49 protein-coding genes (2 of these 49 running past the window's edge) are annotated in these 57,671 nt (G+C 59.1%); 25 read left to right on the top strand and 24 right to left on the bottom strand.

Annotated elements, in window-relative coordinates; genetic code table 11:
* Both AC5JQH_RS09255 and AC5JQH_RS09250 read right to left on the bottom strand, forming a co-directional pair.
* Nucleotides 1–233 carry the start of a peroxiredoxin gene (locus AC5JQH_RS09255; protein WP_008172631.1) on the bottom strand. Its footprint begins 244 nt before the window's first position, so the window shows 233 of its 477 coding nt (coding positions 1–233); the start codon lies at nucleotides 231–233; its stop codon lies off the left edge, out of view.
* Nucleotides 214–969, bottom strand: coding sequence for a DUF3581 domain-containing protein (locus AC5JQH_RS09250; RefSeq protein WP_008172632.1), 756 nt, complete (start codon nucleotides 967–969; stop codon nucleotides 214–216). The genes AC5JQH_RS09255 and AC5JQH_RS09250 overlap by 20 nt, the downstream gene beginning before the upstream one ends.
* A gap of 259 nt (nucleotides 970–1,228) precedes the next feature.
* On the opposite strand from AC5JQH_RS09250, the gene ahpF reads away from it, so the two are divergent.
* Together ahpF and AC5JQH_RS09240 are read left to right on the top strand one after the other, a co-directional pair.
* The gene (gene ahpF, locus AC5JQH_RS09245) at nucleotides 1,229–2,815 is read left to right on the top strand and encodes an alkyl hydroperoxide reductase subunit F (RefSeq protein ID WP_092030701.1); all 1,587 of its coding nucleotides are present in this window, start codon (nucleotides 1,229–1,231) and stop codon (nucleotides 2,813–2,815) included.
* 190 nt (nucleotides 2,816–3,005) lie between these two features.
* A complete protein-coding gene (locus AC5JQH_RS09240; protein WP_092030703.1) occupies nucleotides 3,006–4,160 on the top strand; it encodes an ABC transporter substrate-binding protein in 1,155 nt (384 codons plus the stop codon).
* A 24-nt stretch (nucleotides 4,161–4,184) separates the two neighbouring features.
* On the opposite strand, the gene AC5JQH_RS09235 is transcribed toward AC5JQH_RS09240, so the two are convergent.
* Nucleotides 4,185–4,853, bottom strand: a complete 669-nt coding sequence (locus tag AC5JQH_RS09235; RefSeq protein ID WP_008172637.1) for a transglutaminase-like domain-containing protein — start codon at nucleotides 4,851–4,853, stop codon at nucleotides 4,185–4,187.
* A 116-nt stretch (nucleotides 4,854–4,969) separates the two neighbouring features.
* Entirely contained in the window at nucleotides 4,970–5,698 is a 729-nt protein-coding gene (locus tag AC5JQH_RS09230; protein WP_092030706.1) for a TrmH family RNA methyltransferase, read from the bottom strand.
* Between the two features lie 156 nt (nucleotides 5,699–5,854).
* Between AC5JQH_RS09230 and rlmE the strand changes: the two genes are divergently transcribed.
* On the top strand, nucleotides 5,855–6,475 hold the full coding sequence (rlmE, locus tag AC5JQH_RS09225; protein ID WP_014578767.1) for a 23S rRNA (uridine(2552)-2'-O)-methyltransferase RlmE: 621 nt from the start codon (nucleotides 5,855–5,857) through the stop codon (nucleotides 6,473–6,475).
* A gap of 1 nt (nucleotide 6,476) precedes the next feature.
* Here rlmE and AC5JQH_RS09220 read toward each other — a convergent pair whose 3' ends face one another.
* Complete coding sequence (locus AC5JQH_RS09220; RefSeq protein ID WP_491713912.1) at nucleotides 6,477–7,511, bottom strand: histone deacetylase family protein; 1,035 nt, start codon at nucleotides 7,509–7,511, stop codon at nucleotides 6,477–6,479.
* Between the two features lie 145 nt (nucleotides 7,512–7,656).
* On the opposite strand from AC5JQH_RS09220, the gene AC5JQH_RS09215 reads away from it, so the two are divergent.
* Both AC5JQH_RS09215 and AC5JQH_RS09210 read left to right on the top strand, forming a co-directional pair.
* Nucleotides 7,657–8,205, top strand: a complete 549-nt coding sequence (locus AC5JQH_RS09215) for a YgjV family protein (RefSeq protein WP_288367438.1) — start codon at nucleotides 7,657–7,659, stop codon at nucleotides 8,203–8,205.
* A 156-nt stretch (nucleotides 8,206–8,361) separates the two neighbouring features.
* Nucleotides 8,362–9,888, top strand: a complete 1,527-nt coding sequence (locus AC5JQH_RS09210) for a flavin-containing monooxygenase (RefSeq protein WP_493791768.1) — start codon at nucleotides 8,362–8,364, stop codon at nucleotides 9,886–9,888.
* On the opposite strand, the gene mltF is transcribed toward AC5JQH_RS09210, so the two are convergent.
* The gene (mltF, locus tag AC5JQH_RS09205) at nucleotides 9,889–11,265 is read right to left on the bottom strand and encodes a membrane-bound lytic murein transglycosylase MltF (RefSeq protein ID WP_104270944.1); all 1,377 of its coding nucleotides are present in this window, start codon (nucleotides 11,263–11,265) and stop codon (nucleotides 9,889–9,891) included.
* Between the two features lie 194 nt (nucleotides 11,266–11,459).
* Between mltF and AC5JQH_RS09200 the strand changes: the two genes are divergently transcribed.
* Both AC5JQH_RS09200 and AC5JQH_RS09195 read left to right on the top strand, forming a co-directional pair.
* Nucleotides 11,460–12,380 (top strand): lysophospholipid acyltransferase family protein, encoded by a 921-nt coding sequence (locus AC5JQH_RS09200; protein ID WP_493805508.1) that lies wholly within the window; start codon nucleotides 11,460–11,462, stop codon nucleotides 12,378–12,380.
* A gap of 69 nt (nucleotides 12,381–12,449) precedes the next feature.
* Nucleotides 12,450–12,905, top strand: coding sequence for a DUF302 domain-containing protein (locus AC5JQH_RS09195; protein ID WP_008172654.1), 456 nt, complete (start codon nucleotides 12,450–12,452; stop codon nucleotides 12,903–12,905).
* Between the two features lie 37 nt (nucleotides 12,906–12,942).
* Here the strand turns inward: AC5JQH_RS09195 and AC5JQH_RS09190 are convergent, their stop codons facing one another.
* The gene (locus AC5JQH_RS09190; protein ID WP_008172657.1) at nucleotides 12,943–13,758 is read right to left on the bottom strand and encodes a TlpA disulfide reductase family protein; all 816 of its coding nucleotides are present in this window, start codon (nucleotides 13,756–13,758) and stop codon (nucleotides 12,943–12,945) included.
* Between the two features lie 320 nt (nucleotides 13,759–14,078).
* On the opposite strand from AC5JQH_RS09190, the gene AC5JQH_RS09185 reads away from it, so the two are divergent.
* Complete coding sequence (locus AC5JQH_RS09185; protein ID WP_008172658.1) at nucleotides 14,079–15,401, top strand: DEAD/DEAH box helicase; 1,323 nt, start codon at nucleotides 14,079–14,081, stop codon at nucleotides 15,399–15,401.
* A 149-nt stretch (nucleotides 15,402–15,550) separates the two neighbouring features.
* Here AC5JQH_RS09185 and AC5JQH_RS09180 read toward each other — a convergent pair whose 3' ends face one another.
* Nucleotides 15,551–16,267 carry an OmpW/AlkL family protein gene (locus AC5JQH_RS09180; RefSeq protein ID WP_008172661.1) on the bottom strand — a complete coding sequence of 239 codons (717 nt, stop codon included), beginning with the start codon at nucleotides 16,265–16,267 and terminating at the stop codon, nucleotides 15,551–15,553.
* A gap of 145 nt (nucleotides 16,268–16,412) precedes the next feature.
* Entirely contained in the window at nucleotides 16,413–16,895 is a 483-nt protein-coding gene (locus AC5JQH_RS09175; protein WP_008172663.1) for a winged helix-turn-helix transcriptional regulator, read from the bottom strand.
* Nucleotides 16,896–16,984: 89 nt separating this feature from the next.
* Here AC5JQH_RS09175 and AC5JQH_RS09170 point away from each other — a divergent pair, with 89 nt between their 5' ends.
* Both AC5JQH_RS09170 and bamE read left to right on the top strand, forming a co-directional pair.
* Nucleotides 16,985–18,097 carry an NADH:flavin oxidoreductase gene (locus tag AC5JQH_RS09170; protein WP_008172665.1) on the top strand — a complete coding sequence of 371 codons (1,113 nt, stop codon included), beginning with the start codon at nucleotides 16,985–16,987 and terminating at the stop codon, nucleotides 18,095–18,097.
* 152 nt (nucleotides 18,098–18,249) lie between these two features.
* The gene (bamE, locus tag AC5JQH_RS09165; protein WP_053113314.1) at nucleotides 18,250–18,555 is read left to right on the top strand and encodes an outer membrane protein assembly factor BamE domain-containing protein; all 306 of its coding nucleotides are present in this window, start codon (nucleotides 18,250–18,252) and stop codon (nucleotides 18,553–18,555) included.
* Between the two features lie 30 nt (nucleotides 18,556–18,585).
* On the opposite strand, the gene pntB is transcribed toward bamE, so the two are convergent.
* From pntB to AC5JQH_RS09150, 3 genes are all read right to left on the bottom strand, one after another.
* Nucleotides 18,586–19,977, bottom strand: coding sequence for a Re/Si-specific NAD(P)(+) transhydrogenase subunit beta (gene pntB, locus AC5JQH_RS09160; RefSeq protein ID WP_273043874.1), 1,392 nt, complete (start codon nucleotides 19,975–19,977; stop codon nucleotides 18,586–18,588).
* Nucleotides 19,978–19,989: 12 nt separating this feature from the next.
* The gene (locus tag AC5JQH_RS09155) at nucleotides 19,990–21,567 is read right to left on the bottom strand and encodes a Re/Si-specific NAD(P)(+) transhydrogenase subunit alpha (RefSeq protein WP_008172671.1); all 1,578 of its coding nucleotides are present in this window, start codon (nucleotides 21,565–21,567) and stop codon (nucleotides 19,990–19,992) included.
* Between the two features lie 104 nt (nucleotides 21,568–21,671).
* The gene (locus AC5JQH_RS09150) at nucleotides 21,672–22,304 is read right to left on the bottom strand and encodes a TetR family transcriptional regulator (protein WP_092030832.1); all 633 of its coding nucleotides are present in this window, start codon (nucleotides 22,302–22,304) and stop codon (nucleotides 21,672–21,674) included.
* A gap of 506 nt (nucleotides 22,305–22,810) precedes the next feature.
* Between AC5JQH_RS09150 and AC5JQH_RS09145 the strand changes: the two genes are divergently transcribed.
* The 11 genes from AC5JQH_RS09145 (at nucleotide 22,811) to AC5JQH_RS09095 (ending at nucleotide 38,657) form a co-directional block, all read left to right on the top strand.
* Nucleotides 22,811–24,394, top strand: a complete 1,584-nt coding sequence (locus tag AC5JQH_RS09145) for a flavin-containing monooxygenase (protein WP_493805507.1) — start codon at nucleotides 22,811–22,813, stop codon at nucleotides 24,392–24,394.
* A gap of 115 nt (nucleotides 24,395–24,509) precedes the next feature.
* The gene (locus AC5JQH_RS09140; RefSeq protein WP_493805506.1) at nucleotides 24,510–25,571 is read left to right on the top strand and encodes a zinc-binding metallopeptidase family protein; all 1,062 of its coding nucleotides are present in this window, start codon (nucleotides 24,510–24,512) and stop codon (nucleotides 25,569–25,571) included.
* 14 nt (nucleotides 25,572–25,585) lie between these two features.
* Nucleotides 25,586–27,046, top strand: a complete 1,461-nt coding sequence (locus tag AC5JQH_RS09135) for a circularly permuted type 2 ATP-grasp protein (RefSeq protein WP_053113310.1) — start codon at nucleotides 25,586–25,588, stop codon at nucleotides 27,044–27,046.
* A gap of 1 nt (nucleotide 27,047) precedes the next feature.
* On the top strand, nucleotides 27,048–27,986 hold the full coding sequence (locus AC5JQH_RS09130; protein ID WP_493805505.1) for an alpha-E domain-containing protein: 939 nt from the start codon (nucleotides 27,048–27,050) through the stop codon (nucleotides 27,984–27,986).
* A gap of 35 nt (nucleotides 27,987–28,021) precedes the next feature.
* Nucleotides 28,022–31,324 (top strand): transglutaminase family protein, encoded by a 3,303-nt coding sequence (locus tag AC5JQH_RS09125; RefSeq protein ID WP_493805504.1) that lies wholly within the window; start codon nucleotides 28,022–28,024, stop codon nucleotides 31,322–31,324.
* An 89-nt stretch (nucleotides 31,325–31,413) separates the two neighbouring features.
* Nucleotides 31,414–33,918 carry a circularly permuted type 2 ATP-grasp protein gene (locus AC5JQH_RS09120; protein WP_008172679.1) on the top strand — a complete coding sequence of 835 codons (2,505 nt, stop codon included), beginning with the start codon at nucleotides 31,414–31,416 and terminating at the stop codon, nucleotides 33,916–33,918.
* Between the two features lie 10 nt (nucleotides 33,919–33,928).
* Nucleotides 33,929–34,882 (top strand): transglutaminase family protein, encoded by a 954-nt coding sequence (locus tag AC5JQH_RS09115; protein WP_493791763.1) that lies wholly within the window; start codon nucleotides 33,929–33,931, stop codon nucleotides 34,880–34,882.
* A gap of 115 nt (nucleotides 34,883–34,997) precedes the next feature.
* Nucleotides 34,998–35,621 (top strand): MarC family protein, encoded by a 624-nt coding sequence (locus AC5JQH_RS09110; RefSeq protein ID WP_008172684.1) that lies wholly within the window; start codon nucleotides 34,998–35,000, stop codon nucleotides 35,619–35,621.
* 36 nt (nucleotides 35,622–35,657) lie between these two features.
* Entirely contained in the window at nucleotides 35,658–36,224 is a 567-nt protein-coding gene (locus AC5JQH_RS09105) for a gamma-glutamylcyclotransferase (protein WP_493791762.1), read from the top strand.
* Nucleotides 36,225–36,299: 75 nt separating this feature from the next.
* Nucleotides 36,300–37,988 (top strand): phosphoethanolamine transferase, encoded by a 1,689-nt coding sequence (locus AC5JQH_RS09100; RefSeq protein WP_493805503.1) that lies wholly within the window; start codon nucleotides 36,300–36,302, stop codon nucleotides 37,986–37,988.
* A gap of 207 nt (nucleotides 37,989–38,195) precedes the next feature.
* Entirely contained in the window at nucleotides 38,196–38,657 is a 462-nt protein-coding gene (locus AC5JQH_RS09095) for a hypothetical protein (RefSeq protein WP_053113305.1), read from the top strand.
* Here AC5JQH_RS09095 and AC5JQH_RS09090 read toward each other — a convergent pair.
* Entirely contained in the window at nucleotides 38,614–39,564 is a 951-nt protein-coding gene (locus AC5JQH_RS09090; protein ID WP_008172692.1) for a DMT family transporter, read from the bottom strand. The genes AC5JQH_RS09095 and AC5JQH_RS09090 overlap by 44 nt on opposite strands.
* Before the next feature lie 342 nt (nucleotides 39,565–39,906).
* Entirely contained in the window at nucleotides 39,907–40,920 is a 1,014-nt protein-coding gene (locus AC5JQH_RS09085; protein ID WP_286816921.1) for an IS110 family RNA-guided transposase, read from the bottom strand.
* 241 nt (nucleotides 40,921–41,161) lie between these two features.
* Here AC5JQH_RS09085 and AC5JQH_RS09080 point away from each other — a divergent pair, with 241 nt between their 5' ends.
* The gene (locus AC5JQH_RS09080; RefSeq protein ID WP_288367837.1) at nucleotides 41,162–42,121 is read left to right on the top strand and encodes a LysR substrate-binding domain-containing protein; all 960 of its coding nucleotides are present in this window, start codon (nucleotides 41,162–41,164) and stop codon (nucleotides 42,119–42,121) included.
* Here the strand turns inward: AC5JQH_RS09080 and tsaA are convergent.
* Complete coding sequence (gene tsaA / locus AC5JQH_RS09075; RefSeq protein ID WP_493791759.1) at nucleotides 42,115–42,579, bottom strand: tRNA (N6-threonylcarbamoyladenosine(37)-N6)-methyltransferase TrmO; 465 nt, start codon at nucleotides 42,577–42,579, stop codon at nucleotides 42,115–42,117. The genes AC5JQH_RS09080 and tsaA overlap by 7 nt on opposite strands.
* 43 nt (nucleotides 42,580–42,622) lie before the next feature.
* Nucleotides 42,623–45,130 carry an acyl-CoA dehydrogenase gene (locus AC5JQH_RS09070; protein WP_493791758.1) on the bottom strand — a complete coding sequence of 836 codons (2,508 nt, stop codon included), beginning with the start codon at nucleotides 45,128–45,130 and terminating at the stop codon, nucleotides 42,623–42,625.
* A 222-nt stretch (nucleotides 45,131–45,352) separates the two neighbouring features.
* Here AC5JQH_RS09070 and AC5JQH_RS09065 point away from each other — a divergent pair, with 222 nt between their 5' ends.
* Nucleotides 45,353–46,996: a methyl-accepting chemotaxis protein gene (locus tag AC5JQH_RS09065; RefSeq protein ID WP_493791773.1), complete on the top strand. Its 1,644-nt coding sequence runs from the start codon at nucleotides 45,353–45,355 to the stop codon at nucleotides 46,994–46,996.
* On the opposite strand, the gene AC5JQH_RS09060 is transcribed toward AC5JQH_RS09065, so the two are convergent.
* Both AC5JQH_RS09060 and AC5JQH_RS09055 read right to left on the bottom strand, forming a co-directional pair.
* A complete protein-coding gene (locus tag AC5JQH_RS09060; protein WP_493805502.1) occupies nucleotides 46,986–47,876 on the bottom strand; it encodes a prenyltransferase in 891 nt (296 codons plus the stop codon). The two genes, AC5JQH_RS09065 and AC5JQH_RS09060, sit on opposite strands and share 11 nt — an antisense overlap.
* Nucleotides 47,877–47,919: 43 nt before the next feature.
* A complete protein-coding gene (locus AC5JQH_RS09055; protein WP_008172703.1) occupies nucleotides 47,920–48,807 on the bottom strand; it encodes an AEC family transporter in 888 nt (295 codons plus the stop codon).
* 211 nt (nucleotides 48,808–49,018) lie between these two features.
* On the opposite strand from AC5JQH_RS09055, the gene AC5JQH_RS09050 reads away from it, so the two are divergent.
* On the top strand, nucleotides 49,019–50,203 hold the full coding sequence (locus AC5JQH_RS09050; RefSeq protein ID WP_053113290.1) for a MalY/PatB family protein: 1,185 nt from the start codon (nucleotides 49,019–49,021) through the stop codon (nucleotides 50,201–50,203).
* Between the two features lie 186 nt (nucleotides 50,204–50,389).
* Here the strand turns inward: AC5JQH_RS09050 and AC5JQH_RS09045 are convergent, their stop codons facing one another.
* The 4 genes from AC5JQH_RS09045 to AC5JQH_RS09030 all read right to left on the bottom strand — a co-directional run bounded on the left by AC5JQH_RS09045 (nucleotide 50,390) and on the right by AC5JQH_RS09030 (nucleotide 54,997).
* The gene (locus AC5JQH_RS09045; RefSeq protein ID WP_493791757.1) at nucleotides 50,390–50,764 is read right to left on the bottom strand and encodes a hypothetical protein; all 375 of its coding nucleotides are present in this window, start codon (nucleotides 50,762–50,764) and stop codon (nucleotides 50,390–50,392) included.
* Nucleotides 50,757–51,725 carry a DMT family transporter gene (locus AC5JQH_RS09040; RefSeq protein ID WP_053113289.1) on the bottom strand — a complete coding sequence of 323 codons (969 nt, stop codon included), beginning with the start codon at nucleotides 51,723–51,725 and terminating at the stop codon, nucleotides 50,757–50,759. Before AC5JQH_RS09040 ends, AC5JQH_RS09045 begins: the two co-directional genes overlap by 8 nt.
* A gap of 45 nt (nucleotides 51,726–51,770) precedes the next feature.
* Nucleotides 51,771–53,168, bottom strand: a complete 1,398-nt coding sequence (locus AC5JQH_RS09035) for a succinylglutamate desuccinylase/aspartoacylase family protein (protein ID WP_092030749.1) — start codon at nucleotides 53,166–53,168, stop codon at nucleotides 51,771–51,773.
* Between the two features lie 191 nt (nucleotides 53,169–53,359).
* Nucleotides 53,360–54,997, bottom strand: a complete 1,638-nt coding sequence (locus AC5JQH_RS09030) for an MBL fold metallo-hydrolase (RefSeq protein ID WP_008172715.1) — start codon at nucleotides 54,995–54,997, stop codon at nucleotides 53,360–53,362.
* 292 nt (nucleotides 54,998–55,289) lie between these two features.
* On the opposite strand from AC5JQH_RS09030, the gene AC5JQH_RS09025 reads away from it, so the two are divergent.
* Nucleotides 55,290–55,715, top strand: coding sequence for a thioesterase family protein (locus tag AC5JQH_RS09025; protein ID WP_008172718.1), 426 nt, complete (start codon nucleotides 55,290–55,292; stop codon nucleotides 55,713–55,715).
* Here AC5JQH_RS09025 and AC5JQH_RS09020 read toward each other — a convergent pair.
* Together AC5JQH_RS09020 and tpx are read right to left on the bottom strand one after the other, a co-directional pair.
* Nucleotides 55,701–57,038 (bottom strand): MATE family efflux transporter, encoded by a 1,338-nt coding sequence (locus AC5JQH_RS09020; protein ID WP_491714020.1) that lies wholly within the window; start codon nucleotides 57,036–57,038, stop codon nucleotides 55,701–55,703. The genes AC5JQH_RS09025 and AC5JQH_RS09020 overlap by 15 nt on opposite strands.
* A 228-nt stretch (nucleotides 57,039–57,266) precedes the next feature.
* Nucleotides 57,267–57,671: the 3' portion of a thiol peroxidase gene (gene tpx, locus AC5JQH_RS09015; protein WP_014578719.1), read on the bottom strand. 93 nt of this gene lie beyond the right edge of the window; 405 of the gene's 498 nt are visible here — the last part of the coding sequence; the start codon falls outside the window, past its right edge; the stop codon is at nucleotides 57,267–57,269.

Below are 57,671 nucleotides of genomic sequence, written 5' to 3'. Positions count from 1 at the left end.
TTTACTGACGTGCAAACGATGCTGTCGATGCCCTTGGCCCGCAGTTTGTCGGCATTTACCACAAAACCGGGTAAATGGGCGGCTGAACAGGTGGGGGTAAACGCGCCGGGTACAGCAAACAGAACGGCTTTCTTGCCGGCAAAGAGTTCACTGGTACGGACTTTCTCAGGGCCTTTTTCGCCCATTACCTGAAGTTCGATGTCTGGCAGGGTATCACCCGGCTGAATTGGCATTGCTATGGTCTCCGCTGTTGTCCTTGTTGAAATAGTCGGCACCCCGGGCCTTGAGGCGATAGAACTCTTCAATTACGCCGGCCATCGCCTCGGCACAGTAGGGCCGCAGACCACTTAATACGAGCCGTTTGGTCACTTCGCCCACTGGTTTGTGATCGGCGGTCAGACGGTATTCCAGAAGAACGTTACCCCGTTTACCGGCTGCCTCCAGGGTGGCGTTGTGCAATTCCAGCCCGGGCGAGGGCAGATCCAGATTCTCCAGGGCCAGGCTCATGCTCTCGTACATCACCATGGGGCGATCAGGATTGAACATCACCCCGTTAGACTCCATCAAAGGTTTCAGGGTATGGGGGAAGTTCTTGCCGGAGGCCGCCACATAGGCACGGGTGATGGTCTCGATCAACTCCTCATCCCGGGTTGTCGCGCCGCTGCGGGCCACCTCGATATAGACTTTGCCGGCGTCGTCACAGACGTCAATGGTGTTTTCGGTTTCAACGAACTTGAGCGGCACATTCTCTCCAAGCAGGCTGCGGAACCGGAAGGTCATGTTCTCCGACAGCCCGAACCGGGCGAGCACAATGGCGAAAAGCAGGTCTCCTGGAACGCAGAAACGGCGGGCATCCGGGTCGTGGATGGGATTGAAATCCCCCGCGATTTCCTTGGCGAACTGGCTTGCCTGCAGGGCGGAAATTACGACGTGTCCGTCCTGGACGGAGTGGAAACGGTCTAGAAACATGCGTTGCCTATTCTGGATACCAGAGAATGATGTTGCGACGATATGACAACATCATACTGCGGCAGGCTTTCGGTGGATATGCGCTATTGGTCAAGCCCCGAGCAGCGGTGAATCTGGAGGTATAGCAAAGCCCTATCAAACAGTTTGGGTCAATTAATTTGAGCATTGAGTGGCGGGGCCGTATTGTTGCACCAACTCAACTTAACCACCGTATTTGATTCAAATACTTAGTTCCGAAATTTAAAGGAGAAGTCAGACTATGTTGGATGCCAATATCAAGGAACAGCTCAAGGCCTACATGGACAAGCTGCAGCAGCCGATTGAGCTGGTTGCGGCCTATGACGACAGCAAGAAGTCCCAGGAACTCCGGGAGCTGCTGGAAGAGCTGGAGCCGATGTCTTCCAAGATCAGTCTCCGCACTGAAGAATCCAATGACGTGCGTCGTCCGTCCTTCGCCATCAACCGAGTAGGCACCGATATTGGCGTTCGCTTTGCGGGCATCCCCATGGGCCACGAGTTTACTTCCCTGGTCCTGGCCCTGCTGCAGGTGGGTGGTCATCCCTCCAAGGCGTCCCAGGATGTGATCGAGCAGATCCAGTCTCTGGAAGGCCGGTTCGAGTTTGAAACCTACTTCTCGCTGTCCTGCCAGAACTGCCCGGACGTGGTTCAGGCCCTGAACCTGATGAGCGTGTTGAACCCGAACATCACGAACACCTCTATCGATGGGGCCCTGTTCCAGGATGAAGTGGAGCAGCGCGAAGTCATGGCGGTTCCCAGCGTTTACATGAACGGTGAGCCCTGGGGCCAGGGCCGTATGACCCTGGAAGAAATTGTTGCCAAGCTGGACACCAGCTCCAGCGAGAAAGACGCCGAGAAAATCAATCAGAAAGACGCCTTTGAGGTCCTGATCATTGGTGGCGGCCCGGCTGGCGCTTCTGCTGCTATCTACGCTGCGCGGAAGGGCATTTCCACCGGCATCGCGGCCGAGCGTTTCGGTGGCCAGGTGGCTGACACCATGGGCATTGAGAACCTGATTTCCGTACCCTACACCGAGGGTCCGAAACTGGTGGCGGCCATGGAGCAAAACGTCAAGGAATACGACGTGGATATCATGAACATGCAGCGCGCGGAGAAGCTGATCCCGGCGTCACGCCCGGGCATGCTCCACCAGGTAAGGTTGGAAAACGGTGCCACTCTCAAAGCGCGCAGCCTGGTGCTGTCCACCGGTGCCCGCTGGCGCCAGATGGGCGTTCCGGGAGAGGAAGAGTACCGCAACAAGGGTGTGGCCTACTGCCCGCACTGCGACGGCCCCCTGTTCAAGGGCAAGCGCGTGGCGGTAATCGGTGGAGGTAACTCCGGTGTCGAGGCAGCCATCGATCTGGCCGGTATCGTGGGCCATGTAACCCTGATCGAATTCGGTGCCGAGATGCGTGCTGATGAGGTGTTGCAGAAGAAACTGCGGAGTCTGAAGAACGTGGAGATCATCACGTCAGGACAGACCACCGAGATTACCGGGGAGAATGGCAAGGTCAACGGTCTGAATTACACCGACCGCAACTCCGGTGAGCAGCATCACATCTCCCTGGAAGGTGTGTTTGTACAGATCGGCCTGGTGCCCAACACCGAATGGCTGAAGGGTGACATCGAACTCAGCCAGCACGGCGAGATCATCGTTAACGACCGCAACGAAACCTCCATTCCGGGCGTTTTTGCAGCGGGCGACGCGACGACCGTGCCTTACAAGCAGATCGTGATCTCCATGGGCGAAGGTTCCAAAGCCGCCCTCAGCGCCTTTGACTTCCTGATCCGCAATTCTGTGGACGAGAGCGAAGACGAAGCGGCGTAATCGACTTAACGCCGCCTGATGAGAGAGAAAGGCACCGGAGCAATCCGGTGCTTTTTTCGTTTCCGCTGAACATTCCCTCCCGAACTGAGACATTGGTTACGGATCTAGGCTTGTCTGTTACACGACAGCTCGGTAGCTTAGGCCCCGCGAAAGCGAACGTTGCCAGATCGTCCAGAGGGTTGTTCATTACATGAAGTCCTTTCCAGCCCGCTTCCTCATCGGTTTCCTGCTCCTGTTTACAGTTCCTTTGGCAGACGCCGGCACCCGACCAAGCGTTGTTTTTCTTTCCCCGGACGACTCCCGGTTCTGGCAACTGGTGGCCGGTTTCATGGAGGCAGTAGCGGAGGATCTCGAGGTAGACCTGGAGGTTCAGTACGATCGGGAGAGTCATCGATTCAGCTATCTTCGCATGGCGAAGGACGTATTGGCCCGCGAAGAAAAGCCCGACTATCTGCTTTTCATGTGCAAGGAGCATGTTACCGAATCCATGCTCAGGCTCGCGGATGGGGCCGGTGTAAAGACGTTTACCTTCAATACCGATGTGCCTGACGCCGCTCGAGCCAGCATCGGTATGCCCCGAAGTGTCTTGTCGGGCTGGCTCGGCCATCTTTCGCCGGACAATATTGCCGCCGGCCGTTCTCTGGTAACGCTGCTGGGCAAACAGGCCGAACAATTGGGGCTGGCCTCCGGCCCCAGTATTCCCATGGTCGCCCTCTCGGGAACCCTTGATTCCTCTGCCACCAAGGACAGGAATGGAGGGTTGCTGGCGGCTGCAATCCAGCAGCGCAGCGAGCTTATGCAACTGGTGTATGCCAACTGGAGCGGCACGCTGGCCCGTGAAAAAACGGAGGTCCTGCTGAAGCGCTATCCGAATACTGTCTCAATCTGGAGCGCGAGTGATGGCATGGCACTGGGCGCGATTGAAGCCGCTCGAAATGCCGGCCGGACGCCGGGCAAAGATCTGTTGGTGGGCGGCGTAGACTGGGAACCTGAGGCCCTGGAAAGTATCCGGCAGGGGGAGTTACTGGTCAGTCTGGGCCGACATTTCATGGGCGGTGGACTTGCCTTGCTCCTGCTGCATGATTATCACCATGGCCAGGATTTCGGAGATATGTCACCGGACTATGTTTTCCGCTACAAGCTGGAACCTGCAACCCGTGAAAATGTTGAGCGGGTGCAGCGCATTATGGACTCGAAGAATTGGAGCGCCATTGATTTTAGGCGCTTCAGCCGCATTGGTGAGACTGAGACCGGGAAAACAGTGCCCGATTCTGATGCCGTGCTGGATGCGATCAGTGGGGCGCTGGCAGGGCAGAGAGCAGACACCGTAGCGAGGAGAGAATAAGGTCTTCCTGGATTCGAGCAGGCTCTAGGGGCTCGATATATCCTGCACCAGACTGCCTTTCGGAGCTTCAGGCTCCTCTTCTTCGGCAAAGAGATGACTGTAGGCCGCCCGGACACCAGAGACGATAAACTCATGGGGCACGTCGTCGAACAGGCCGTGGTCGTTCACATATTCCATGTGCGCGTGGCCATCCTCGGTGTACTCCTGGAACATGGAATCGTGCACCCCATCGAATTCCAGCGGCTCCACCTTCATCAGCTCGCACAGTTGCCGATTGAACGCCGGCGTCGCCTTCACCCATTGGCCATTCAGGAACAGCTCGATATACCCGTGCATACGGAAAATGTCCGACCGCAGCCATTCGATCAGTTTCGGGCTTGAGAGATGGTTGCGTACATCGGCCAGGCCGAGGCGGCTGGGAACGCCAATCGAGCGAGCTGCCGCGCCCAGGAGAACCGCCTTTGGGATGCAGTAGGTTTCGCCGCTTTCCAGAGCGTAGCTGGCACTGAACGTGTTGGCATCGGTCCGGAATACGTAGGGGTTGTAGCTGATGCTGTCACGAACAGCGAGATAGAGCGCCTTGATCTGCTCCACCGGCTCATCAGGAACTCCCTCCAGCTCTGACTCGATCCAGGCCTGCAGCCGGGGATGGTCATAGTCAAAAAAAGCGGTGGGCTGGAGATAGCGTTCCATAGTCATCAGTCCGGTCTCGGGATCAGACTCTGATCGTGCTCAATTGGCAATGCACAGGCAATGGCGGTTTCCGCCAGAACGATTGGGGAAAGTGCTCAGAGCATGGGGTTTGCAGTCTAAAGGTCCCGCATTAATTCGTAGGTGCACATATTCACCGCTGAGGCCAGGTTCAGGGACTCGATCTGCCCCTGGCCTTGAATGCTGTACGACACCGCCTTCAATTGATTGAGGGCCTCCCGCGGCACGCCCCGGGCCTCGTTGCCGAACAGATAACAGTCGTGTTCCCTGAAGCCCCGGGATGCCATCGAACCGCCATTGAGGTCGAGGCAGGCCAGGCTCTGGTATCGGTCGGGAAGGCTTGTCAGAGCAACGTCGGTTTCAAGAGGGACGTGAAAGAGCGCCCCCATGCTGGCTCGCACTACCTTCGGGTTGAAGGGGTCGACACTGCCCGGGCTCAGCAGACATCGGAAACCGCCGAACCAGGCGAGGGTGCGCAGTATCGTACCGAGGTTGCCGGGGTCCTGAACCTCATGCAGGTAAATCGTTTTTTCGCCGGGCACCGGTTCCGCCGGGCGCTCCGGCATGGGCACCACCGCCAGAATCCCCTGGGGTGTTCGGGTGTCGGCGAGCTGTGCCATCTGGCGATCGCTGATGACATGGGTTCTGAACGGGCTCTGCCAGTGCTCATAGGCTCCGGTGACGTAAAGTTCCGAGGCCGTCAGAGCGGGTTGGCGGTCGGCGGCTTTCTGCAGCTCGAGAACCAGGTGTTCGCCCTCAACCAGATAGTGGCCAAACGACTGCCGGTACTTTTTCTGGTGCAGCTTTTTGATGTCGGCCAGGTTCACGAGCGCGCTCTCCCGTCAGGTGGGCGTGGTGGGTTCTGAAAAATCACAGAATTCAGGCAGGATTGTACGTGTGGCCGTCCCGGTTGTCAGGATTTTGCCGCCGCCCGGCGCGGCACGTACAATTGAAATTTGGCTTTCCCGTTGTGAAGAGACCCCATGGCCCGATCCAAAAGCAGTAACCGCTGGCTTGAAGAGCACGTCAACGACCCTTTCGTGAAACAGGCGCAGGTGGATGGCTACCGCTCGCGGGCCAGTTACAAGCTTCTTGAAATCAACAAGAAGGACCGGCTGATCCACCCCAATATGGTGGTGGTGGATCTGGGCTCTGCACCTGGCGGCTGGTCTCAGGTGGCGGCCAAACTGGTGGGCCATAAGGGCCGTGTCATTGCCTCAGATATCCTCCCCATGGACGCCATTGCCGGCGTCGATTTCATTCAGGGCGATTTCACTGAGAACGACGTGTTCGAGTCGATCATGGCCACCCTGGGTGATGACCCGGTGGACGTGGTGATTTCCGACATGGCTCCGAACATCAGCGGCGTGACCGTGGCCGACCAGGCCTCGTCCATGTATCTCGTCGAACTGGCCCTGGACATGGCAAGCCAGGTGCTCAAGCCCAAGGGCAGCTTCCTGGCCAAGGTGTTCCAGGGCGAAGGGTACGATGAGTACCTGAAATCGGTCCGCGCTGTCTTCGACAAGGTTGTGGTGCGAAAGCCGGATTCCTCCCGCTCCCGCTCCCGGGAAGTCTACATTCTCGGCAAGGGCTTCAAGGGCTGATTCAGCCTGCAGCCCTGTCGAATCCCTGCATGACGTTCACCGCATTCACGCCGATGGCGTCGACGTCGTAACCGCCTTCCATGGTAAATACCGTTGGTAGTCCAAGCCGGGCGAGACGTTGGCCCAGGGTCAGATAATCGCCGGAGGTCAGCTTGAAGAACGAAATCGGGTCCTCTTCGAAAGTATCGACACCCAGGGCAACGACCAGGGCGTCTGGCTGGAATGATTGGATCCGCTCGCAGGCGGTTTCCAGACCCTGACTCCAGACACTGTAGGGCGTGTTTGGCGGGTAAACCATGTTCAGGTTGTAGCCCTCACCGGCGCCCTCGCCAATCTCGTCTTCAAAGCCCAGAAAATGGGGAAACACCAGATCCGGATCGCCATGCAGGCTGATGGTCAGCACGTCGTTGCGATCATAGAAGATTGCCTGGGTGCCGTTGCCGTGGTGGAAGTCCACATCCAGCACCGCGACCTTGCCATAGCCCTGGTCACGAAAGGCCTGGGCCACGATGGCGGCATTGTTGAAAAAGCAGTAGCCTCCGAACACATCGGCATGGGCGTGATGACCGGGTGGCCGGCACAGGCCGAAGGCGGCGCGCTCGCCTTTGGCCACCAGTTTCTGGGCGGTCAGAGCCACATTGGCGGATGCCCGGGCGGCTTCCCAGGTACCATCGGAAATCGAGGTATCGGCGCCGAGACTGTAATAGCCGAGTCGACCGTCAATGTCCTGCGGTAACCGGGCGCGCATGCCGCGGCCAACCCAAAAGGTGGGGATGGCCTCGCCGGGTTTACCAGCCGCCACCCAGTCCTCCCAGCAGGTTTCCAGGAAAGTCACATACTCGGCCGTGTGCACCCGTTTGACGGGTTCCAGACCAAATTCTTCCGGTTCCAGAATCTCTCCAAGGGCCTGATCCTTCACCCGTGCCAGGATGGTTTCGGCACGGGAAGGCTTCTCGTGGGGCTCGATCAGCAGTCCGCCGTCCAGTTCGGTTTTGACATCTCGGCGGCTGTGCAGGGGAGAGAATACGGTTTTCATGGTCGGGGACAGTCCTGGCTCAAAGGTGCGAATTACTTTGGCACACGGTGCTCCGTGGCTCAGTTCCGGTAATTATGTCAGGCTGAAGCCTTTTCCGGGGAGAAGGCATTTCCGTTATGGCAACAAACAGATACACCGTTGAACAATGACTGAATTTATCGCGAATATGACCCTCGCCGAGGGGCTGGGCCAGGTTTGTGGTCTGATTGCGCTGGGTTTCTGCATTGCCGGCTTCGTCAACAAGAACGACGACCGGCTGATGGTGCTGCTGATTTCCGCCAACGTTGCCTTTGCCCTGATGTTTGCGTTTTTCGAGAGCTGGACGGCATCGGCACTGACGGTACTGGTGATCCTGCGCATTACCCTGGCCCGCAAATACCAGGGCAACTGGCCCATCATGCTGGGCATGCTGGCGGTCAATCTGGTGGTCGCCTGGGCGACCTGGAAATCGATCACCGACGTGTTCCCCCTGGCTGCCGCGGTTTTCGGCACCGTTGGCATGTTCATGCTCCGGGGTATTCCCCTGCGTATCATCCTTGGACTGGCAGCACTGGCCTGGATGCTCAACAACATCGTGATCGGCTCCCTGGGTGGTACCCTGGCCGAGGGCATGGTGCTGGTCACCAACATCATCACCATCATCAGGCTCTATCGGCTGCAGAAGAAATACCCCGATTTCACCCCGGGTAGTTGACCGGGTTTACCGGACCGATGGACTTTTACCTTGTGATTGACTTAAACCGCTGGAGGCCGGCACCACTTTGGCCAATTTCCGGGCTGTCCTGCCTGAGCTATCTTGATTCCAGGCCATTGATTATAAAAAGCGGACTGGAATCCGAGAGGACGGGCAATGAGTAACCAGCATTTCGATGTACTGATCATCGGCGCCGGCGTTTCCGGCATTGGCATGGCGTGTCACCTGAAACATGAATGCCCCGGGAAGTCATTTGCCATCCTTGAGCGCCGTCAGTCCCTGGGTGGCACCTGGGACCTGTTCCGTTACCCGGGTATCCGCTCGGATTCCGACATGTTCACCTTCGGCTACAACTTCCGCCCCTGGACCGGTGGCAAGGTGCTGGCGGATGGTGCGTCGATCAAGAATTATGTGGCGGAGACCGCGAGGGAACACGACGTTGAGCGCCACATTCGCTTTGGCCTGGCCGTCAAAACGGCGGACTGGTCGGGCGTCGACAAATGCTGGAAGCTCACGGCCCTGAACGAAGAAACCGGGGAAACCGAGCACTACACCGCCAACTTCATGGTCGGGTGTACCGGCTACTACAATTATGATCAGGGCTACAAACCGGACTTCCCCGGCGAAAGTGATTTCCGTGGCCAGATTGTGCACCCGCAGCACTGGCCGGAGGATCTCGACTATACGGGCAAGAAGGTGGTGGTCATTGGCAGCGGCGCAACCGCGATCACCCTGGTGCCGACCATGGCGGAGAAGGCCGCGCATGTAACCATGCTCCAACGCTCACCCACCTATCTGATGCCGTTGCCCTCCACCGACAAGCTGACTCTGGCCCTGCAGAAAATATTGCCCGAGAAAACCGCCTACCGGCTGACCCGGGCCCGGAATATTGCCATCTCCCGTTTTCTATACCAGCGTTCCAGAAAGAGCCCGCAGTTCATGCGTCGGCTTTTCCTGAGCATTATCAAGCGCAAGGTTGGCGACACCGCCGACATGCGGCATTTCACCCCCGATTACAATCCCTGGGACCAGCGCCTGTGTGTGGTGAAAGACGGGGATCTTTTCCAGGCCATGAAAGCGGGCAAGGCCGCCATCGCCACGGATCATATTGATCGCTTCACGGAAACCGGCATCCACCTGAAATCCGGCGAGGAACTCGCGGCCGACATCATCATTCCGGCAACCGGCCTGGATATCCAGATGCTGGGAGGTATCCGACCGACGGTGGATGGTGAAGAAGTGGTGATGAAAGACAAAGTCATCTACAAGAACGTGATGGTGGAGGGCGTGCCCAATGCCGGCATGATTTTCGGCTACACCAACATCTCCTGGACCCTGAAGGTGGATATTGCCGCCGAGTATCTGTGCCGGCTGATGAACCTCATGGACAAGCGGGGCTATCGCACCGTGGTGGCACGGGACACCGAAAACAGTCGCGGCGACGACACCGTCCTGGGGTCCCTCAATGCCGGCTACATCAACCGCGCCGCTGATCGTCTCCCCCGCCAGGGTACCCACGGGCCCTGGAAGTCGTCCCAGAATTACCTGGAAGATGTGAAAATCCTGCGCTTTGAGCCAATTGAGGATGGCTACCTGGAATTCGACGGCAAGCGGACCCACGCAAGCCAAAAAGAATCCGGTGGTTTCCTGCGGCCTTTGCGCTCGGCCCTGTTTGGGACCTGATCATTCAAAGGCCGAACGTATGACGTCCCGGTAGTTGCGGATGCGCTGCACGTAGTGCACCGGCTCGTAGCCACGGGCGTACCCGTAACGGGTGCTGGGGTAGTATCGCTTGTCAGCCTTGAGGGGTAAAACCTCGGTCATTTCCTGCCAGGAGTCCGGATTCTTGTTCAGGGTCCGGGCCAGCGCACGGGCATCCAGCAGATGGCCCCGGCCGATGTTGTAGCTGGCCAGCGCCAGGAAGGTGCGGTCTGGCTCCGGAATGGTCTCTGGCAGGCGGCGGTGCCGGTCGGCCAGGTAACGTGCTCCGCCATCAATGGCAGCCTCCGGGTCCAGCCGGTTGGTCACACCCAGTGATTCGGCGGTTCGTCGGGTCAGCATCATGATGCCCCGGACGCCGGTGGGAGATTTTGCTGCCGGGTCCCAATGGGACTCCTGGTAAGACAGGGCGGCCAGAAGGTCTGCGGGCATCCCGGTTTTGGCCTCGGCTTCCCGGAATTCATCAATGAACTCGGGTAGCCGATCCTCAATCCGACGGTTCAGTGCCCGCAGATCGACAAAATCGAAATCACCGATGTAGGAATAGTAGCGGTTTTCCATCAGGCCGATGGCTTCATCGCCATCCACGCTGTTCATCCACTCGTGGGCATCCGAGCCAAGATCTTCCGAGCCCATGGGCAGGTACCAGCCCAGATTCCGGCCTTCTGTGAGCGTCATTGCCACTTCCAGATGCGGGAAGTGCCGGCGCATTACCTGAACAATGTTGGAATCGGCCACGGTGCAGCCGACGTCCTGTTCCGCGACATCCGAGAGAATCACTTCTGTGGTGCGGTCTGCATCTTCCCGAAACCCGATGCCCGGGTGTTGCTCATTGAGCTTGTTCAGGGTTTCGGCATAGCTGGAGCCGGCAGTCACGACAATATCGGTGCCCGGGATGTCTTCGGGCTTCCGGGGCATGGGGCGTGCATCGCGATGGCAGACCAGTTGTTCGGTAATCTCGGTGTGGGCCGGGCCCCGGGCGAAACGCTCATCCCGGGAGGCCAGGTGGGTCAGCCCGGCTGCCGCCAGGTGGGTATTGCCGGATTCCAGCGCAGCCAGAACTTCGCTGGTGGATTCCAGCATGGTCCATTCCACCTCCCAGCCACGCTGTTCGGCGTAGGCGCTGATCAGCGCATGCTCGGGACCGACAGGATTTTCGTGGCGATCCAGGTAATAGGTGGTGGAGCCATTGCGGGTGGCGACCTTGAGAGTCCCGGTTTCCGACGGTGGTTTGAGCTCTGCTGTCGGCTGTGTTGTCGTCTGTTGGCTGTTATTTTCACTGCAGCCGGCGAATACGAGCGGCAGGATCAGAATGCCGGGGGCGAACTTCCATCGGGACATAGCGAGGAATTCCCTGTCTTTTAGGATGATTTCTAAGTATTAACGCGTATCTCCTGTAAACCTTACTCCTGAATTCCGGAATTGGATCCCTTTTTGGGCCAACAGGACCAATGAGGATCTCAAGTATCCTGCCAGTGGAGAATGTGTCAGGCTTACCGACCCTTCTTAATTTACAGATTACAGGCGACCGTTGTATGGCCTCCGGTAGAAAAAGTAGAAAACGCGCTCTCTGGCATCCCGCTTTCTGGGGGGCCTGGGCTCTGGTCTTCCTGCTCTGGCTGTTGTCGTTCCTGCCCATGGGGCTGAAGCAGCGCTTTGGTCGATGGCTGGGCAGGCTGCTTTCCAGAAAAATGCGATCCCGTGCCAGGGTTGCCGACGCCAATCTCGCCGCCTGCATGCCGGATCTGGATGAAGCAACCCGTCGCCAACTGGTTGAGGATGCCTTCGTGGCCTCGGCGCGTGGCGTTCTGGAAAGCGTTCATGCCTGGTGGCGGGATATGACTCCCTATTGCGAAACCGCCTCGGTATATGGCACCGAGCACCTTGAAGAAGCGAAACGACGCGGCAAGGGTGTGCTGCTGATCGGTGGTCACTACAGTATTTTCGATTTTGCACTGCCCTTGATTGCCTGCAAGCTCGATAAGCCGGGTTACATGTATCGCCCCAACAACAACCCGGTGATCGACCGTATGATCGAACGCGGCCGCCGACGCCATTTTGGTATCCGGCCCTTCACCAAGCGTCAGATCAGACCCATGTTGTCGTTTCTTAAGGAAGGGGGGCAGGTCTGGTTCGCCTGTGATCAGGATTTCGGCAACAAGTCGGAGGTGTTTGTGCCCTTTTTCGGGGTCAGTGCCGGCTGTATTACGTCGCCGAGCTACATTGCCCGGGAATCCGGCGCCGCCGTTATCTGTGTGAGTCACCTGCGAATGCCCGATGGCAGTTACCGGGTGGTGTTCTCTCCGATTCAGGAGTCCTTCGGCGAACATCCGGAACAGGACGCCAAAGTCTGGAACCGGTTTATTGAGGCCACCGTTCGTGAGCAGCCCGATCAGTATCTGTGGCTGCACAAGCGCTTCAAGAGCAGGCCAGAAGGTGCGGCAGCGATCTACTGAAGCGTTTGCATGCGTGAGGCCCGCTGCTGTTCTATCCTGAAATCTTCAGCAAAGGCTCAGGAGGATACTATGCGCTGCACTCTCAGACTGGTTCTCGTGGCATCAACCCTGTTGTTCGCCACGCTCACTCATGCCGCAGATGGACTGATCGCGGTGAAAAGCAGTCACGATGTCAAAGCGACGGCGGACAAACTCGAGTCTGTGCTGAAGGAGAAAGGCATGACGGTCATGGCCCGGGTTAATCATCAGCAGGGCGCGGAAAAAGCCGGGCTGGCGTTGCGTCCGACCGAAGTGGTTATTTTCGGCAACCCCAAAGTCGGCACGCCACTGATGCAGTGCGCTCAGAGTGTGGCCATTGACCTGCCCCAGAAAGCCCTGATCTGGGAGGATGCCAACGGTGAGGTATGGCTGGGGTACAACGATCCGCAATACCTGAAGGGCCGCCATGACATCGAAGGATGCGATGAGGTGCTCGATAAAGTGAGTGGCGCATTGGGGAATTTTGCCAAAGCGGCCACTCAATAGATAAAACTCAGGCCACTATCGGGAAATCGAGCCAGGTTCATTCCTCGGGTGTACGGATCTGTTCCAGGCCTCTTGCCAGTGTTGCCCGTGACAGTTCGCCCATGTGGGAATCGATTAATTGGCCCTGGGCATTGTAGAAAAGCGTGGTTGGTAAGCCATTGCTGCCCACCGCCCGGGCCAGCTGAGCCTGATCGTCCCGGTACAGATTGTTCAGGTTCAGACGGTTTTCCTCAAGAAAGGAACGGATGGTTTCCGGCTGTTCCCTCTGGTTGGCAAACACAAAGGCGACATCCTGGTAGATATGCTGGGCCTCCTCCAGCACCGGCATTTCGCGAATACAGGGCGGGCACCAGGTGGCCCAGAGGTTCACGACCAGGGGTTGGCCGGGAGCCAGCCGGGACAGGTTGATCACTTCACCATTGAGCGAGCGCAGGGCCACGTCCGGCATACTGCGGGCCTGCTGTTCGATCAGTGTAATGGTGCCTGCGGTACCGGCCCAGAACAGGGCGCCCGTTAACGCGGCGGTAGCCAGCGGCTTGCGTTGTGCTCTCCTGCGCCACATCAGAAAGCCGGTGAAGATGATGGCGCCTATGACACCCCAGAGCACATCGAAACCGCCGTCACGGATATCAATGATGCCCAGCAGGTCGTTCTGGTAATGCTCGAAATAGCTGATTACGAAACCGATCCGGGCGCTCAGCATCGCGACTACAAAGATATCGGCCACCGATCCGGCTACCGGCACCCGATATTTGCGGCCCAGCACCCCTCCAACCAGCAGAGCCAGGCCGAAGGCGATAACCAGGAGAAGATGGCCGATGGACAGGCTCACTGGGCCGATACTGACGCTCATTCTGACAAATCCCTGTGTGGTTCGGTTTCGTAAAGGCAGTCTGACTCGAAGATGCAATCCAGGTTCCTTCGGATGCTTATTATAATCACCTATGGCTAATTGGCCGGGGCTCTGTTAATGTGCCCGCATCCTGCCTCTAGGGATTCCGCAGTTTAAGGCTTTAAGCCCGTGCGACCTTTCCATACGACCTGTCAGAGGACGTCACCCCGATAACGGCGCGTGACCGTAGTCGTCTTTTATTCCATGAATGTTCATGGCATCTGCCCGCATTCACCGAGAACGGTGGTCGTGGAGGCAGAATAATCAAGAGTTGATCCAATATGAGTTTTTCTTCACTCGGTTTGTCCGAGCAGCTGGTCCGTGCCACGTCTGACCAGGGTTATGAAACCCCGTCTCCCATTCAGGCCCAGGCCATTCCCGCCGTGCTTTCTGGCCGGGACGTTATGGCTGCTGCCCAGACCGGTACCGGCAAAACCGCCGGTTTTACCTTGCCCTTGCTGCAGCGTCTGGGTGAAAACCCGCGCACCGGCAAAGGCCCCCGCGCGCTGATCCTGACGCCCACCCGTGAACTGGCGGCACAGGTTCACGACAGCGTGAATCTTTACAGCAAATACGTTCCTACCAAGGCCGCGGTGGTTTTCGGTGGTGTGAAAATCAATCCGCAGATGATGAAGCTGCGCAAAGGCCTGGACGTGCTGGTGGCAACACCGGGCCGCCTGATGGACCTGTATCAGCAGAACGCTGTGCGCTTCAACGAAGTGGAAATCCTGGTGCTGGACGAAGCCGACCGCATGCTGGATATGGGCTTTATTCGCGACATCCGCAAGATTCTTGCGCTGCTGCCAGCCAAGCGCCAGAACCTGTTGTTCTCCGCCACCTTCTCGAACGAGATCCGGACTCTGGCCGAAGGTCTGCTGGATAACCCGGTTCAGGTTGAAGTGGCGGCTCGAAACACCTCTGCCGAAAACATCAAGCAGTCTGTCTACCCGGTGGATCAGAGCCAGAAAACCGCCCTGCTGAGCAAGCTGGTGCGTGACAACAGCTGGGACCAGGTGCTGGTGTTTACCCGCACCAAGCACGGTGCCAACCGTCTGACCCAGAAACTGGAGAAGGACGGTATTACCGCTGCTGCCATTCACGGCAACAAGTCGCAGGGTGCCCGCACCCGCGCGCTGGCGGACTTCAAGGCTGGCGAAGTGCGTGTGCTGGTGGCAACGGATATCGCTGCTCGTGGTCTGGACATCAAGCAGCTGCCCCAGGTGGTGAACTTCGAACTGCCCAACGTGCCGGAAGACTATGTGCATCGTATTGGTCGCACCGGCCGTGCCGGTGAAAGTGGTCACGCCCTGTCACTGGTCAGTGCCGATGAAGGCAAAATGCTCGCCGGTATCGAAAGACTGATTAAGAAGCAGCTGCCGCGCACGGAAGTGGAAGGCTTTGAGCCTACCAACAACCTGCCGCTGAAACCGAAAGCCAAGGCCGATCCCAGCCGCGCCCGTACCCGCAGTAGTAACGGTGGTGGCAATGGCCGGCCCGGAGGCAAGCCGAAAAGCTTTGGGGACAAGCCAGGTGGCCGCAGTGGTGGCCGGAGCCAGAATGGCGGTGGTCAGCGAAGCCGCTCAGCCCAGCGCCAGAGTGCCTGAGGCAGGTCAGGACAGTTCAGGAAGGCGGGGCAGGTGCTCCGCCTTCCTGTTTCTGGCGGACAAAAAAAAGGCGGGGCCGGAGGGCCCCGCACAGGAGAACGCACCTTCCGCCAGCCAACAGACCGTGGCGACTGACGGAGGCACGGGGATCAAAACTTGTAGGACAGGCCTACCATGTAGACCCAGGGGTCGATATCAACGTCAATGGTGCTGGTGTCTGCTTTAGTGTTGCCAGCGTAGGCGTTGATGGTGGCCTCGGTATCGATGTCTGCGTACCAGATAGCGGCGTTTACACCGATGTTGTCTGTGACCATGTAATCCAGGCCAATCTCAGCTGCCAAGCCAAAGCTGTCATCCAGTTCGATGTCGGTGCGGTCCACGCCTGAGGCGAGTGTTGCATAGGTATCGGTCAGAGTCTGGGTGGTTTTCTCTTCAAAGAAGTTGGTGTAGTTCACGCCAACGCCAACATAAGGCTGGAACTTGCTGCCACTTGGCATCGGGAAGTATTGCAGCGTGATGGTTGGCGGCAGTTGCTTGGTTTCGGCCAGTTTGCCGGCGCCACCCAGAATGGATCCATCACCTTCAATGTTGTGCTTGAACGGCGTCGCGCCCAGAATACCCAGAGCAATCTGATCAGTGAACATATAGCTCACGGTCAGGCCCAACTGAGTGTTGGAATCAACGCTAACCTTGGCGCCGTCAAGCTCACCAAGAGCATTGGAGTTCAAATTGCTGCTGGAGGAATCCGGATCAACAGTCACCACGCCAACGCGGCCAATAAAATCACCAGCTTCGTACGCTTGAACAGCCGGCGCCGCAGCCATAACCGCTGCAGCCAGAACACCAAGTTTAAATGTGCGGGACATATCCATCTCCTTAACCTGAATCGTTGATGGCTTCAGATTAGTGGCAGCGGAGAAAGGAAACTTGATTTAGCGCAAGATTGGCCGGGCAGGGGGGCTGGTTTGATCGCAAGATTGACGTAGCTCAAGAAATCGGGCGGTGCCGCGATTACTGCGGAGAGTCAGGCGGAGGTCTTTTGCCTTCGGGCAGACTCTCGTCCGGTACGAACACATCCCGGATGCTCAGGGGGTTGCCATCGGCATTCTGGACTTCCACCGTGTGAATAGGGCGGCCGGTGGCACGGTCGCGCAGGTCCAGGGGTGTCTGGTCCGGGGCGGGATTCCACTTGTCGCCCCACTGGCGCAGGGCAATCACCACCGGGAACAGATCCCGGCCTTTCTCAGTCAAGCGGTATTCAAAGCGGGAGCCGTGTTCGCCCACATCCACCTTGCGCAACACCTCGTTATCCACCAGCCGGGCCAGACGATCGCAGAGGATATTCTTGGCAATGCCCAGTTCCTGCTGGAAGTCCACGAACCGGCGGGTGCCATACATGGCGTGTAGTACGATCAGCAGGGACCACCAGTCACCCACTTCATTGAGGGCACGGGCGACGGAGCAACTGGAGTCATCAAAACGTTTTCTGGCCATGGTGGGAGTGTACTGAATAGGGTTGCATTTTAAAACCAGATTCAATATGGTTGCTTAACGAAACCAAACTAGTAAGGTTGCACATTACCATGAGCATGAATCTTGGCCCGCTTTTCGAACCGTTTGAACTTCACAACCTCAAGCTGCGTAACCGGGTGGCGATGGCACCGATGACCCGCAACTTCTCGCCTGATGGTGTGCCGGGTGAGGATGTTGTGGCCTATTATCAGCGCCGCGCCGAAGCCGGCGTTGGTCTGATCATTACCGAAGGCACTACAGTAAATCACCCCGCCGCCAGTGGTTATCCCAATGTGCCGGCATTTCATGGTTCCGACGCCCTTCAAGGCTGGAAAAACGTTGTTGATGCCGTGCACGAAGCCGGTGGAGCCATTTTCCCGCAACTCTGGCACGTTGGCGCCGTCCGGAAGGAAGGCACACCTCCGGATCCTTCGGTGCCCGGTTACAGCCCATCCGGTCTGTTTGGCCCTGGCAAGCCCAACGGCAAAGCCATGACCAAAGAGGATATTGAGGACGTGGTCACCGCCTTTGCCGATGCCGCCCAGGATGCCAAAGCCCTCGGTTTTGATGGTGTCGAGATCCACGGTGCCCATGGCTACCTGCTGGACCAGTTCCTGTGGGAAGGCACCAACCAGCGGGACGATGAATACGGCGGCTCTATGGAAAACCGCCTGCGCTTTGTGGTCGAAATCGTTGAGGCGGTGCGCCATCGCGTCGGGCCTGATTTCCCGATCATGCTGCGGTTCTCCCAGTGGAAGCAGCAGGATTACGAAGCCAAACTGGTGAACAGCCCTGAGGAACTCGAACGGTTCCTGAAGCCACTGGTGGAAGCCGGTGTGGACATTTTCCACGCCTCTACCCGCCGGTTCTGGGAGCCGGAGTTTGAAGGCTCGGATCTGAACCTCGCAGGTTGGACCCAGAAGCTTTCCGGCAAGCCGACCATGTCCGTGGGCAGTGTCGGGCTGACCGAAGATTTCATCAGCGGCACCTTTGCCAGCAAGCAGGAAGCGGTTGAGAAAGCCGGGATCGATGAGCTGGTGGAGCGGATGAATAACCACGAGTTCGAGCTGATTGCCGTTGGTCGGGCACTTCTGCAGGATCCCGAATGGCTGATCAAGGTGAAAGAAGGCCGGTTGAACGAAGTCGAATCCTTCGCCAAGAAGTCCCTCGCCAAACTGTATTGATTATCCCCTTCGATCGGACGATCGACCTGCCGCAGCGCCTCCCGGCCTGCGGCTTTTTTGTTTCCGGAAACCTGTCGTCTTCGTAATCGCGTCTGCTCAGAGACACGTTATGATGGGTGAAATTCACCCGAATATGAGGGATACGTATGTCGATGATTGGTTCGGTTAAAACGTTGTGCGTGGCTCTGGTGATGGCGGCCATGGTGGGCTGTGCGACTGTCGGCAAAGACTTCGCCACCCACAATGTGGACCAGATCCAGATTGGTGAAACCACGCGGGCCGATATCCAGGAGATGTTCGGCGAGCCGTGGCGCACCGGGATCGAAGACGGCAAACGCACCTGGACCTATGGCAAGTACAAGTGGTCTGCCTTCGGTGAAGCGGAAACCACCGACCTGGTGGTGCGGTTCAACCAGGACGGCACCGTGTCGTCCTACGTGTACAACACCACCGAATAACTCCCGAAGAAAACAGGCGCGGGGCTGCCTTCAGCCCCGCAAGCCTCCTACCAGCTTATCGATGCTTTCCTTGGCATCGCCGAACAGCATACGGGCGTTGTCCTTGAAGAACAGTGGATTCTCCACCCCGGAATAACCGGTGGCCATGCCCCGCTTGAGGATAACCACCTGGTGGGCCTTCCAGACCTCCAGCACCGGCATGCCGGCAATCGGACTGCCCGGGTCTTCGGCGGCGGCCGGGTTCACGGTGTCGTTGGCGCCGATGACCAGCACCACGTCGGTATCCGGGAAGTCATCGTTGATTTCGTCCATTTCCAGCACGATGTCATAAGGGACGTGGGCTTCCGCCAATAGCACGTTCATATGCCCTGGCAGACGGCCGGCCACCGGATGAATGCCGAAACGCACGTTTACGCCCCGTTCCCGAAGGATCTTGGTCATTTCGCTGACGCCGTTCTGGGCCTGGGCCACCGCCATGCCGTAACCGGGCACAATGATCACCGACTGGGCGTTGCGCAACTCCTCGCAGACATCATCGGCACTGGATTCGTGCACCGTTTGATCGGCATCCGCGGCCGCCGAACTGCTGCTGGTCTGGCCGAAGCCACCGAGGATCACGCTGATGAACGAGCGGTTCATGGCCTTGCACATGATGTAGCTGAGGATGGCACCGCTGCTGCCCACCAGGGCACCAACGACAATCAGCAGATCATTGCCCAACATGAAACCGATGGAAGCGGCGGCCCACCCGGAGTAACTGTTAAGCATCGAAACCACCACCGGCATGTCGGCGCCGCCAATAGCCATGATCAGGTGAATGCCGAGGACCGAGGCAATGGCGGTCATCAGGATCAGGGCAACGATCCCCAGTGCCATGCTCTCGGTGCCCAGGAACCAGGCCCCGAGCAAGACGCAGACAATGATCGCTGTCAGGTTCATCAGGTGCCGTCCGGGCAGGGTCAGCGCCTTGCTGTCGATTCGGCCGTCCAGTTTGCCGCAGGCCACCAGTGAACCGGTGAAGGTAATGGCACCTATAAAAATGCCGACAAACACCTCCACCAGTTTGATGGTGTGCTCGGTACCGGAGGTGGCAATCAACGGCTCGATATAACCGGAAAAACCTACCAATACCGCCGCCAGACCCACGAAACTGTGGAGCAGGGCGACCAGTTGTGGCATCTGGGTCATTTCCACCTTGTTGGCGATGGGAATGCCAATGCCGGCACCGAGCAACACGGCAATGATGATGGCGGTAATGCCTCCGTCTACGCTGGCCAGAGTGGCACCCACCGCGATGATAATGCCGGCGACGCCGTAGAGATTACCGCGCCGAGCCGATTCCTGGTGGCTGAGGCCGCCCAGGCTGAGAATGAAACAGATACTTGCGACCACGTAGGCCACGCTCACCAATCCTGTGCTCATATCGGGCGCCTCCTACTTGCGGAACATTTTGAGCATGCGATGGGTGACCCGGAAGCCACCGCCCACGTTGATGCTGGCAATCAGCACCGCCACAAATGCCATGATGCCAACGGCAATATTCTCCGCCTGGGCCAGATGCAGAATGGCGCCGATAACGATGATGCCGCTGATGGCGTTGGTAACGCTCATCAGGGGGGTATGCAGGGAAGGGGTTACGTTCCAGATCACCTGCCAGCCAATAAAGCAGGCCAGTACGAACACAGTGAAGTGTTGCAGGAAGCTTTCCGGCGCGTGGGCGCCCACTCCGTAGAGCGCCAGGGCCGTCACCACCAGAAGAACGCCTTTGCCGATCAGGCTGCGACGGTCCGCGTCCTTCTTGGCGGCCGCTTTTGCTTCGGCTGAAGGCTCCTCGGTGCCCGGTGCGGGCTTGGGGCTGACCGGCGATTCCGGTTGTGGCGGCGGCCAGGTTATTTCGTCCTCGTGAACCACCGTCAGGCCGCGGATGACTTCGTCTTCCATGTTCACCAGCGGCGTGCCGTCTTTCTCGGGCGTCAGCTCGGTGAGCAGATGCACCAGGTTGGTGGCGTAAAGATCACTGGCCACCTTGGCCATCCGGCTGGGCAGGTCGGTGTAGCCGATCAGGGTAACGCCGTGTTGATGGGCGACTTTGCCCGGTTCGGTCAGTTCGCAGTTACCGCCTCGCTCGGAAGCCAGATCCACGATCACGCTGCCGGGCTTCATGGATTTCACCATGTCCGCGGTAATTAGTTTCGGGGCCGGCTTACCGGGAATCAGGGCGGTGGTGATGATGATATCCACCTCTTCCGCCTGCTCTGCGAACAGCGCCATCTCCGCCTTGATGAACTCGTCACTCATCTGCTTGGCGTAACCACCGCTGCCGCTGCCCTCCTCGTCACCGAAATCCAGTTCCAGGAACTCGGCCCCCATGCTCTCGACCTGTTCCTTCACTTCCAGCCGGGTATCAAAGGCCCGCACGATAGCGCCCATGCTATTGGCCGCGCCAATGGCTGCCAGGCCAGCCACCCCGGCACCGATGACCATGATTTTCGCGGGTGGCACCTTGCCAGCAGCGGTAACCTGCCCGGTAAAGAAACGCCCGAAGTGGTTCGCCGCCTCGATCACCGCCCGATAGCCGGCGATGTTGGCCATGGCGCTGAGGGCGTCCATCTTCTGGGCGCGGCTGATGCGGGGCAGGCTGTCGATTGCAAAAGAGGTAATCTTTCTGGCGGCCAGCTTTTCCAGGAGTTCCGGGTTTTGCGCCGGCCAGATGTAGCTGACCAGAAACGCGCCCTCTTTCATCAGATCCGCTTCGTGTTTACCCAGCGCCGGATTTTCCATGGGCGCGCGGACTTTCAGAATGAAGTCGGCTTCTTTCCAGAGCGAGCTGGTATCGGCTGCGATGGCTGCGCCCACTTTTTCATAGGCGGCATCGGAGTAGTTCGCCGCCTCGCCGGCGCCGCCTTCCACGATGACGTCATAACCAAGTCCGATTAACTTGTGAACAGAAGGTGGCGTGGCGGCCACTCGCCGCTCGTCCTCAAAGATTTCCTTGGGGATACCGATTTTCATTATTGGTTTGCCTCCGGATTTCCCGATCGATCACTTGTTCTGGTTATCTACATACTAGTGCAGGTTGCCAGATCTGCCCGGAAAGGGGAGTTATCGGAGGCTTTTCAGCTGTGTTTCTGGGCGAGACGTTCGACTTCCGTTTGCGACAGGTGATCAAGCATCGCACCCCGGAACTGCCGGTTGATGAAATGTTCGGTTTCGGTCTGGATGGTTTCCCGCTGGGCAGGTTTCTCGATGTAGTCCATGGCGCGGAACAGGATGTAGCGGATGGTCATGCGGGAGATTTCATGAATGGTCTCGGACGGCACGGCGCTCACCAGTTGCCGCTCGATAATGTCTTCGGCCATTTCCCGGGCGCTGGCTTCAAGCTGTGATTCAAGGGCCCGTCGCAGTATCGGGGAGGGGCCGTGGAGTTCCCGCACGGCCACCGTAGTTGCCGCCGGATTGGCCAGGAAGTAGTGGTACACAAACGCCACCGTATCCCGCGACGCCTGTTCGGAAGAATCCGCCATCTGCCGCAGATCCCGGACCCCGGCTTTCATCTCCTCGGCAATGTAACCCAGTACCTGCAGGCCGAATTCATCCAGGCTCTTGAAGTGTCGGTAAAAGGTATTCGGATTCAGCCCCGCCTCCCGGGCAAGCTCCCGCAGTCCCAGCGACGTCAGGCTCCGGGTTTCGGTAATCAGCCGAAGCGCAGCCTGGATGAGTTTCAGCTTTCCGCCGGTTAATCCGTTCATCTTTTCCTCTGCTTTGGAGGTTGGCCGCGTTGGCAGGTATTCCGAAAACCGCTGCAAGTACGTCCATGTACGCTTGCTCTCCGCCATCCCTGGCTCCGAGCATTTTCGGAATACCTGCCAACACGGCCCCCGAACAATGGAAGTGGGCTGCCAGACTTGAGGCGACTGTATGAGGGCGGGCCACTGTGAGTCTGACGGTCGTTTGTGGGAAGGGCTTCCAAAACTGTCTCTCGCCATGGATGGCGAGAGCCAAGCGTCACAGGGATGTGCCGCAAGGAGCGCGTTTTGGAAGCCCTTCCCACAAATGACCAGCCCCCCCCAGCCAGAGCCCGCCGCAGAGGCCAATGATCAGTCACCTGAGGCCAATCACCGAACCAGGAGTATACGGTTGTATACCAAGCTGTGTATACATGTGTCTACCGGCCATGATGACCCGCCGGATAACAACAGACAAGGTCTAGTGTCCCGTTTAGCTGGGGCACTGGGGCCAACGCAGGAGTGCAGCAATGACACAGAACACACAGATCGCCATCATCGGCACCGGATTCTCCGGCCTGGGCATGGCCATCAAACTCAGGGAAGCCGGCTACAACGACTTCGTGATCCTGGAGCAGAGTGACGACATCGGTGGCACCTGGCACCAGAACCACTACCCGGGGTGTGCCTGTGATGTGCAGTCTGCACTCTATTCCTTCTCCTTCGAACAGAACCCGAACTGGAGCCGGATGTATGCCCAACAGCATGAGATCAAGGCCTACCTGAAGCATTGCGCCGAGAAGTACGGGCTGATGAAGCATATCCGGCTGAACACCCATGTGGCCGGGGCGCGATTTGACGAGAACCGCCAGCGGTGGACCCTTGAAACCTGTGACAGCCCGTCACTGTGGGCATACATGCAGGGCAAGGGCGTGAAGCCGGGAGGTCGGTTGGATCGCGCCGATAAGAGCCTGCCGGAATTCACCACGTTGAGGGCGGATATCCTTGTTTCCGGGATGGGGGGACTTAGCACGCCGGCCTACCCGGAGATCAAGGGGATCGAATCCTTCACGGGCAAGCGTTTCCATTCCCAGGACTGGGACCACGACTACGATTTGCGCGGCAAGCGGGTGGCGGTGATCGGCACCGGTGCCTCGGCCATCCAGTTTGTTCCGGAGGTGGCGAAGCAGGCGGCACGGGTGGACCTATACCAGCGCACGCCGCCCTGGATCATGCCCAAGCCGGATCGGGCTATCAGGCCGCTGGAAAAGCGGCTGTTCCGGATGTTCCCGCAAACACTCAATGCCTTCCGTCAGAGTATTTACTGGTCCCTGGAGGCGCGGGTGCTGGGCTTTGTGGGTAACCCCCGTATTCTGAAGCTTGGTGAACTGCAGGCCCGCCGGCATATTCGCAACCAGATTCCGGACAAGGCGCTTCGCAAAAAAGTTACCCCGGATTTCCATTTTGGCTGCAAGCGGGTACTGATCTCCAACAACTACTATCCGGCGCTGGCGCAGGATCATGTGGACGTGGTGACCGAGGGTATCCGTGAGGTGCAGGGCAACACCGTGATCGACGGCCAGGGTAATGAGCGGCAGGTGGATTGCATCATCTACGGCACCGGTTTCCGAGCCCAGGACCCGATTCTCGCGAGCATGATCTTTGGCCGTAATGGTCAGGATCTGCTGGATGCCTGGAAGGATGGCGCCGAAGCATACAAAGGCACCACCATCAGCGGTTTCCCGAATTTCTTCATGCTGATGGGGCCGAATACCGGCCTCGGCCACAGCTCCATGGTGTATATGATCGAAAGTCAGATCCAGTACGTGCTGGATGCCCTCCAAAAGATGCGCCGGCAGCAATGGAGCAGCATGGAAGTGAAGCCGGACGCCCAGAGCCGTTACAACGCTTCCATTCACGCAAAGCTTGGTGATTCAGTCTGGCAGACCGGCTGCAAGAGCTGGTACGTGAACGAAAACGGCAAGAACACCACATTATGGCCAGGCTTCACCTGGCAGTTCCGTCAGCAGACACGACGCTTTGATGCGGCTCAATATCTGGTTCGTGCACCAGAATCCGGGGTTAGCGAGCGCGAATCGGCTCTGGCCGTTTAACGGTTGGCAGCGGGGGACTTTCGGGCAGCTTTCGGGCGTGTCCAGGTTGCGTTTTGGCCCTTTTGGCCAATACTGAAAGGATGGTCTTGCCGCTCTCGGCCAAGGATGTCCCCTGATGAAGCTGTTTCACTGTGGCCGATGCGCCAACCTGCTGTATTTTGAAAACAGTCGTTGTACCAGTTGTGGGTCTGGACTGGGCTTTGCCCCGGATGTCATGGACTTGCTGGCTATCGAGCCAAACGATGATGGCACCTGGGCGGCCGTCGCCCGGGGCGACCTCTACAGGCTTTGTGGCAACTATCAGAACCAGGGTGCCTGCAACTGGCTGATCCCTTCTCCGGACGACCACACCTTCTGTGTCGCCTGCCGACTGAACCGCACCATCCCCGATCTCAGCATTCTGAAGAACAACGATCTCTGGCGGCGTCTGGAGAAGGAAAAGCGGCGTCTGGTGTATTCGGTGTTGCGCCTTGAGCTGCCCTGCGAACCCCGTAATGAGGACCAGTACGGGCTGGCGTTTGATTTTCTGGCTGACCAGCCGGCGATGTTCGACGAACGCGCGAAAGTAAAAACCGGCCACGCAAATGGCGTGATCACCATGAATATTGCCGAGGCAGATCCTGTGGAACGGGAGCGGATGCGCAGCCAGATGGCTGAGCCTTATCGCACTGTTTTGGGGCATTTCCGTCACGAATCCGGTCATTACTACTGGGACATCCTGGTCCGGTCCGGGCCGTGGCTTGGGCCGGTTCGGGAGATGTTCGGTGATGACGCCAGAGACTACAAACAGGCGCTGGACCAGTATTACCAGTACGGCCCGCCGGGTGACTGGCAGAGCTGGTACATCAGCTCCTACGCCAGCAGCCATGCCTGGGAAGACTGGGCCGAGACCTGGGCACACTACCTGCATATGGTGGATACATTAGAGACTGCCTGGCAGTTCGGGATGCGGGTGAATGCCCGCCAGCGCCCGGTAATGAACAGCGAACCAGACCCTGCGTTTGACCCCTACCAGGCCGACGATTTCGATGCACTGATCAAGCACTGGTTACCCCTGACGCTTGCGCTCAACAGCCTGAATCGAAGCATGGGGCATGACGATGCCTACCCCTTCGTGCTTGCGGCTCCGGTGGTGGAGAAACTCCGTCTGGTACACCGAATAGCTCACGGTGGTTAACGAAAGGACCCCAAATGAAAAAGAACAAATCGATAGACTGGAAAAACTACGATCCCAACGAGTTCTACGATGAACTGATTGCTGCCAAGGGCAAGCCCCGGCCTGCGGCCACGGCGATTACCGACTACCTGGGCAATCTTGGTTCCGAGGAAATCCAGGCGCGCCAGCAGGCGGCCGAACTGGCGATACTTGAGATGGGGGTCAGCTTCACTATCTATAGCGAGGGCGAAAATATTGACCGGGCCTGGCCCTTCGACATCATTCCCCGGGTTATTTCGCGTCGGGAGTGGGAAACCATCGAGCAGGGTCTGGCCCAGCGCCTGACGGCCCTAAACATGTTCATCAACGACATCTACAACGACCAGAACATCGTCAAGGACAAGGTCATCCCCAAATATGTGTTCGCCAACTCGAAGAACTTTCGCGAGCAATGTCGGGGGTTCACGCCGCCACTGGGGGTCTGGGCGCACATCTGTGGATCCGACCTGGTGCGGGATAAAGATGGCAAGGTGTATGTTCTTGAGGACAACCTGCGGGTCCCCTCGGGTGTTTCCTACATGCTGGAGAACCGTCAGTTGACCAAACGGGTGTTCCCGGAGCTGTTCGACAAAACCAGCATTCTGCCGGTCGATGACTACACCAACCAGCTGTTCGACATGCTGGCGTCGATTTCGCCCCGGCCTCAGGACCACCCGAAAATTGCGGTGCTCACGCCAGGTATTTTCAACTCCGCCTATTTTGAACATTCCTTCCTGGCTCAGCGCATGGGCGCCGAGCTGGTAGAAGGGGCCGACCTGGTGGTTGGCGAAGATGATTGTGTCTACATGCGTACTGTCGAGGGCCTGGAGCGCGTGGATGTGATTTATCGCCGCATTGACGACGATTTCCTGGACCCGGAGGTATTCCGTTCCGATTCCACTCTGGGCGTGCCCGGTCTGATGCGAGCCTGGCGCAATGGCAAGGTTGGCCTCGCCAATGCACCGGGTGCCGGCGTGGCCGACGACAAGGTGATCTACGCCTTCGTGCCGGACATGATCCGTTACTACCTGGATGAGGAGCCGATCATCCCGAACGTGCCCACCTACATGTGTGTGAACAAGCAGGATCAGGAGTATGTCCTTGAGCATCTCGACGAGTTGGTGGTCAAGCCCGCGAACGAGTCCGGGGGCTATGGCATGCTGGTGGGGCCCCATTCCACCAAGAAGCAGCGCACCGAGTTCGCGCGCCTGATCAAGAAGAACCCGCGCAACTACATCGCCCAACCCACATTGAGTCTCTCTGTGGCCCCAACTTTGTGCGACGAGGGCCTGGCGCCCCGACACCTGGATCTTCGGCCTTTTGTGCTGCAGGGCGTGAGAACCTACGTTACGGCTGGCGGGCTTACGCGGGTGGCGATGCGAAAAGGCTCCCTGGTGGTGAATTCGTCCCAGGGCGGTGGAAGCAAGGATACCTGGATCGTGGACGAGGAGAATTGATGTGCTGTCACGTGTAGCGGAACGACTGTACTGGATGGCCAGATACCTTGAGCGGGCAGAGAACAACGCCCGGATGATCATGGCCTTTAATTCCCTGTCGCTCGACATGCCCCGGGAAACCCAGCTTTCCTGGAAGGGACTGGTGGCCGTGACGGGCATGGGGGCGCTGTTTGACCAGCATCATCAGAAGGCCGATGAGCGCAACTGTGTGAAGTTTCTGATGGCGGATGGCTACAACCCGAGCTCCATTGCCTCCTGCATCAAGGCCGCCCGGGAGAACGTGCGCACCACCCGGGACCAGATTCCGACCGACGCCTGGGAGGTGATCAACGAGCTGTACCGGTACATCCTGGAGAACATAGACCAGGGGGTTGGTAAGCGGGCGAGGTACGAATTCCTCAACGAAATCGTGGGTCGCTGCCAGATGCTAAATGGTTTGCTGGCCGGTTGCATGAGTCACGATGAGGGGTATGACTTCATCCGGGTAGGCCGCAACCTGGAGCGGGCGGACATGGCCACCCGGCAGATTGAAGTGGGCGCGCTGCAGTTCCTCGACGGCTGGGATGGCACCGAAACCTACGGCGGGCTCTTGTGGACCAGTGTGCTGCGTTACCAGAGCGCCTTCCAGATGTACCGTCACAACGTGCGGCGCAAGGTCAGCGGGCCTCTGGTTATTCGCTTCCTGCTGCAGAACGAGCCGTTCCCGCGGTCTGTGCTGCACAGCCTCAGCGAAGTGGCCGGTGCCCTGGGCCGTCTGCCAAGGAACGAGATTCCGTTACGCACGGCATTGCAGGCAGTACGTCATACCCGGGAGGGCGACGTGGATGCACTGATCCGCAAGGAAGACGTGATCCTGTTCCTGGAAAACCTGCAACTAGAGATCGGCGAGCTTCACGAAGACATTGCAGAGACCTGGTTTCCTGTCTACGAGACAGCCTGAAACTCCCAATTCTATTCGCCCGCGAGATAGGTTCCATGTCGATTCATGTTGCCCTGAGCCATACCACCCACTATCGCTATGAGCGCCCGATCACCCTTGGGCCCCAGATAGTTCGTCTGCGTCCCTGTCCGCACGCGAGAACCCGCATCCTCAGCTACTCGCTGAAGGTGGAACCAGAAGGTTATTTCCTTAACTGGCAACAGGACCCCCAGGCCAATTATTTGGCCCGCCTGGTGTTCCCCGAAAAAACGGGCGAGCTGAAGATCACCGTGGACCTCGTTGCCGAGATGGCCGTGATCAACCCGTTCGATTTCTTTCTGGAACCCCGGGCAGAGACCATTCCGTTTGACTACGAGGAATGGCAGACGGCAGAGCTGGCGCCTTATTTACAGAAACTGCCGGAAACACCGGAATTCCGTAAGTGGATGGCCACCATAGACCGCAAGGAAACCCCCAGCGTGGATTTCCTGGTGGGTGTGAATCAGAGCCTTGCTGACCGTATTGATTACCTGATCCGGATGGAGCCGGGTGTCCAGACCCCGGAGGAAACCCTGAAAAAGGGCTCCGGCTCCTGTCGGGATTCGACCTGGTTGCTGGTGCAGACGCTTCGGCATCTGGGGCTGGCGGCGCGTTTTGTGTCCGGCTACCTGATTCAGCTCAAGGCAGACCAGAAAGCACTGGATGGTCCCTCGGGCGCTGAGGAAGACTTCACCGATTTGCACGCCTGGTGCGAAGTCTTCCTGCCGGGCGCCGGTTGGGTGGGGCTGGATCCGACGTCCGGCCTGTTTGCCGGAGAAGGGCATATCCCGCTGGCCTGCAGCCCGGATCCGTCCTCGGCTGCGCCAATTACCGGCATGGTTGAGGAGTGCGGGGTCGAGTTCGAGCACCAGATGAGCGTTCAGCGCATCTGGGAAGCACCTCGGGTGACCAAACCCTATACCGAGGCCCAGTGGCAACGCATCGTTGGGCTGGGCCATGACGTGGACCAGCGTCTGACAGAACTGGATGTGCGTCTGACCCAGGGCGGTGAACCCACCTTCGTGGCGAATCACGACCGGGACGAGCCGGAGTGGAACACCGAGGCCATGGGCCCCACCAAGCGCAAGAAGGCCATCGAGCTCTATCACCGGATGCGGGATCGCTATGGCGCTGGCGGGTTGGTTCATTTCGGCCAGGGAAAGTGGTATCCGGGGGAGCCGCTGCCCCGATGGTCCCTGAACTGTTACTGGCGCAAGGATGGCGAGCCGATCTGGCGGGACGAGCGCTGGCTGGCGGATGAGCGCATCGAAGGCAACGCAAGCCCGGAAGATGCCCACAGGTTTTTGTCGGCCCTGGCGAAAGAGCTTGGTGTTGATGAAAAACAGCTGTTCCCGGGGTTCGAGGATGCCTTTTATTACTTGTGGCGGGAACGACGTCTACCGGTCAACGTCGATCCTTTCGATGCGAAACTCGAGAATGCCTTGGAGCGCAAGCAGCTTCAGCAGATTTTCAGCCGGGGACTGGATGAGCCCGTCGGCTACGTGCTGCCACTGCGTGTGTCGGAAAAGGAACAGGCCTGGGAAACCGGCCCGTGGTTCCTTCGCAGTGAACGCTGTTACCTGATTCCGGGCGGCTCCCCCATGGGGCACCGGCTGCCTCTGGACAGCCAGCCCTGGGTGGAGGAAGCCGATTACCCCTGGATCCATGAGCAGGACCCGTTTGCGCCCCGTGGCCAGCTGCCGGCCAGCGAGGAAATCCGGCAATGGAACAGCCGGGGCCAGTCCGGGCAGGTGTCGCCGGAACGGGCGCCGCCTAAAAAAGGAAAGTCGGCACCCGAGATTGTCCGCACCGCCCTGTGCGTGGAGCCCCGGGAGGGCATTCTTCGTATTTTTATGCCGCCGCTGGAGAAGCTGGAGCCATACCTTGCCCTGGTTTCCGCCATCGAGAAAACCGCCAAAGAGCTGCAGCAGTCGGTTCTGCTCGAGGGGTATGAGCCACCCTCGGATCACCGGTTGAGTCATTTCCGCATCACGCCAGACCCCGGGGTGATCGAAGTGAATGTGCAGCCGGTCCGGACTTGGGATGAGCTGGTTGAACAGACTGAGACTCTGTACGCGGACGCCTATGAGTGCCGGCTGACCTCCGAGAAGTTCATGATGGACGGACGTCATACCGGCACCGGTGGTGGCAACCATTTTGTATTGGGTTCGCAAAAGGCAGAGGATTCCCCGTTCCTGAGGCGTCCGGATCTGTTGCGCAGCCTGATCAGCTACTGGCATAACCATCCCAGCCTGTCCTATCTGTTTTCCGGCCTGTTTATTGGTCCCAGTTCCCAGGCGCCGCGGATTGATGAGGCGCGCAACGACCATGTGTTCGAAATGGAACTGGCGTTCCGGGAGATGGAGCGGTTATGCCCTGTGGGCAAAAAGGTCGCGCCCTGGGTGGTGGACCGCTTGCTCCGGGACCTGCTTACGGACGTCACCGGCAATACCCACAGGGCCGAATTCTGTATCGACAAGCTCTATTCCCCGGACGGCCCGGGTGGGCGTCATGGTCTGCTCGAATTGCGGGCCTTCGAGATGCCACCCCATGCCCGCATGAGCCTGACCCAGCAATTGCTGCTGCGGGCGCTGGTGGCCCGATTCTGGGAGCAGCCCTACAAACCCAGCGGGCTGGTTCGCTGGGGAACCGAGCTGCACGACCGGTTCCTGCTACCTCACTATGTCTGGCAGGACTTCGAGGACGTCATCGACGATATGAAGGCCCAGGGTTACCCGCTCGAGAGCGAGTGGTTCGCGCCCCATTTCGAGTTCCGGTTCCCCCGGATCGGCGATTACAAGGTCAAGGGCATAACCCTAGAGCTGCGCTCGGCTCTGGAGCCCTGGCATGTGACCGGGGAACACGGCGCGATCGGCGGCACCGCCCGCTACGTGGATTCTTCCCTGGAGCGTTTGCAGGTGAAGGTACGCGGCGCTGCCCCGGATCGTTACCAGATCACCTGCAATCAGGTGCCGTTGCCGCTTCAGCCAACAGGGATGGTGGGTGAATCGGTCGCCGGCGTCCGGTACCGTGCCTGGCAGCCATCCCAGTGCATGCACCCGACCATTGGTGTGGATGGGCCTTTGGTGTTTGATATCGTGGACACCTGGAATGAACGCAGCCTGGGCGGCTGTGAATATCACGTGACCCATCCCGGTGGCCGGAATTTCGAGACTTTGCCGGTGAACTCGTTCGAAGCGGAAGGCCGCCGCATGGCGCGCTTCTTCCGGATGGGACACAGCTCGGGGCAACAGCCCCTGCGGCCGGTTCCGGAGCATCGGGAGTTTCCGTTTACCCTGGATCTGCGATATCACAAATAAGATGCCTGGACATGTGGTTTGATGCTGGCTCCGGAGAGTAGAAAGCGGCTATGCTTCCAGCTCACTGACTAACGGAGCCTGAATTCAAGGTGGCGAAGCAGCAAGCAGTTACTGACATCCTCCGCCAGTACCATCCGGTGCCGGACCGGTTTGATGAGCTTGGCACCGGGGGTTCCGGGCCCAAGTCGCACTGGCGTCCGTTGTTGCAGCAGCTGAACCTTGAGTCTGTCGCTGGTCTCAACCTCAGGGCTCAGGCGGTTTCCAATGCCATCGCCGAAGATGGCGTAACCTACAACGTCTATGAAGACCCCCGCGGCGATACCCGACCCTGGGAGGTGGATCTGCTGCCGCTGGTGTTGGGCGCCGATGAATGGCAATGGCTCTCGAAAGCCGTCGCCCAGCGTGCAGAGCTCCTGGACAGCGTTCTGGCCGATCTATACGGCGAGCAGTCGCTGTTAAAAGAAGGTCTTATGCCTCCGGCCCTGGTCTACGGGCAGGCGGGTTTCCAGTGGCCCTGCCAGGGGATTCAGCCTGCCGGGGGCCGGTTCCTGCACCTGTATGCCGTGGATCTGGCGCGCGCACCAGACGGCGGTTGGTGGGTAATGGCAGACCGTACCCAGGCGCCTTCCGGCGCCGGTTACGCCCTTCAGAACCGGCTGGTGATTTCCCGGGCGTTCCCGGCGCCATTCCACAACCTGCCGGTAACCAACCTTTCGGAATTCTTCCAGGGTTTCCAGAACAGCCTGGCGGGCATGTCGCCAGCCGGAACCGAGTCACCGCTTTGCGTTCTGCTGACCCCGGGCCGTTTCAACGAAACCTATTTCGAACATGTGTTCCTGGCCCGTTACCTGGGTTTGCCGCTGGTCGAGGGCCAGGATCTTACCGTGCGAGATGACACGGTGTACCTGAAAACGCTTCAGGGCCTGCGGCGGGTACACGCCATTTATCGCCGGCTGGACGATGGCTTCTGTGATCCGCTGGAGCTTCGCGCCGATTCCGTGCTGGGGATTCCCGGGCTTCTGGGAGCGGTGCGGGCAGGCAAGGTGCTGATGGCAAATGCCCTGGGTTCCGGGGTGCTTGAGAGTGCGGCGTTATTCGGGTTTTTGCCGGAGATTTCGAAGAAATTACTGGGCTCGCCTCTGGCTATGCCGTCGGTGGCGTCCTGGTGGTGTGGTGAGAAACCGGCTCTGGATTATGTCATTGAGCACCTGGACGAGCTGGTCATTAAACCGGCCTTCGCGAGCATGCGAATGGAGCCGGTGTTCGGTTACCAGGTGAAAGGTGCAGAGCGGGACGCCCTGATCAAGAAGATGCATGCCCATCCCCATGCCTTTGTCGGCCAGGAGCTCGTCCATCTTTCCCAGGCGCCGGTCTGGAAGGGGGATCCGGAGCAGCCGCTGGCCACCCGGTCCATCGGCCTGCGGCTGTTTGCGGCGGCCACGCCTTCCGGCTGGCGGGTCATGCCCGGTGGGCTGACCCGGGTCGCCATGGATGCGGGTGTGGAAGTCATCTCCATGCAACGGGGAGGGCTGTCGAAGGACACCTGGGTACAGGCTCGCTACACGGCTCCCTCCAAGTCACTGATCAAGAGACGGCTGCAGGTGTCTGACCTGCTCGACGGCGAGCGGGACACGCCCTCCCGGGTGGGGGAAAACCTGTTCTGGATGGGCCGGCACTCGGAGCGGGCGGAGGGAACTGCCCGTTTATTGCGGGCGGCGTTCAACCGTCTGTCGGGCCACGACCAGGCCAGCGAAGAAGCCCTGCTCGGGCTGCAACAGGCAGCCGAACAATTCGGGACCCTTCCGGAGCCTGAAGAAGATGCGGTCCCCGAGCCGCTTCCCGACGCCTTGTTGAGAGCGGTGAGTGACCTGCAATTTCCGGGTTCAATCGCGTCGATTCTTGATGCCCTGCTGTTCAACGCCAGCCAGGTCCGGGACCGTCTGTCTTCCGACAACTGGCACACGCTCAATCGGGTGGGCAAGCCCCTGAGCCCGGCGCCAACCACGCCAGACCGGTCGATTCGGGCACTGAACCTGGTGTTGCTGGATTGCATCTCCCTGGCGGGCTTTGCGATGGATGACATTACGCGGGATGCCAGCTGGGTTTTCCTGGTGATCGGCCGGCGCCTGGAGCGACTGGCCAATCTCTGTACACTGATTTGCGTGCCCCTGTTCAGCGACCGGTTCAGCCGCCATGCCATGCTCGAGTGGCTGCTGGAAGTGGCCAACTCGGAAGTCACCTACCGCACCCGGTACCGTCGGACACCAGAGCTTCTGGGGGTACTCCATACCCTGGTGATAGACGCAAGCAACCCTCATTCGGTGATGTTCCAGCTGCGCCAGCTGCAGAAGGACCTGCCGGAAATGGGGCGTAAAACCGGCCAGCTGTTTCCGCCGGATCTGAACGAATCGCTGCAGCGGCTGCGAGCGCTTGATTTGCATCCGTTTGAGCGCAAGCGCCCGGACAAAGCCTGTGAAGCCCTGGCGGAGCTATTGTGTGACATCCGGTCGGAGGCCTATCGTGTGTCTGATGAAATCCAGCGGCAGTGTTTTATTCACACCCGATATTCCGACCGGTCTGTGAACCCGGATTGAGGCACCTGTCATGACATTTGTCCGTTACCATGTGCGTCATGAGACCCTCTACCAGTACGATCAGGTGGTGGGGGAGTCCCACCATTTGCTGAGACTGACACCGCGGGCCCTGCCCTGGCAGCGGAATCTGGAACATCATCTGGCGATTGCACCGGAACCCCCGGTGCGAAGCTCGTTCCTGGACAGTTTCGGCAATCGGATTACCAAGATTGATTTTACCGCGGAACATGAGTACTTACGGATCATCAGCGAATTCTGGGTGGAGCTTCGTGAGCGTCCGAAGCCCTCGGCAGCCGCTGCAAAAGTTCCCTGGGAAACCGTGCGTGACAGCCTGCGGTACCGCGCCGACAGGAAGTTCCCACCAGACCATCTTAAGGCCACGGCGTTCCGGTTTGTCTCCACCAATGTGCCCATTGATTCCCAGTACGCCGCCTATGCCCGGGAGGCGTTCCTTCCGGGACGCCCGCTGGTGGAGGCAGCCGATGCCCTGATGCGGATGATTCATCGCGATTTCAGCTTCGATGCATCGGCGACGGAAACCTTCACTCCGGTCGAGCAGGCGTTCAAGGCCCGTCGCGGGGTCTGCCAGGATTTCTCCCATATCATGATTGCCTGCCTGCGCTCGGTGGGCCTGGCCGCGCGTTACATGAGCGGGTATATCCTGACCCATCCGCCCGAGGGCAAGGAACGACTCGTCGGTGCCGATGCTACCCATGCGTGGGTGGCCGTATTTGTGCCGGATTTCGGTTGGCTGGAACTGGATCCAACCAATGCCCTGCGGCCGGATCTGGAACACATTACCCTCGGCTGGGGCAGGGACTTTTCCGATATCACACCGATGCGGGGTGTCCTGCTGGGCGGTGGTGGACATGAACCGGAGATTGCCGTGACCGTGGTGCCCGAGGAGGAGTTCGCCTCTCTGTACGGCGACGGCGAAACCTATCTGGAAGAACTGTCGACTTAACCGAATCCACCCGTCCGGCTGGGGTTAAGCTTATCCATACGTTCACTTCCTTACGGCAGAGTGCCGCCTAGCAAGCTATGCTTGCGGGCTTTCGATGGCACCCGGACGACACGGAATGATTGAAACGTTTTTCTCGACTTACATCAGCAGCACCATTCGCTTCCTGTTCCTGCTGGCGCCTTTTTTCGTAGTGACCATGTTCCTGGCGCTGACCAGGGGCCTTCCAGCAACCGAGAAAACATCGATCATCCGCCGTGCCTGCGTTTCGGCCTTTCTGATGGGCGTGATTCTGTTCTTTGCCGGCCCGCTGTTGTTCAGCGCCATCGGCATTACCCTGAATTCGTTCCGGATCGGTGCCGGTTGCCTGCTGTTTCTGACCGCCATCAGCCTGGTGACCAGTGGTACCCGGAATCACGCCACCGGGCTGCCTGATGAGGACCGTGATGACATTGCCGTTGTGCCACTGGCTATTCCGGTGATGATTGGCCCGGCCACCATTGGTGCAATCATGGTGTATGGCGCCGAGCTTAACCGGGTATCCGAAGTGGCAGGCGGACTCCTGGGATTGGTATCCAGCCTGCTGATCCTCGCGGTGCTGCTGCACCTGTCCGGCTACCTGGAGAAGGTGCTGGGCAAGACCGGCCTGAACATCATGTCCAAGATCAGCGGTCTGATCCTCTCTGCTATGGCGGCTGAAATCGTGTTGACGGGCATTGCGGGTTTCATTGCCTCCACCTAGAGTATCGCGGGACAGGTTTTCGCTGCAGGGTGTCTGATGTCTGCCAATACCATTGAGCACAATCGCAAACGATACGATTTCTCCGGCGTGGAGTCGGTGTGGCTGTTTGGTTACGGCTCGCTGATCTACAAGGTGGATTTCCCCTTTCTGGAGCAGCGCCCGGCGTCGATTCGAGGATGGGAAAGGCGGTTCTGGCAGGGTTCCCACGATCATCGGGGCACGCCGGAGGCCCCCGGCCGCGTGGTTACCCTGGTAGAAAAGCCAAATGCTGTCTGCAAGGGCATGGCGTTCAGGGTGTCACCCAAAGTGTTCGAGCACCTGGATGTCCGTGAAAAGAACGGCTATCTGCGCCTGAGCATCACGCTCACCTTCGACGATGGCAGCCATGCCGACGGCCTGGTTTACATTGCCACCGAAGACAACGAAGCCTTCCTGGGCCACGCGCCGGACGCGGATATTGCCCGCCAGATCGCCTCTGCCTCAGGCCACAGTGGCCCGAATGCCGATTATCTCTTGCGCCTTGCAGAGTCCCTGAGGGCAATGGGTGCGGATTGCCCGCACACCTTTGCCATCGAATCCCACCTGCGTGATGAGTTGAGCTAAGTCCGTTTAAGTTTGCTTTAAGGTTCGGGGAGCACACTCACCAGACCTTGAATCACACTTATCCCGGAAAATCCCATGGGCTTGTCCTCAAAACCCACTCTTCACGCGCAGCCGTTTGTGCATAGCGGAACCGGTCGGTTTCAATGGCCTGCAATCAAACCGCATTGGCTGGTGTTGATCAGCGCCTTTGCACTTACCGCTCTGTATAACGTTCCTTTCTACACCGCCCTTGATCGATACGTCGGCTTTGATCAGCCGATGCTGATGTTCAAACTCGCGTTTTTGTTGCTGCTGGTCAACCATCTCCTGATCAGCCTGTTTTCGGCACGATTTATCCTGAAGCCGGTACTGGTGTTTCTGTTTTTAAGTGCAGCGCTCAGTGGGTATTTCATGAACGCGTATGGCGTGCTGATCGACAAGCACATGCTGCAGAACGTGTTCGAAACCGATGTGCAGGAGGCTCGCGGCCTGCTGAGCCTCGGACTGCTTGTGCACATGGCGCTCTTCTTTGTGATTCCGGTTGTGCTGCTCTTCCTGGCACGCGTGAGCTGGCCGGCGGGCCTGAAAAGGGTCACTCACTGGTTGGCCCCGATCATTGTTGATATCGCTCTGATTCTGGTACTGGCGTTGACCAGCTATCAGGAGATGGCTTCAACGTTCCGTAATCACCGCGACATCAAGGATCTTGTGGTGCCGGTGAACAGTGTTGCTGCCCTGGCATCGCTGGGTAGCAAGGTGGCTGCGGCGCAGTTTCCCCAGGAATACCAGCAGGTGGGGCTGGATGCGACGGTTTCTCTCCCGGTTTCCGATCGCGCCAAACCCAATCTGGTGGTTTTCGTTCTTGGTGAAACTGCGCGCGCAGACCATTTTGGTCTGAATGGCTATCAGCTCGATACCACCCCGGAGCTCAGTAAACTGGCCCGGCAATCGGGCGGAACACTGGTCAATTTTCCCCGCGTATCCTCCTGCGGGACCGCAACGGCCTTGTCGGTGCCCTGTATGTTCTCGTGGCTGGGCAGATCGGATTACGATGAAGCCGTGGCCAAGAACAGTGATAACTTCCTGGATGTCATGACCCGCGCCGGCATTGTCAGTACCTGGCTGGATAATAACTCTGGCTGCAAGGGCATGTGTGACCGGATTCCGACCGTTCGTCCGGAGGATACCGACCTCTGCCAGGGCGAGTACTGTGATGATCTGGTACTGCTGAGGGGTGCCCATCAGCAGCTCGATGCCGCAGACAACAATGACCATTTCATGGTGCTGCATCAGCTTGGCAGTCACGGTCCCGAGTACTACAAGCGCAGCAAACCGGACCAGAAAAAGTTCCTGCCCGAGTGTCAGAGCAATGAACTGCAGAGTTGTGACCAACAGGCCATCATCAACGCCTACGATGACAGTATTCTGGTAACCGATCGCTTGCTCGGAGAAACCGTGCGCATGCTGAAATCCATGCAGGCGGATTACAACACTGCTCTCGTGTATGTCTCTGACCATGGCGAGTCACTGGGCGAGGGTGGCATCTACCTGCACGGTATTCCTTACATGCTGGCGCCGGAGGCCCAGACCCATGTGCCCATGGTTGTGTGGTTGTCAGACGGTTTCCGGATGGATAACCGGATTGATGCCGAGTGCGTCAACCGGATCGCATCGCAACCGTTGAGCCACGACAACCTGTTCTCCTCCATGCTGGGACTGATGAACGTGAAGACCGGGGCGATCAAGCCGTCGCTCAATATTTTCGAGGACTGCAGAACCACCTGAGGCGCTGAACGTTTTCTTCACCTTCTGACAGAAAATTCGACACTACCGGCCATTCAAACGTCAAGCTGACGGGGCCTTGCGTAAAGATCCTGCAAAGCAGGCCCCAAGGCACTGACATTCGCTCCCGCTTCGATAATCTGGGTTCAGAGGCATCCGGCACTGGGTCCGGATGCGAGATCTGTCTCTGAGCAGAACGGGAGAATCATCATGAAGCGACTGTTGATCGGAAGCCTGGTAACGGCATTCCTGATGGTGTCTGCTCCGGTGATGGCGGATGATGACCGCCGGGGTCAGGGTTGGCAAAAGCACCATGAACGCGGCAAAGCCTCACCTCCGGGTCATGAGAAAAAGTTCCTGCAGGCCCATTACCGCGACAGCCATTACGATCGGCACCATCACAAGCCCCGGCACTACAAACAGCATAAGTGGGACCGCAAGCACCACAATCGTTACGATCGCCACGGCTACCATGGTGACAAGCGCCATTGGGGCAAGAAGCACAAGCGCGATGTCTATCGCGACAGGCATGACCGCCGGCGTGACTGGCATCGCAACCATTCAGGCCATTACCGCCTCAAACTGGGCTACGGTGACGGATTGCCGCCGGAGGCCCGGATTGGTCGGATCATTCACGACACTCACGCGCTAATTGAATCGTCCCGGCACTGAATGAAGCTTCCTGGCTCCGGAGCTGCTGTTGCTCCGGGGCTGGATTAAATCCTCTTGCAGGCTCCTTGCGCCGGTGCTGCAGGCCAATGAGCAGCAGGGGCACCACGATCATCAGGCTGCCGGCCAGGAACCACAGGTCGGGCACCTCTCCGAACCAGATCCAGCCAATCCCCACGGCCCAGATCAGACCGGTGTACTCGGCGCTGGTGACCTGGTTGGCGTCTACCTGGCGGTAGGCCAGCAGTACGGTGATGTTGTAGCCGAGAATAAACAGCGCCGAGCCCATGGCACCGATCAGGATGCCAGAATCCCATTGGGCGCCTTCCCACCAGGCCAGTGCACCCGCCGCGGGCAGAATCAGCAGGTAATTCAGGAACAACTTGTGGACGGTGCTCTGCTGTTTCGGCAGTTTCCGGACCAGCACGGCGTTGATGGCCAGGGCAAACGCCGAGCCAAGGGCTGCCACGGCCGCCCAGTTGAATTCCACCGGCCGTAGAATGAGCACAATGCCGGCAAAGCCGCTGAACACGGCGGTTACGCTTAGGGGTGTCAGCTTTTCCCGGAACAGGAATACCGAGAGCACCATCACCAGGATGGGCGCGGCATAGAAGACGGCGTTGGCGGTTGCCAGCGGCAGGTTGCCCAGGGCGATCACCATGCACAGGAGGCCGGCCAGGTGGATGTGGGCCCGGAAGGTGTGGATCTTCAGTCCGGCGAACAGGTTTTTCCGGTCCAGTTGCCCGGCCATTGGCAGCAGAAGGCCCAGGGTGATCAGGCAGCGCAGAAACGCAAACTGAAATACGGGCGCGCCGGGCTCCAGGAGTTTGATGAACACGTCAGAGATCAATGCCATGGCGTTGCCGATCACCAGCAGCAGGATGGCGCTGTTTACGGTTTTTCCTGACATTTTTTTCTCCTCAAACCTTCAACTTTGGGTGCATGAGCCCGGTCAGCAAATGGCTTCCGAAAACCGCTGCGAGTACATATATGTAGACCTCTTGTTGCGCAAGCCTCCCAAGCTCTCGGTGGTGTAAAAAGTTAACTGGGTAAAACTGCGCACGTATATCCGGCCTTTATGATGAGTCACTTCGGTGACTCTGGCCTCAATGAAAACCGCGCCCTTGCCGCTTATCGTCCGTACGGAGTTGGAGCTCCGTGTGCTCGCCAGCATTCACAAGGGCCGGTTTAACCCTGTTAACTCATTACTCACCGCATTTGCGTGGGGTGCCTTTGCTCCTTGGGTGCTGCTTTACGCCGCCCGGTACTCCGTTTGGTGGTAGAGCATTGCCCATAGAATTCTTGCCAACTTGTTGGCCACGGCAATCACCGCTTTGTGTTTGCCTCTGCGCTCAATAACCCCTGCCGCCCAGCGTGATAGCCGGTCGGTGGCTTTATCCGTGTATCGGATGACCGACCAGGCACCCTGAACCAATAATCGGCGCAGATAGTTATTCCCTCGACGGGTGATGCGTCCGAGCTTTTGCTTGCCGCCACTGGAGTGTTCGTTCGGAACCAATCCCAGATTGGCTGCAAAGTGTCGCCCGCTCTTAAATGCCTTACCGTCACCGGCATAGGCCACCACCGCGGTTGCCGTTTTCTCCGCAACCCCTTTCACGCCCATCAGGCGCCGTGCCGGCTCCAGCTGTTTGGCTGTTTGCTTCAGTTTCGCCTCATGCATCTGTATCTGGCGATTGGCCTCTCTCCACTCTTCCAACAGACTCTGTAAGGCCTCTCTGGCAGCACAGGTCAGTGGGTTCTCCGCGTCCTCCAGCAACTCTGGTAACGCCTTGAGTAATCGCTCCTTGCCCGGCGCAACGATGACGCCGTACTCGTTCAGAAAGCCCCGGATCTGATTGATCAACGCGGTCCGGGCCTGGACCTTCCGATTGATCAGCTTATGCAGCACCAGTATGTCTGTTTGCTCCAGCGATCTCGGTTCCACAAACCGCATCCTCGGTCGCCGGGCGGCCTCTGTAATCGCAAAGGCATCGTTCCGGTCGTTCTTGTTGCCCTTCACAAACGGCTTCACATGCTGGGGCGGAATCAATAACACCTCAAAGCCCAGCTTCTTTAGCTCCCGACCCCAGTAGTTCGAACCACTGCAGGCCTCCATGGCAATCGTCGCTTCCGGATACTGCAGCAACTTCTCAATCAGCCTATTCCTGCGCACTTGATGATTGAACGCCGGGTTGCCGCTTCGGTTCACACCACAAACCTGAAAGACAGTTTTTGCCAAGTCGATTCCGATTAGGGTAACGTTCATCTGAACACCTCTTGTTGTTGACCTATTGATTTTGCACATCTAATAGTGGCGCTTTGACGCCGATCTCAACAAGAGGTGTTCATCCCATCATCCATGTACGCTTGCTCTCCGCCTTCCCTGGCTCCGAGCATTTTCGGAAGCCATTTCCTGCCCGGGCTCCCCTAACTGGCTCAGGAATTCTATTTGAGTGCTAATATCCGATAAAATGATCAATATTCATGTGCTATTAGAAAATTAGATAATGAAGCTGCCACCCCTGAAAGCCCTGCCTGTTTTCGAAGCCGTTGCCCGTCTCAACAGCTTTTCACTCGCTGCCGATGAGTTGGCGGTGAGCCAGAGCGCCGTAAGCCATCAGATCAAGCAGCTGGAAACCTACCTGGGCGAGCAGTTGTTCTGGCGCAGTGGACGGACGCTGTCGCTGACCGATGAGGGCCGGCAGTACCTGGATGCGGTCAGTTCAGCGTTGTTGCAGATTGAGCGGGCCAGTGAGCAGATTCTGGGGCATGAGGAGTCCTTGCTGAGGCTCTCGGTGTTCAGTTCGTTTGCCGTGCGCTGGCTGGTGCCAAGGTTGCCGGATCTGAAGCGGTTGCATCCTCAGCTGGATCTGGCGCTGGAGATGAGTAGTGGTAATCCGGTGTTGTCGGATCGGGTGGCGGATTGTTTTATTACCGTTAAGCCCACCTCGCCCGCATTCAGCTATGAGCTGCTTTACGAGGAGCGTCTGTTCCCCGTATGCAGCCAGGATTACTGGCAGAAGATACGCCGGGAGCTGTCGCTGGAGGAGGTTTCCGGCGACCCGGCGTCGATGTCATTAACACCGGCAATGGTGGCGGAGTATCCGTTGCTGTCGACATACAGTATCTATGACCGTCAGGGTGGGGACTGGGAAGCCTGGTATCGTGAAGCGGGCCTGGACCTGCCCCGATCGAGCCGTTTGTTGCATTCAAGCCATATGCTGCTTTCGCTGGAAGCTGCGCGCTTCCACCAGGGAATTGCGCTGACCAACGACTACATGCTCAGTACCCGCAAGGATTCCGGTGACTTTGTGCGCTTGCCCTGCCACTCCGTTATGACGGGCGACATTTTTTACTTTGCATGGAAAACCAGCCGTCGTCGTGAACGAGGGATTCAGCTTCTGCGGCGTTGGCTGGTTTCAGAAGCGATCAATTCAGGATTACGTCCGGAGGAGGTCTCTCAGTAAACATTCGCTTTATCGGGTGCTTTTGGGGTGAAAGCGCAGCGGTCTGGCTTGATGTCCAGTAGCGGAGTGCCATCCAGACAGTCCAGGCCGCGCACGATCAGGGTCCCTTTTTCTATACGAACCAGTTTGACCATGGACGTGCCAATCGGATTGGGCCGAACCGGCGAGCGCAGGGCAAAGGTGCCGAAGGTCTGACCATCGCTTCTGGGGCTTTGCCGGACCAGATCGCGGCGGCTCTGGTCCAGCCAGTAGAGCACCTCAATGGTGTCGTAGTCTTCGAGTCCTTTCAGTCCTTCGTGCCAGACAGGATCCAGAACCAACTGGCACTCCGGGCCTTCTGTATTGCCCTGGCGCGGGCAATCCTTGCGGTCGCGCCAGGGGGTACGAATGGTGCCGATGAATCGCAGCGTTGCATCGGATGCCGGTTCAAGTGCCACGGCCTCCTCATTAGGACGCATATCACAAGGATCGTTCATCGACTGGACCACGCTTTATTGCTCGTCATTTCTCTTCTCTGGGTGGGCGCTCGACCACCTTGCGTTTGCCCTTGGCACAGCGCGAAAGTGCTTTCAGACCGTCAGCATCGAAGGCATCGACGCGGATCACATCGTAGAGTGCTTCCAGTGCTTCCAGCAGTTTGTCGCACTCGTCTGCCTTGACCACGCCCTGGGCACAGGCCCAGTCGACCAGTTCCTTGCGCTGATGGCCCATCAGCAGGTCAATGCCGCCGAGTTCGTCTTCATCGCGGTTACGCATGGCGTCGTGCAGCCGGCTGCGCATGTCCGCGGTCTCGTTGGCCAGCTTGTAGGCGTTGAGCACCCGCCCGAGCGGATCTTCCGGGTCCATGGTGGTGTAGGCACCGCGACTGATGCGCTGGCGTACCGGGGTGTCCTTGACGATGGATTCCGCGACCTGTGCGCCCAACTTGTCGTCCGGACCGTTCAGGCCAGTGGCGCCGAGCGGGAACACCAGCAGTCGCAGGGGCCAGCGCAGGGCCGGCACCGGGAAGTTGATGATCGCCTCGCGCATGGAGCTCTGGAGATCCCGGAGGCAGGTTTTCAGGCACCATTCCACCAACGGCCGCTGGTCATCCGGGTAACCTTCTTCATGCCATTGCTTGATGACGGCGGTCGCGTAATAGAGTTGCACCAGGCAGTCGGCCATGCGCCCTGAGAGGCGTTGCCGGGCCTTGAGGCCACCACCAACGGTCAGCAGAGTGACGTCAGTCATCAGGGCGAAGGCTGCTGAGAACCGCGCCAGTTGTCGGTAGCTGGACTTGATGTTGCCTTGCCGTGGCACCGATTCTGCCCATCCCCTGGTCAGTCCCAGCAGCAGGGCCCGAAGGGCATTGCGGGTGGTGTGAGCCAGATGCCGGTAGAAGATACCGTCGAATTTCTTCGCTGCCTTGTCCTCGTCTTCCATGCCCGCGGCTTCGATTTCCTCAACAATGAACGGATGGCAGCGGATGGAACCCTGGCCGAAGATCATCAGGCTCCGGGTAAGGATATTGGCGCCTTCCACGGTGATCCCGATGGGGACCGCCTGGTAGGCCCGGGCCAGGAAGTTGCGGGGGCCGGTGATGACGCCGCGGCCTGCCACCACGTCCATGGCATGGTTGATGACTTCCCGCATCAGATCGGTATTGCGGTATTTCAGCACGGCGGACGGCACCGAGGGCCGCACGCCACGGTCCAGCATGCCGGAGGTCAGCAGCCGGGCAGCGTCCATCATGTAGGTGTAGCCTGCGATGGGCTCCAGGGCTTCCTGCACGCCTTCAAACTGGCTGATGGTCCGGCCGAACTGTTCCCGGGTGTAGGCGTAGGAGCCGGTGGCCACGCTGGCCACCTTGCCGGCACCGGTGCCGAGGGCGGGCAGGGAGATGGAGCGGCCGATAGACAGACACTCCAGCAGCATGGTCCAGCCCTTGCCGAGCATATCCTGGCCGCCGATGACCTGTTCCATGGGAATGAACACGTCGTTGCCCCAGGTGGGACCATTCATGAATACGGTGTTCATGGGCAGGTGGCGGGCACCGGCGTTGACGCCGTCCGTGTCTTTGGGCACCAGTACACAGGTCACACCGATTTCATCGGAATCGCCCAGCAGCTTGTCCGGATCATAGACCTTGATGGCCAGGCCGATCAGTGTCGCCACCGGGGCCAGGGTGATGTAGCGCTTGTTCCAGGTGACTTTCAGGCCCAGCACTTCCTTGCCGTTCCATTTGCCCTTGCAGACGATGCCTTTGTCCGGAATGGCGCCGGCGTCGGAGCCGGCCACCGGGGAGGTGAGGGCGAAACAGGGAATCTCGTCGCCGCCGGCCAGTCTGGGCAGATAATGCTGTTTCTGCTCATCGGTGCCGTAGTGCATCAGCAACTCGCCCGGGCCGAGGGAGTTGGGCACCATCACGGTGACCGCTGCCGACACGCTCCGGGTGGAAATCTTCATCACGATTTCGGAATGGGCGGTGTTGGAGAAGCCCAGGCCGCCGTCCTCTTTGGGAATCACCAGCCCGAAAAAGCCGTTCTCACGGATGAACTTCCAGACCTTGTCCGGCAGGTCGTACTGCTCGTGGGTGATTTTCCAGTCGTCGAGCATGGCGCACAGCTTTTCCACCGGGCCGTCCAGGAAGGCCTGTTCCTCGCTGGTGAGGTGCGCCGGCTTGGCGTCCAGCAACTTGTTCCATTTGGGCTTGCCGGAGAAAAGTTCGCCGTCCCAGTCCACCGAGCCGGATTTCAGGGCTTCCGCCTCGGTATCCGAGAGTTTCGGCAGCCGGCTGCGCACCCAGCCAAGCAGGGGGCGGCTGAGCTTGTCGAGGCGCAAGTCGCCGGGAATAACAAGGATTAACGCCAGCGCCAGCAGTACACCGCCACAAAGAATGCTGATCAGGTGCCATTCATCCTGGAACAGACCCACAACGGTCGCAATGGACATGACGGCAGCGGCTGTGGTGCCGCCTATACCCAGGTAGATCAGCACCAGGGCACTGATCAGCAGAAGTAGAACACTCATGTGAAGACCTCCGTATCGTGAATGCAATCAGCGAGAAACTGACCTTTACCATCGGTCAAAGCCTGACCAGTTGCAAGAGGCGTGGGGGCGGGATGTAAAGATTGATTGCAGTAATGAAAAGCATTGTCAAAAACCCGCAAGTTTCTCTCCATTGATTGATCCAGACTGCAACTTTCGGAGAACACATAGCCTCATTCAATAAAAAGTACCCGGAGCCTAATGATGTTTAGCCAGCTCACCGTTGCGAAACGCCTTGCCCTTGGCTTTGGTCTGATTCTGTCGCTGATGATTGCCATAAGTCTGGTTGGTAATCATCGGGTCGGTTTTATCGACAGGACCCTGACCGACGTGGGTGATGGCGCCGCCGTGAAGCAGCGCTACGCCATTAACTTTAGGGGCAGTGTCCATGACCGGGCAATAGCCATTCGCGATGCAGTACTGGTTGAGAACGACCGGGAGCTACAACGGCACCTCGCGGACATTGAGCGTCTTAAGGGGTTCTATCGGGATTCCGCCGGCCCGATGGATAGGATGTTCCGGGAAGAAGGCGCTACCAGCCGGGAAAAGCAACTGCTGGCGGCGATAAAAGACATTGAACTCAGGGCCCTCACGTTGACGGATGAACTGCTCGAGCTTCGCCTGGCGGGAGAGATCGACCAGGCCCGGGCATTTCTGCTCAGCGATGTCTCTGGCGCTTACTCGGAGTGGTTGAAACGGGTAAATGCCTTTATTGATTACCAGGAAGAGGTGGTTACAGGCGGCGTGGATGAGGTTCGCGAGGCAGCGAGTACATTCAATGCGTTGAACCTGGCCGTCACCGGTCTCGCGGTGGTTCTGGGTGCCCTGGTGGCACTGGTGATCATTCGCCGATTGAAGAAGATTCTTGGCGGTGAGCCCGAAGACGTTGCCCGGGCCATTCGTCAGCTGGCCGATGGTGAGTTGGACCAGGAGCTCCGGACACGGTACCCGGATAGCGTGATGGGCGCGCTGCAGGACACTGTGGAGCGATTGGGCGGCATTATCCGGGAAGTAGGGTCTGCCGCTGAAGAGCTCTCCACTTCCTCCTCTGAACTTGAAAGCACTTCGGATAACAACAGCCGACAGATACGTCTCCAGGCGACCGAGGCGGAACAGATGGCCACGGCGGTGAACCAGATGGCCGCCACGGTGAACGAAGTGGCGGGTTTTGCCGCCAGCGCGGCAACCGCCACCCAGAAAGCCGACATCGAAGTGGAGAGCGGTAATCGCGTGGTGCAGGAAACCGCGGCCTCCATCGGAGAGCTGGCGGAAACCCTGGAGCAGGCAACACAGACTGTGCAGCGCGTGTCCCAGGACAGCGCCAATATCGAAAAGATCATCGAGGTGATCAACGCCATCGCCGAACAGACCAACCTGCTGGCGCTGAATGCTGCGATCGAGGCGGCACGCGCCGGCACCCATGGACGAGGATTCGCTGTCGTGGCCGACGAAGTACGGTCGCTGGCATCGCGGACCCAGGATTCCACCCGGGAAATTCAGGAGATGATTGGAAACCTGCAGGCGGGCGCCGGCCAGGCGACCGAGGTTATGGAAAGCAGTCGGGAGCTTGCCCGCACCACGGTGGACAAGACCAGCGAGGCGGAAGCTGCTCTGGCCCGGATTCGTCATGAGGTGGGTGCCATCAACGACATGAATGCCCAGATCGCCAGTGCCTCGGAAGAGCAGAGTTCCGTTGCAGAAGAAGTTAACCGCAATATCAGCCGCATCCATGATGCCACGGTGGAGACCTCAGCCGGTTCCGAGCAGGTGGCCGGGGCAAGCCGTGATCTGGCCGTACTTGCCGGCCAGCTGCGTTCCAGGGTCAGTGTGTTCCGGTTTAAAGGCTGAGTCCGCAGATCAGCAGCGCCAGGGTTGCCAGCAGCACCCCGACGTTGATGCCGAGGAGTGTGTTGAATTGTTCGGGGCGGTTGAGCGCGCCGGGCAGCTTGACGCTTATCCAGATCGCTGCCGGCAGAGGCGCAAACGCGAGAGCGGTCCACAGCGGTAACCAGCCAATCCAGATCGCCGAGCCCAGAATCCCAAAGCTGCCCAGCAGCAAAAGCGCAACCAGGCGGGTGGCGGCTTTCTTTCCAAGAGTAATCACCAGATGTCGGCGCCCGACTTTCCGGTCCGCGTCGGCATCCGGTATCTGATTGATCAGCAGCAACTCACTGACGAGCAGCAGGCCGATGGTGGAAACGGTAAGAGCCGTTGCGTCCAGCCGGGCCCCCAGGGCAATCAGACTGCCAAGAATCATCACCGGTCCGAATCCCAGCCCCGGAGCCAGCAGGCAAATCACCGGTGAGCGGGTAATCCAGCGGGTATAGGTGAGCACCAGCACCACGCCGGCCGCGCCGAGCACCAGCATTGGCAGGCCCCGGAGCCAGAGAAAATACAACCCGATTGCGACAACCAGTCCCAGTGTGCCAAAGGCGGCCAGCAGGACTTGCCGGGCGGCGGTGGGAACCTCCGGCAAGGCACCACTGCCGCCGGAGAATGGCGTGCGACGGGTAATCAGATCCAGCCCGGAGGCAAAGTCTTCGTACTCATTGAGCAGATTGACGGCGGCATGGGCCAGCAGGGCGCCAATCAGGACGAGCAGGGTATTGAGCAGGGCCGGAGGCTCGCCCTGGTGCCAGGCTACCGCCACGCCAAGGCCGGCACACAGCGGTGCGAGTACCAGGAAATTGGGTCGGGAGGCGCGCACCACCGCAACGGTTTCAGACATCGGGTCCTTCCTCGGCTAACAGAGCGGTTAGTGGGGCAGATGCTCAGACGTAGCCGGCGGCAAACACCAGACCGAGCACAACCGGCATAACCACAAGACTGCCCAGATTGCTCAATAATACCAGCGAGGCGACCTTGTGTGGCTCCTGCCGATACTGTTCCGCCACCATGTAATTGAGTACGGCCGGAGGCAAGGCTGCAAATACCCACAGCGCCGCCACCTGCATCCCGGGAAGATCCAGAACCGCAATCATCGGCCATGCAAGGATCAGACCGCTGGCGGGACAGGCGATGGCGCCCAGCATACCCAGTTTCCAGTCACTGAAATCGATATCAAGCATGCGCACGCCAAGGGCAAAGAGCATCAGCGGTATGCTCACACCACCGAGCATGTTCAGGGTTTCCAGCAGCCATTCCGGCAGGGTCACGCCCCCGAGATTGACCGAGAGCCCGGCAATACTGGCAAATACGATGGGCAGCTTCAGGCGTTTTACGATGGAGGTATGGGGGGCGAGCATGTACAGCCCCACCGAAAAGTGCAGCAGCATTTCCACGATGAATAGCACAATGGCCGCCGGCAGGGCCTCATCGCCGAAGGCCAGTACCAGCAGCGGAAGACCCATATTGCCGGAATTGTTAAACATCATCGGTGGCAGAAAGGTCTTCAGGTTCAGCTTCAGAACCCTGGCCAGCGGATACAGAACAATTCCTGATCCGAGCACAACCACCGTGGCGGCCAGTGCAAGCTGGGCGTAGTTCTGCAGCGGAGCCTGCTGGTCAGCAAGAACAGCGAAGACCAGCATGGGCACAAACAGTTCCATGTTGAGAACGTTCAGTCCCTGGATGTCGGGCGTCCGGTAGCGGCCATAGAGTGCGCCGCAACCGGCGATCAGAAACACCGGCAACATGGTGGACAGAATCTGGCCAATCATTGAACAGGCTCCGGGGAATGTTTGGAAGTTTTTATTGGATAAACCGTTAGGTTCGCAAGTATCGCCCTGCTTGGGCAAGTGTTTATCGACGATGTTCGACCAAAGCCGGATATGGACACGGTGGCGACATCGGCAGCCGACGGTTGCGATGGCCGTTCGGGCCCACCACAATACCGTTTTCCAATGTTGTTATCTGCCCTGGAGAGTCCCTGTGTCCAGCCCGTTTGATCAGCCGGTTTCCCGGGAACACACCTGTTCCGTCAAGTTTGATGCCCGCAAGGCGGTTTTTGGCACCGAGGATGTTATCCCGGTCTGGGTGGCCGATATGGATTTCGCGGCACCGGAGGCTGTCACCCGTGCGTTGAGGGAGCGGGCGGAACATCCGGTTTATGGCTACACCCTGTTTCCGGACAGTCTTTACCAGTCGATGATCGACTGGTTTGCCAGTCGCCATGACTGGGAGATCCGGCGCGAGTGGATACTGATGGCGCCCGGCGTGGTGCCATCGATCAACGCCGCGTGCATGGCCTACGCGGGACCCGGTGAGGGCGTCATCATCCAGCCGCCGGTTTATCCGCCGTTTTTCAGTTCGGTGCGGCACAGTGGCCGGGTGGTGATCGAAAACCCCTTGGTGCCGGAGGATCCGGACACCGGAGACCCGGGCCACTACCGCATGGATCTTGATCACTTGGAGCAGTGCGCAGCCCGCCCCGATGCCCGGATCCTGCTGCTGTGCTCGCCCCATAACCCGGTTGGCCGGGTTTGGTCGGAGGAAGAACTGACGGCGGTGCTGGATATTGCTCGCCGGCACCGGCTGGTGGTGGTCTCCGACGAGATTCATTGTGACCTGACCTTCACGGATAAACCCCGCCACACCATGCTGGCGAAGCTGGCCGGTCCTGAAGATGCACTGGTAACGGCGGTCGCACCGAGCAAGAGTTTCAACATGCCCGGCCTCGGCCTGTCGGCTCTGGTTATTCCCGATGCGGACCGGCGCAAGGCAATGAAGGACGTGTTTGAATCCATGCATCTGCCCCAGTGCAATCCGTTCAGTATTGCCGGGTTTGAGGCCGGCTACCGCCATGGTGCCCCCTGGCTGGACGATCTGATGGCCTATCTGCAGGCCAGCCGGGACTATGTGGTGGAGGCTGTTGGCCAGCGCCTGCCCGCCATTCGCGTGTCCGCTCCGGAGGGCACCTATCTCATGTGGCTGGATTGCCGCGAACTGGGGCTTGACGATGCCGGCCTGAAACGCTTTTTTGTCCGGGAAGCCCGTGTGGGCATGAACCCCGGACTCTCCTTTGGCGACCCGGGCAGTGGCTTTATGCGCCTGAACATCGGCTGCGCCAGATCGGTTCTGGAAGAGGTCATCGGCCGCATTGAAGCGGCTCTCTAGTCAGTTGCCCGTTCCTCGTTACTGTTGGCCTTCCAGGGAACAATGATCCTCCACCAGTTGCCAGCGAGGAGGCTTGTTCATGCCGGGCATGTCACCATTGGTTGCCCGGATAGCCTCCCAGATCTGACCGCCGTGGGTGACCAGGCTGCCAACCGTGTAGCTTCTGGAAAATAGCCACGGGTCCGGTCATACGCACATGCCGGAAGACGTCTCGCCCCGTTTGCTCTTGCCAACGGATTGGCCGGCCTCGGTGCCTTTCTGGCCGTCTCCGGTCCGGGTTTGGTCAACCGGTTGCTTACGGCCCTCGCAGTCCGGCACAGAATCCAGTTCTTTCCAGTCGAACGTAATGCCGGGCTCCAGGCCCTCGTGCAGTTCGCGGGACTCATACCAACTGCCTTTGTGAAAGACCGCTGCACCGGCTGGATAATAGCGGGTAGGCACCCACTTTGACTCTTCGGGATCACAGGGTTCCGCTGCAGCCGGCGCCGACAGGCCAGCGGCCAACAGGACCAGAACCAGGCAAAAGAAGCGGTGAGAGTTTCCTGGCACAGGTTTAATCATGGGGGTCTCCTTTTGCTGAGCGTTCCGGGGTTGGGTAGTGGGTGTGTTTCCGGGTCTGCGTGGCCAGCACCAGCCCGGCCAGGATCAGTGCCCCGCCGATAACATGAAACAGCCCGAGGGATTCGGCCAGGAAAATGCCGGCCAGAACCGTGGCAAACACAGGGGTCAGGTACATAAAGATGGCCGCCCTGGCCGGACCAATTTTATGCACACCGTGGTTCCAGAATCCATAGGCCAGGATCCCCGGGAAGATGGCGAAGTACAGCAACGGCATGGCGGTGCTTTGCGACAGCTCAAAGCCACCAGAGAAGAACAGCAGATCCGTCAGATAGAAGGGCAGGACGACCAGTGTGCCGAGGAGAATCTGGGTGGTCAGAAACGTTAGTGCAGGCAGTGGTACGGCCTGCCGTCTCAGTAGCACCGAGAACAGGCCCCAGCTGAACACCGCCGCCACCATGATCAGATCCCCCGGCTGGGCCTGAAGGCTGGTGAGCACCGAGAGATCACCGCGGGCAATCACGGTAACGATGCCGGTGATGGCCAGTGCGATCCCGAAGGCCTGGACCGGACGGGTGCGGTCGCCTAGGAGAATCCAGGCCAGCAGTGCCACAAAAATGGGGATGGTGGCGTTGATCAGGGCAATGTTGGTCGCGGTGGTTGTGGTCGCCGCCAGGTACAGCAGGGTATTGAACGCCCCCACGCTGAAGGTCGCCAGGGCCAGCATGGAACCGAACCGCTGGCGGATAACGTCGCGGTGGCGCCAGATACCCGGCAGGCCGAAAGGCAGCAGGATGGCCAGGGCGATTACCCAGCGCCAGAACGACATGGAGAGCGGCGGAATGTTCTCTACCGTGCCCCGGGCGACAACGGCGTTGCCGGCCCAGAACAGAGGTGTAAGAACCAGCCCGATGTAGGCCAGGCCGGGAATTCGTGACAAGACTCCGGCGTTCTCGGAAGACACAAAGGCTCCTGTGGGGTTGGTGAGGCCCGAAAAAAGCCTAGCATACTACTCTCCGGGAACTTCTGCCTCCGTACCAATGTGGTAGGCGGCAAAACCGGCCATCACTACCTGGTCCACGGCCATACCGATAACCCGGCCATCGGTGGTGGACCGGATGGGGTGCTGGGCATTGGTGATCGGATCGGACACGTAACCGAGAATCTCCCCTTCCGATACGCTGGCCCCCAACTCAATTTCGCTGAACAGAATCCCGCCGTGGTCCGCGCGGATCCAGTCGGAATCGTAGTAGACAGGCTCCGGATCGCCCCACACGAACATCCGGGAGATCATGCCCTGACGCTCCATCAGGCTGGTTAGGCTGTTCACGCCGGCACCGATCTGGTGCTGCTGTATACGGTGGGATTCGCCGGCTTCCAGGGTGACGGTGCGAATACCGGCTTCCACAGCAGCGGTGCGCAACATGCCCGCAGAACCGGAGCTGTGAACCACCGCCATGCGGTCAAAGCCCCGGGTGAATTCCGCCACGTCCGGGTTGTTCATGTCGGCGCGAAGCTGCGGCAGGTTGGTGCGCTTCAGTGAGCCGGTGTGGATGTCCACCAGCATGTCGCACTTGCGAATCACGTTCTCGAACAGTGAATGGGCAATCCGGTCGGCCAGGCTGCCATCGGGGCTGCCCGGGAAATGCCGGTTGAGGTCCCGGCGATCGGGCAGGTAACGACTGCCCTGCTGGAATCCCGGCAGGTTCACAATCGGCACACCCACGACCGTGCCCGACAGCTTCTCCGGGTTCAGGTCATACATGGTCTGGCGGATGATCTCGATGCCATTCAACTCATCCCCGTGAACTGCCCCGGTGAGGCACAGCGTCGGGCCGGCGTTGATGCCGTTGACCACCAGAACCGGGGTTGTCTGGGACAGCCCGGCAATCTGAATGCCGGGGGTCCAGGCCAGGCGGGTAGACGTGCCGGGCAGGACATCATTGTCCAGCAGCGTGAAGACCTCGCCTTCGCGAATCTCGGGCTCCGGCTCCGGCTCCGGCTCGGGTTCGGCCACCGCTTCGGTTGCCATGACCTCGGATTCTGCGGCATCTGCATCGGTATCTCCGGGCGCTGAAACCTGTGCCTCCGGTGGCGGCGCAACCTGCTTGAGATCGATGTTCGGGGCTACCTTGCGGGAACCGGCCGAGGGCGTATCGATACCGGCTCCGCCCTGTGGGACTGCCGGCTGACGGGCTGTATTGTTCTTCCCTTTGGTCTGCAGAGGGGCCGAATGCTCAACGTCCTCGACGCTCTCGTCCTCGGCCAGTTCCGCGATCAGCACTTCGGATTTTTTGCTGGCCTTTGCCGAATCGGTTTCGGCCAGAACAGGTGCCGACAGCCAGGGTATGACCAGGCCAATCAGCAGGATCCGGGGGGACGGTTTTTGAAGCCGCTCAAACAGCATATTTCCTCACGGTTCGTCAGTGTGCGCTCAAGGATAGAGTGCCTCTGGCGGTCATGAATACTGCTGTGACAAAGGTTTAATGCCACTTTCATGAAATCCGGGCAAGTTATAACGAAAACAGTTATACGCCGGAAAAGTGATTAAAAATATGGGTGTTTTGCGAAATCCCGTGTGCTTTCGTTACTCCCGCGTTAGCTGTCGTGTACGACATGCCACAGATCGTCCTCCCGGAACGCCCTGTGCTCCGCCTCCAGCTTCAGTAAATGCGCCAGGGCTGACCGTGCCGCAAGGCCGTGGATGGCGGCCGGAACATCGTCATAGGCTTTTGCGGTAAGAGCTTTCAGGTCTACAGGAGCCAGGGCTTCCAGCGCGCGGGCCACCTTGTGCTCACGGGACAGACGGTGGGTGATCAGGAAATCGATCACCGCTTCGGGATGCCCCATCAGAAAGCCGTGTGCTGGCGCAATGTAGCGAATGGATTCGGCCAGCAACTCGTAGAGCGACTCGATGTAGGCCTTCATGTCGCCGTCCGGCGGATTAATGACCACCGTTGAGCCCTGCATGATGTGGTCACCGGAAAACAGCAGCTTCTGGTCGACCAGCAGAAAACACAGATGGTTCGAGGCATGACCCGGGGTATGAAGCACCTTCAGGAGCCCGGCTTCGGTCACAATCAGATCACCGTGCTCCGGTTCATCATCGGCCCGGAAGGTCTGGTCCTGGCCGGCACCCGGGGGCGCCGGCCAACCGAACACCCGGCAACCGGTGCGCTCTTTCAGGGCCGCAACCGCCGGCGAATGATCCTGGTGCGTGTGGGTAACCACAACCTGATCAATCACCCCACCGGTCACCTCCAGAATTCGCTCGATATGGGACTCGTTGGCGGGGCCGGGGTCGATCACCGTGAAGCGTTCATGGCCCAGAATGTAAGTGTTGGTCCCTGGCCCGGTCATCATCCCCGGGTTGGGCGCCGTCAGCCGGGTGACACGGGCCGCGACCTCAACCGCCTCTCCGGGATTAATCTCCGCCCGGGTCGAGCCTTCACCTTCCGGATCCAGCTTCGCGGCCTCATCATAGGCCGGCGCTCCCGGCTCCAGCGTCACCGGCTTACCCTTTTTGACCGCCGGCCAGGGCTGGTTGGGGTAGGGCTCGGGCGGGTTGGCGTGGGCATAGCGCATCAGCGCATCGGTGGTCTCGAACCCGTTCAGCACCCGCAACGTCCGAATCGTTGGCAACCCCAGCAACCGCTGGCCGTTCCGATGATCCTCAAGGGCCTGTTCCGGGCGGATCCAGACATGATCGATGGTTTCGATACCGTCGTGCCCGGCCAATTGACCTTCCGGAGCGGGCGTCACGAAAAACCGTGTATCGAAACGCCTCGGCGGCCCCGGCGGCGTAATCCAGTGGCCGAGATAGGCAAGCCTGTCCAGCGGAAGCGCCAAGCCGTGCTTTTTGCACAGACTGGCCAGAGACAGATCGCCGTCGAACACCGACCTCCGATCCGCATGGGCCGGATGATCCCCGGATATCGGGTTGCCCTGTTTATCCACCGCAACCAGAACCCCGGACTCCTCAAAACACTCCCGAACCGCCGCCAACATATAGTCCGCGCCGCCTTCATCGACACTCATGGTCTGACTGATCTCGGCGTCTCCGGGCCCGATAATATGGTCCTGCCCGTGAGTCTCGTTTTCCTCGACTCGCCCGCCAGGGAATACAAAATAGCCGGGCATAAACACGGCGTCCCAGGTGCGTTGCAGCAGCAGGACTTCAAGGCCTTCGGCTGTATCTCGAACCAGAACCAAGGTGGCAGCAGGGCGAATATCCATAAAACTCCATCTTCAAATATTTATTGTCAGTGCGCGGGAGTGATACGAACGATGGCAGGGAAGGGCTTTCCAAAACTGTCTGTCGCCAGGGATGGCGACAGTCAAGCGTCACATGGACGTGCCGCAAGGAGCGTGTTTTGGAAAGCCCTTCCCTGCCGTCGCTCCACCAAAACCATCGGCGCGGAGGTCTCATAGCAAGATAACCGATTTGGGACTGGGCGTCTTGAGATGAACACTAAAGTCGAACAGCGTATGATTTGCCCCAAGATACCCAGTGAAAACAGGAACCCCCGTGGCCCGAATCAAACTCTCCTTCCCGGACGACGTCTTCTGCTTCGAAACCAGGATGCCCGTCAGAATCACCGACATCAACGGCGCCAACCACCTCGGCAACGACGCCCTCATCTCCATGCTCTCCGAGGCCCGGGCCCAGTTCCTGGTCAGCTATGGCATTCAGGAAGCCAGCAAGGACGGCACCGGCATTATCGTCACCGACCTGGCCACCATGTACCAGTCCGAGTCCTTCTTCCCGGAAATGCTGCGCTTTGAAGTGGGTCTGATGGACTTCAACAAGTATGGCGGGGATTTCGTATTCCGGGTCACCAAGGCCGAGAGCGGCCAGCCGGTGGCACTGGCGAAGTATGGCTTCGTCTTCTTCAACTACCACCGCAAGGAAGTGGTGCCCGTGCCCGAGAGCTTCCGCTCACGCTTTGCCTGAGGATATCTCGGCCTTAAGGCGCGTCATGCCGGCCCGGTAGAAGCTGTAAGCCATGGCGCCGGCGAACAGATTGCCCACCAGGGCGCCGCTCATAAGCCCGTAGACGCCGTTGATCTGGCTACCGATCCAGAGCAGGGGCAGGAAACACAGGAACAGGCGCAGGGTGGAGACCAGCAGGGCCCGCATCGCCAGGCCGAGGGCATTGCACACCGACACCATCAGCATGCATACGCCCAGACCGCTGTAGCTGAGCGGTACCCGCACCAGATAGCCGGCCAGAACCTCCTGCACATCACTGTCGCTGGAGAACAGCTCAGACACCAACCCGGAAGCGACCACCCAGGTCAGGCCAATGGCCAGTTGCCAGATCACCACAAACCGGACCGCAAGACGTACCAGTTTACGAATCTGCTCGATATCGCCGGCACCCAGCATGCGGCCAATCATCGGCGGCATCGACATGGTCAGGGCCAACACCACCACAATGGAGAAAAATTCCAGGCGGGTACCCAGACCCCAGGCGGCGACGGCAGCGGAGCCAAAGCCGGCCACGAGGGCCGTCGCCAGCATGGCCGAGACAGCCGGCATCAGCTGGCTCACCATGGCGGGGGCCATAATGCCGTTGAGCTGTTTCAGGGCGTTCCACAGGGCAAGCTCGCGCAGGTCGAACCGGATCCAGCGGCGTTTGAGAAGTTTCGGATAGATCACCAGACAGCCGATTCCGAACGAGGTAATGGTCGCCCAGGCGGCGCCGGGTAGTCCCCAGCCGAAAACAAAGATGTAGAGCGGGTCCAGGGCGATGTTGGTCAGACTCGTGGCCACCATCATGTACCCGGGCAATTTGGTATCGCCGTGGGAGCGGCAAACGCTGTAGCCGAAGTACAGAAACGCCCCGGTCCAGGCCGCCATCAGCCAGGGGACCCAGTATTGCCGGACCAGTGGCAGTAGCGAGTCTTCAGCGCCCAGGGCGGTCATGATGTGGCTTTGCAGGAACCACAGCGCCATGCAAATGACGAAAACGAGGCTGCCGCCCACGGTAATGATCAGGCCGCCCAGCCGGAAGGCGCGTAATTCATCGCCGGCCCCCAGCGTGCGGGATACGATCGCTGTGGTGGCGATCCCCAGACCCACCTGAAGGCCGATGATCAGTTGCTGCATCGGCAAGGTGAAACCCAGGGCTGCCAGCGGATCACGACCCAGCTGACCCACGAAGGCACTGTCGGCCAGCTGGAAGGTCATCAGGGACAGCACCCCGAAGAGCATGGGCCAGGTCATGCTGTAGAGCTGGCGGGCCAGGGATGGGTTTTGGGTGGTGGTCTGCACGGGGTGTTGTGGGCCTTCGGTTAGGATTCGGGCTTTGGGCGGGGATTCTAACAGGTTCTGGTTTTGGAGCATGCAGTCGGCTGGGGGCGGGCTTCTGAAACACGCTGTGAATACATCCCTGTACGCTCGGCTCCGCCATCCATGGCTCCGCACGGTTTCAGAAGCCCGCCCCCATCCAACTGCCCCGAAAACCGGTGATATGTCCGGAGCTCAGGGCGATAAGAAGCGTTACAGCACCTTCAGCGCCGCATCGTAATCCGGCTCATCCTTGATCTCATCAACCAGCTGGCTGTGGATGACCTTGTCGTTCTCATCCAGTACGACCACCGCCCTGGCGCAGAGACCGGCGAGGGGGCCATCCTGAATGGCGACGCCGTAGTCCTGCTGGAAGCTGTAGTTCCGGAAGGTCGAGAGGGTTTCGACGTTTTTCAGACCTTCGGCGCCGCAGAAGCGAGCGGCTGCGAAGGGCAGGTCGGCAGAGACTACGAGGACCACGGTGTTGTCCAGGCTGCCGGCCTTTTCGTTGAACTTCCGGGTAGACGCGGCGCAGACGCCGGTGTCGATGCTCGGGATGATGTTCAGGATCTTGCGCTTGCCGGACCAGTTGTCGAGTTTGACTTCTTCCAGCCCGCT

It is taken from the genome of Marinobacter sp. H13, assembly GCF_059072335.1.
The sequence above is the reverse complement of the archived record's forward strand: the minus strand, read 5'-3'. Positions and strand labels throughout refer to the sequence as shown.

Coding starts and splice junctions, on each gene's coding strand:
- mltF (WP_104270944.1), bottom strand. CDS start 11,265: ATGTCCCGATGGAAGTTCGCCCCCGGCATTCTGATCCTGCCGCTCGTA.
- AC5JQH_RS09185 (WP_008172658.1), top strand. CDS start 14,079: ATGAGTTTTTCTTCACTCGGTTTGTCCGAGCAGCTGGTCCGTGCCACG.
- AC5JQH_RS09170 (WP_008172665.1), top strand. CDS start 16,985: ATGAGCATGAATCTTGGCCCGCTTTTCGAACCGTTTGAACTTCACAAC.
- AC5JQH_RS09070 (WP_493791758.1), bottom strand. CDS start 45,130: ATGAGTGTTCTACTTCTGCTGATCAGTGCCCTGGTGCTGATCTACCTG.
- AC5JQH_RS09195 (WP_008172654.1), top strand. CDS start 12,450: ATGCGCTGCACTCTCAGACTGGTTCTCGTGGCATCAACCCTGTTGTTC.
- AC5JQH_RS09200 (WP_493805508.1), top strand. CDS start 11,460: ATGGCCTCCGGTAGAAAAAGTAGAAAACGCGCTCTCTGGCATCCCGCT.
- AC5JQH_RS09140 (WP_493805506.1), top strand. CDS start 24,510: ATGAAGCTGTTTCACTGTGGCCGATGCGCCAACCTGCTGTATTTTGAA.
- AC5JQH_RS09115 (WP_493791763.1), top strand. CDS start 33,929: ATGACATTTGTCCGTTACCATGTGCGTCATGAGACCCTCTACCAGTAC.
- tsaA (WP_493791759.1), bottom strand. CDS start 42,579: ATGCGTCCTAATGAGGAGGCCGTGGCACTTGAACCGGCATCCGATGCA.
- AC5JQH_RS09060 (WP_493805502.1), bottom strand. CDS start 47,876: ATGTCTGAAACCGTTGCGGTGGTGCGCGCCTCCCGACCCAATTTCCTG.
- AC5JQH_RS09175 (WP_008172663.1), bottom strand. CDS start 16,895: ATGGCCAGAAAACGTTTTGATGACTCCAGTTGCTCCGTCGCCCGTGCC.
- AC5JQH_RS09210 (WP_493791768.1), top strand. CDS start 8,362: ATGAGTAACCAGCATTTCGATGTACTGATCATCGGCGCCGGCGTTTCC.
- AC5JQH_RS09145 (WP_493805507.1), top strand. CDS start 22,811: ATGACACAGAACACACAGATCGCCATCATCGGCACCGGATTCTCCGGC.
- AC5JQH_RS09250 (WP_008172632.1), bottom strand. CDS start 969: ATGTTTCTAGACCGTTTCCACTCCGTCCAGGACGGACACGTCGTAATT.
- AC5JQH_RS09080 (WP_288367837.1), top strand. CDS start 41,162: ATGAAGCTGCCACCCCTGAAAGCCCTGCCTGTTTTCGAAGCCGTTGCC.
- pntB (WP_273043874.1), bottom strand. CDS start 19,977: ATGAGCACAGGATTGGTGAGCGTGGCCTACGTGGTCGCAAGTATCTGT.
- AC5JQH_RS09155 (WP_008172671.1), bottom strand. CDS start 21,567: ATGAAAATCGGTATCCCCAAGGAAATCTTTGAGGACGAGCGGCGAGTG.
- AC5JQH_RS09095 (WP_053113305.1), top strand. CDS start 38,196: ATGAAGCGACTGTTGATCGGAAGCCTGGTAACGGCATTCCTGATGGTG.
- AC5JQH_RS09090 (WP_008172692.1), bottom strand. CDS start 39,564: ATGTCAGGAAAAACCGTAAACAGCGCCATCCTGCTGCTGGTGATCGGC.
- AC5JQH_RS09045 (WP_493791757.1), bottom strand. CDS start 50,764: ATGATTAAACCTGTGCCAGGAAACTCTCACCGCTTCTTTTGCCTGGTT.
- AC5JQH_RS09150 (WP_092030832.1), bottom strand. CDS start 22,304: ATGAACGGATTAACCGGCGGAAAGCTGAAACTCATCCAGGCTGCGCTT.
- AC5JQH_RS09190 (WP_008172657.1), bottom strand. CDS start 13,758: ATGAGCGTCAGTATCGGCCCAGTGAGCCTGTCCATCGGCCATCTTCTC.
- AC5JQH_RS09235 (WP_008172637.1), bottom strand. CDS start 4,853: ATGGAACGCTATCTCCAGCCCACCGCTTTTTTTGACTATGACCATCCC.
- AC5JQH_RS09100 (WP_493805503.1), top strand. CDS start 36,300: ATGGGCTTGTCCTCAAAACCCACTCTTCACGCGCAGCCGTTTGTGCAT.
- AC5JQH_RS09180 (WP_008172661.1), bottom strand. CDS start 16,267: ATGTCCCGCACATTTAAACTTGGTGTTCTGGCTGCAGCGGTTATGGCT.
- AC5JQH_RS09125 (WP_493805504.1), top strand. CDS start 28,022: ATGTCGATTCATGTTGCCCTGAGCCATACCACCCACTATCGCTATGAG.
- AC5JQH_RS09135 (WP_053113310.1), top strand. CDS start 25,586: ATGAAAAAGAACAAATCGATAGACTGGAAAAACTACGATCCCAACGAG.
- ahpF (WP_092030701.1), top strand. CDS start 1,229: ATGTTGGATGCCAATATCAAGGAACAGCTCAAGGCCTACATGGACAAG.
- AC5JQH_RS09085 (WP_286816921.1), bottom strand. CDS start 40,920: ATGAACGTTACCCTAATCGGAATCGACTTGGCAAAAACTGTCTTTCAG.
- AC5JQH_RS09055 (WP_008172703.1), bottom strand. CDS start 48,807: ATGATTGGCCAGATTCTGTCCACCATGTTGCCGGTGTTTCTGATCGCC.
- AC5JQH_RS09030 (WP_008172715.1), bottom strand. CDS start 54,997: ATGGATATTCGCCCTGCTGCCACCTTGGTTCTGGTTCGAGATACAGCC.
- AC5JQH_RS09215 (WP_288367438.1), top strand. CDS start 7,657: ATGACTGAATTTATCGCGAATATGACCCTCGCCGAGGGGCTGGGCCAG.
- AC5JQH_RS09105 (WP_493791762.1), top strand. CDS start 35,658: ATGTCTGCCAATACCATTGAGCACAATCGCAAACGATACGATTTCTCC.
- AC5JQH_RS09065 (WP_493791773.1), top strand. CDS start 45,353: ATGTTTAGCCAGCTCACCGTTGCGAAACGCCTTGCCCTTGGCTTTGGT.
- rlmE (WP_014578767.1), top strand. CDS start 5,855: ATGGCCCGATCCAAAAGCAGTAACCGCTGGCTTGAAGAGCACGTCAAC.
- AC5JQH_RS09220 (WP_491713912.1), bottom strand. CDS start 7,511: ATGAAAACCGTATTCTCTCCCCTGCACAGCCGCCGAGATGTCAAAACC.
- AC5JQH_RS09110 (WP_008172684.1), top strand. CDS start 34,998: ATGATTGAAACGTTTTTCTCGACTTACATCAGCAGCACCATTCGCTTC.
- bamE (WP_053113314.1), top strand. CDS start 18,250: ATGATTGGTTCGGTTAAAACGTTGTGCGTGGCTCTGGTGATGGCGGCC.
- AC5JQH_RS09035 (WP_092030749.1), bottom strand. CDS start 53,168: ATGCTGTTTGAGCGGCTTCAAAAACCGTCCCCCCGGATCCTGCTGATT.
- AC5JQH_RS09240 (WP_092030703.1), top strand. CDS start 3,006: ATGAAGTCCTTTCCAGCCCGCTTCCTCATCGGTTTCCTGCTCCTGTTT.